Raw genomic sequence first — 54,546 nt, 5'->3', positions numbered from 1 at the left:
CGCGTTCTCGTCGACTTCCCGCCGATAGGTCTTTCCGGGTACGACGACTTCGCTGACGAAGATGGCGAAGACGAACGCAGCAAGCGGCCCCAGGATCAGCGGGTTGTCGAAATTGACACCGCCGCCTGAGGCCGCTTCTGCCATCAGTGTGTGAAACATTCGGACCGCCTTCAGCGTCAAGGACTCACGTCCTCAATGCTAAGTGGGGCCTATGAATTGTGTTATTCCGCGAATTGCAGGCCGATGTAGTGGGTGAGAATGTCGACGCCCACATCGGACATGTCGGCCTCACGGTAGTTGGGGCCCTTCAGCACCTTCCCGTCCTCGCGGAGAACCGGCTTTCCGTCCTCCCCGAGCTTCGACATGTTGCTGTCGTGGACCTCGGCGAAGGCCTTATTCAGCGGGATGCCGAGCAGGTCGGCCGTCCCGAAGGTGACGTACAGCAGGTCGGCCAGTTCCTTGGCAAGGTGCTCTACGCGGTCCAGTGGATAGCCGGGATTCCCGATGCCGTCCTTGACGGCGGCGACGGCCTCGACGACCTCTCTGGTTTCCTCGGTGATCAGCGTGACACGGCGCTGCAGCAGCTCCCGAAATTTGTCCGGGGTGACGATGTCGTTGGCGACGTCGAACGCTTCGTGGAACTGGGCGACCGCGCCCTGGAAGTCGAGCTGGGCGAGGTCAGACACGTACAGGCTCCTTGACGGGGATGATCGGCCACTCGCCGTTGACGACGGCCGTGGGGTTCTTGGTGCGCCGCAGCCAGTCCTGGTAGCCGGCGGACTGGGCGGCGAACCACAGTCGCTGCTGCGCGTAAAGCTCGCGGAGGTCGCGGCCGTGGACCTCATGGTGGTAGGTGCTGCGGTTGAAGGCTCGCTCGTCCTCGACGGTGCGCAGAATCTTCTGGGTGACCTGGACGGCGGCCAGGGCATCGGCGCCGGCCTCGTGGGCGCCCTTGAGGGTCACGCCGTAGTACTCGGCGAGGCTTTCCAGCGTCCGCTTGCCGGGCCGGAACGGGTCGACCCTGCGGTCCAGGACGTAGGGGTCCAGGACGAGACCGTCCTTGGCCGAAGCGAGCATCTCGGTGACGGGCGTGACGTCGTTGCGCCGGCACTCGCGGTCGAGGAGGCTCAGGTCGTAGGGCGCGTTCATGATGACCAGCGGGATGCCGGCGGTCAGCGCGCCCCAGATCTGGCCGGCGATCTGCGCGGTGGCCCGGATGGTGTTCATGCCGCCGCGCCGCGCCTTCTCGGTCGTGATTTTGTGAACCTTGGTGGCTTCCGCGGGTATCTCGACGCCTGGGTCGACGAGCCACGTGCGCGAGCGCCTGGGGACACCGTGCAGGACCTCGACCATGGCGGCCGTGACGATGCGGTCCTCCTCGACGGAGACACCCGTGGTCTCCAGGTCGAACCCCATGAAGGTGTCCGGGAGGGCGATCACGCGGCCTCCCGCAGTGGGACGACGCCCACCGTCCCGCCCGATCGCTGCTCCGTCTCCGCCAGCAGCCTACGGTAAGCGTGGATCAGTGCCGGCATGGCGTCGCGGGCGACGAGGTAGAAGGTGAGGTCATCACCCTCCTCGTCGTCGAACAACTCGATGCCGTTGTAGTGCCGGCGGCCATCCGCAGCCAGCCGACCGCCGTACAGCGGTCCGATGGCGTCACAAATGCCTTGAAGCCAGTCCAGGTCCGACTCGGCGAGCCGCTCCAAGGGCTCGTCGGAGTGCGGGACATGGCAGTCGGCACAGGAGACGTTGCCGTACTGGGTCCGCTCCCAGACGTGATGTTGGGACGGGTCGTCGATGGCCTTGGCAGGGCAGTTTCCCGACGGCGGGTAGTCCTCCCGCATGAGCCGGATTGCGTCCGGCGTGACCTCGGACATGCTTTCTCCTCTCAAGGGGTTTCAGGCGGCGGCGAGTTCCGCGGTGGCAAGCACTTCGCGGAGGGCCTCGTCGACCAGGACCTCAACGGCCTCGTCCAGCGCGGCCTCGGCCTGACGGCGGGCAGCGACGGCACGGAGCTTCTCGTCGATGGCGTAGCTCGGGGAGGCGTCGAGGTTGTTGCGTGCGCGGTCGTAGCGTCGGGTCGTCCGCGGGTCCGCGTGACCGAGCAGGTCCTGCACGGCCTCCAGCGGCATCCCGCTCTCAAGCGCGAGCGTCGCGCAGGTGTGGCGCAGGTCGTGCGTACGAATCATCCGGACACCGGCACGCCGGCAAAGGCGCTTGACCATGTCCCAGATGCCCTGCCGAGTAATGCGGCGACCGGTGGAGGTAATGATCAGCGGCCCGCTCGTGCGGCCGTCGAGGTACGCCTCCAGGGCGGCCCATGCGGTCGGCGGGATCACGATGGTCTGCTGGCGTCCACCCTTGCGGGTGACGCGCAGCACCTTGTGACCGCGCTCTTCACCCAGGTCCTCGATGTTGGCGTTTACCAGCTCGCTGACGCGCATGCCGGTCAGCAGCAGGATGTGGACGACTGCGGAGCACCGCAGGCTGTATGCCTGGGCACCGAGGAGAAGTAGGTCGCACTCCACGAAGGTGAGGCCGGTGGCCTGGGAGATGGAGGAGGTCGGCTTCCGGTCGACGAGGGCGACCGGGTTGCGGACAATGAAGTCCTCCAACTCGGCCATGGCGTACTTGAACAGGCCGCTCACGGCAGACAGGTGACGGTTCACCGCCCCGGCGCTGTAGTGGTCGGACAGCCAGTTCTTGAAGGCGTCCATCTGCGCGCGCTTCTGGAAGAACGGGTCGCGGCCGAACTCGGCGCACCAGGTGAAGTAGTGGCGTAGGTCCCGCTGGTACTCGGTACGGGTCCGGCCCGACTTGGTGAGCAGGTAGGCGCCGGCCACAGCGAACGGCTGGATCTGCCCGCCCTCCATCAGAGCAAGCTCAGCGCCCATCGAAGCCCTCCATAGGTGGTTGGAAGGGCCTGGTTGCTTGGTGCCCGCCAAGCAAGAAGGCCCGGAGTGCGTCCCGACCGCGTTGCCCAACGCTTCCGGGGACACCCCGAGCCTACTAGACGAACAACTTGTTCCACAAGTTGTATCTCAAGAATATTCGCAGCTCAGACGACCCAAACCTCTGTGTCGCTGACGATCCGCAGGCGACTGGCATCCCCGCCGGCCGCCTTCAGGGCCGCCTTCATCACCTCAGGCCAGACCTTCACCCCAGTGACCACAGGACCGCTGTGCGAGTTTCGCCGGCGAGTCTCCGCCCCGCGCCTACCACTCCGCTCCCGACGCGCAGCCAGTTCCTCACGGTCCAACCGGTGCCATGCATCCGCCCCGTGACGGACGGTCCGGTCGAACACGGAAGTCCGCTCCGCGAAGTAGTCACTCATCTGCTGCGCTCCTGTCACTGAATAGCAAGAGGGGCCGGCCTCGACAGTCCGAGTAACCAGCCCCTCTTGAGTTAGCTCAACCCCCGATCCGGCGAGCCGCACCGACGGCGGTGCAATAACCCCGTCACTTGCTCACCGCCGGGTCATCCACATCCGAACGGTCCATATCCTCTCGACGAAGCCGTGCGTACAGCTCCATCAGGGGCTGCCCCGGCATGCCCGTCTGAGGCATGCCGGCAATCAGCCGGAACTCCGCGCCGGACAGGCGCTCGTCCCTGTTATCCAGCGCGGCATTGAGGTAGTTCCGCACCTTGGAGGGGGTAACCTCTTCCCACTCTGAGGGCGCCGACAGCTCCTCCTCGCGGCGGCGCACCTCCTTGAAGAGGTCCTCGACCGCGAAGGAGAGCTTGCCCTTGTCCTGGAGGGCCGTGACGAGGTCCCGCTCGGCCTTGCCCCTGAGCAGTTCATCCCGGTTCTTCAGGACGTCCCGGAGGTAGTTGCGGATCTCCGCCGTCGTGAAGAGGTCCCCGCGGTGGTCCTCGAACAGTTTCTGGAGGGCGACCTTCGCCGCCTGTGCCCGCCCGAAGAACTGCTCGTTGTGGGCGTACCACTCGGCCTTGTGCTCGGCACACAGCACCAGGTCGAGCGCCTTGGCCCCGTTGATCTCAAGGTGAAGCGGGTGACCTGGGACGGCCTTCCCGCAGACGATCTCCCGGCCGTTGTCGTCATGGCCCACTAGCCGGTTACAGCTTGGCCCAGGCTGTTCGGTAGCCACGGCGCTCCTTCCGAATGCCGCCCTACCTGCTCAAGACGGCTTGCTCTCCATCGGACCCGCTCCTGGCGGACCTACGTTCATGCAGCGACGCTGGGAACTATAAACCAGGAGTTGGTCATCTTGTGCGCCTACTTGTGCCACAAGCCTAGCGAGTGAGTCACAAACCAATCATGCGTTCGATTGCAGCGTTCGAAAGCTCAGTACCGTCTCCCCTGTCCGCAGGTTGATCGACCAGCGCAGCCGGCCATTCTCAATGGCCTCTTCGAGGGCCTCGTCCGCCGCCAACCCCCACAGGTCCGGTATGGCTCCCTCATGCGGAACATCCTCGCCAGAGCGCACATAGGGACCCCTCCGATCGAACTGCTCCGCCTTCATGACCGGGACTGCTCCCGAGTCCTCCACCCCGGCGACCACCGTCAAGGCGCACCCTCCCCGAGCCACGAACGCGCACGCGTAAGTTCGAACGATCCCTCTTAGCCCCGCCCCAGGGGATCCCCTGAACGGCGGGCTCCACATCTACCACCGCAGCAACTTGTTGACCATCTTGTACGTCATGCGCGGAGTCAGGCGCTAAACGATCAACACTCGTTACGCGATGGAGCCTGACCGCCGGTAACACGCCTCTGACGTGCGCATATGCCACTGACAGTGGCGATTCAGCCATCACACAGTGACGACAAGGACCAACAAGACCCGGATTGGTTGCTGTGACTAGGGTCACACCCTTGAGGCTCCGTTCACCTCCCGTTAACTCACTTGTCTACGCGTGTACCAGTGAGTAGGTCGCCCCCGACCTGCAACTTCACGCATTGCACACAGAGGTGTAGGCACACCGAGGCGCCGACTGCTCCGCCACCCTCGGGACCCACCGACGCATCGCACGCCCAGCTCGACGGCCAGGTCCTCACGCAGCCTCGCTCGCGGCGGCCCGGATCGGTACCCACTGATGCCGACCGAAGCCCAGGTCCCTCTTCTTGACCTTCAGCAGCTCCGCCGCAACGTCGACAGCCCAACGCCGCTCATCGCTCGACGACTCCCCCCAGCGCCGCGCCACGCTCGAAAGCCACGCAGCCACCGCAAGGCCGACCCGCGGCGAGCCGACCAGCGCGAGGTGCTCCAGGACGAACTCGTAGTGCGGTGCGAACGCCTCGATCACGCAGCTCGGACGATCGATGTCGTCGACCACCACAGGGGTACCGCTCCCCCGCGTCTGCGACTGGACGTAGTGCTCTCGACCCTTCTCCTGGACCGCGCCGGCCGACGTCTTCAGCAGCTTCTCCGCAGCCAGTTCGACCAGCGCGCGGTCCTGCTCCCTCTGCAACTCATCACTCATGCGCGGAACGTACGGCCAGGAGCGCCGGCTACGCCTCAACAGGACTTACTCGCCTAGGTCAACCGTGACCGAACCGTCATCAGCCCGCCGTGGGATCACCATTCGACTTCCTCTTCGGTGGAGTAGACCTCCGGTTTCGGGTGCCCCACAGGTTTGCGCAACGTGTGCCTGTCGGCGAGACACTGCGCAAGAAACTCAGAGGTCTCGCCTCCGCGAGAGTGACCGCCGCACTCGCAACGCCAGTGCCAAAGCGTCCGCTTACGGGGACCGCCGCCGTCCGTATCCGACCGCGACGCAGCCTCCTGGAGCGCACGCCGAATGATCAACGCCCCAGCCACGACCACTGCGGCCGTGGCGCGGCCAGCCCACCTCGGGATTTCCATGCGCGGAACCGTAGCGCCTCCCTGCCTGCACACACGCGAGAGCCCCGGAACCGCCGACTTTCGCCGATTCGCTCGTTTGTGCTGTGACGGACGCCATAGTGACGCTTCGTACTGCCCGACTCGCCAGCTCTGCCGGCACATCTGCTGTGATACTGCTTAGCGTGATCGGCTCGACGACTTTCGGAGCTCTCCGTCTACGAAATCGCGTTTCCCACCCCAGTCACGCAGGGCTACTGCCCCAATCGTGAGGACCGGTGGCTATAAGAGTCATCAGGGGGCAGTAGCCGGCTTCGCCGGCTTCGCCCACTTAAGGGTGGGGGTGTCCTTTATGCCCGAATTCCCATGCATGCATATTATGTTGAGCCCTGCATAGCTTTCCATGCACATGCATGTGCCCGTTTCGCACCCCATGTCGGCTAGGCCGGTCATCGCACCTTATGGGTTACTCCCAAATTCCCATTTGGGTACGGCGTGACCAGCGGATTCCTCGCCAGGTCAACTAAAAGAGTGTCAGTGACTCGAAAGTCAACCCCTATGCAGCACCTTTCTCTGCATAAAGTCGACAGTTACTGCCCGTGAACGGATACTGTCAACCCAGGGTTGCGGGGTCGTGGGGCCACCCCCTGACAAACGGACCGTCAGATACGCAGAGAGTTACTCAACGTGCATACGTGCAGGTGAGAGGCTTAGAGCCGGTCAACGCGCGCACTATATCAATAGACCGTCAGATACTTAGGCGTACCTATGTCAGCAGTTACACAGAGCCAGCATAGCGGAAAGTAGCGAAAGCACCTTTCTTGGCTACCGAGCGTGCAGACGGCGCAGCATGGCACAACGTAGCCATTGCCTCACTGTGTGTGTATGGGGAGAGCATGCCGACCACTTCCCGCCCCCCGAAAAGCGCTAGGCGCCGCCGTGAGCCGCTGTGAGGCAAGCGAGGCAGCGTGAGCCGTAGCGAGGCACCGTGAGCCGCTACGGGCGCCGCTGTGAGCCGTAGGCGTACCGAGCAACCGTGAGCCGCTGTGAGCGCTACAGGCGCCGCTAGGCAGCGTGCCGAACGTGAGCCGCTAGGCGCCGCCGTGAGCCGCTGTGAGGCGTACCGAGCATGCGAGGCAGCGTGAGCCGTAGCGAGGCAGCGTGAGCCGCTGTGAGCCGTGCCCTACGTGGTGCATGCCGTAGGGAGCATGCCGACCACTACGCCTCCCCCGAATCTTCAGGGCCGCCGCCGTGTCTCAGGAGCTGTTGGGGACCGTGCGACGCACCCCCTTGCGGTACTGCCGAGCACACCGACGAGCGCCACCGGAAACGGACATAGAGGTGCATATAGGGGCACGCCAGTCGCCGGCGATCCCTGGTAACGGAAAGTAGTTTTTCATCACGCAAGGTCACGCGCCGCAGCTCACAGCGGGTGCGCGGGTGCCGCAACCGTCACTGTGCGAGGTAACTCGCGACACGGACTTGTGCGAGGTACCTCGCAGCGCCTAATGTTCTCTGTGTCGGAACGGCGAGGCACCGGAAACGGGGCCTCAAAGGGAAGGCGAATGAATCGCCCGGACGAAAGCCCTACGGGGTTAGTAGAAAGGCAGCGATCGTTCCTTGAGAACTCAACAGTGGATATAGACGCACGGGAACGGTAACGACGTTTCTGCAAGGGGAATGAGGATTCCCCACTATCGACCGACGTGTCGATAGGGCGTGCATGCAACAGGGGTGCAGTCTGCCTACTGTCGCCGAACTCTTATAGGAGGGGACCAAATGCGCGTGGCTAGACGTCCGTGGCTTACACAGCATGGGGACAGATAGTCAGTGGATACGTGGTGGCAAGAGCTAACACAGAGGTACCGCCACCGTTACCCGTAGCGTCACTCTCTCTCAATCGCCCCGGATTCATCCGGGCGCGATTTGGGGGCGCCTATGGCGTCAATGTGTGGGAGTAATACGTGTGTAGCAGCAGTCCAAAACCCTGCGTAAGCGGTCGGCTTGTCCGATCCCGCAAGTGAGGTGCGCGCACGGCCTATCAGCTTGTTGGTGAGGTAACGGCTCACCAAGGCGACGACGGGTACCGGGCCCGAGAGGGCGTCCCGGCCACACTACGCCTATGCAATAGGCGCCCCCCTACCCTCTCTGTTTGGTCCGTTTACCGACGGACAATGCAATCTCATGCACTACGGCGCAGCAGGGTGCTAGGTCTCATTAGCTGAATCCCCTGCTGTAGCCGAGAGCCAACGGCTTGGTATCCGTTGGTCATCCATGAGAGGAGAGAGCAATGGATCGCAACAGCCTCAGGGAATTCTTTCACAAGAAGGTCTGGCAGGTGAACTGCGACCGCGACGGTCAGGGTCGGTCCTACGGCTGGCATGACAAGCACTGGAATGACCTCATGGAGGCCATCGACCAGTACGCCGATGCCCGCAGCGCTCCGCCCCAGTCCATGGTCCCGTCCAAGAGCAGTGCGCTCGTGTGGGCGGGCAAGGAAGCCGTGAAGGCAGATCCGTCCAACTGGGATGACGAACTCTCATGGCGTCTCATGAACGAGGAGCGCCATAGGGGTTTCGGTCGGACCGAAATCGAGGCGGTCGTCGACGCCATGCGCAATGACCGTCTGACGTGGGACGTGACTCCATACCTCAAGCCGTCTGGCGAGGTGGACTGGGTCACGGTGCTCAAGGACATCCATCACGGAGCCATGTCCGAATTCATCAGGACGCCGTACGGCGTGCTGTTCATGGACTGTGGCTGAAGTCGTCCCGGCGACTCTAAACAGGCGTTAGGCCGGGAGCGTCCGTACGGAATTCCGTACGGGGTCGCAGCAGCGCTGCGGGACAGGGGTGGTGCCCTGTCTATCTTGAGAGGAGAGAGTTTATGAGCATCAGCCCGATGAACTGGTCCGAGCGCAGAACGTCGCGTCGGTCCGGTGCGTGGAAGCAGTGCCCTAACTGCAAGCGGCGGAACGTCAGTTTTCGTGCCCCGCATTCCCGTTCCGACGGCCGTCCGTGCAAGTTCGTGGTGGTCCATCGCACGTACTTCACGGAGGACATGATCATCGACGGCGACTACGGTGCGCCGCGCCTTCCGAACGGCACCTTCGGTCCCGGTCCGCTCCAGACCTATGAGGTCGTGGACTGCACGCCGAAGAAAGCCACGGGTCCGTGGGACAACCCCGTCAGGCTCGCAATCGACGCCATTCGTGACGCCGACTGCGCCTACGACGAGGGTGCCGACTGGTTCTACCACCACGAGGGTTCCTACCTGCGTGACCACTACTCGGGAGAGCGTATCGAGCCGTCCGCGCACCTCTACGGGTTCACGGACGAGGAGGACGCGCACATCCACCACGTGATTCAGCGCGGGTGGAAGCAGTTCTGGGCGAGCCTGCGCGGAATGCGGCTCGCGGCGTGATCCGAGTTCCTATTGCCGAAACGCCGAGAGGCGTCGTCCACGGGTGGTGCCGTGGGCCTGACGAAGGCAGCCATTTGCTGAGTCGGTTTTGAGAGGAGAGAGCTATGTCTGCGCAGACCCTCGTAATGGTTGCGTCCGACTTCCTGTACGACTCCACCGAGGAGGCCTTGAACGAGCTGTTCACGGCCCCGCCGGCTATGGAGCCGCATGTCGACGCGCGCTTCAACAAGGGCAGCGACACCATCGTTCTCGACGGCGTGAAGTTCTACGCGAAGCGTGTGGACTACCACCGCGAGATGGACGAGAAGTTCGTCCAGTGGATCATGGACAACCGTCAGGAGTATCCGGTCTACGGTGACCCGTCCTCTGCGGACGGTGAGTCGTTCGAACTCTGGGCGCAATCCATCACGGACGAGTACTTCGGATCCCCCTACATCTCCGGCATCGACACGGACGGCTACGAGTCGTTCATGCCCAACGGAGTCAAGGGCCAGTTCTTCCGGTACGAGGACGAGTACTACATCGGGCTGTGGCACCAGGAGTGCGGCTACCGGGCGTTCTCTCGTCCGACCGTGTTCCAGGTGACCTGCTACGAGCCCGCATACTTGCTGGACGACGACAAGGCCACGGTGTACTGCACCGAGTGCGAGGACGTCGTATTCGACATCGAGTCCGGCGGGCAGCACGTCAAGCGCATCGACCGCAACGGTGAGGAGATCGAAGACGCCGAAGAGGTGTCGTTCGACGACCTGGTCGCGAATCCCGTCTGCCCCAACTGCACGGCCGGCCTGCGGGTCGAGGCGTCGCAGTTCTGAGTTCCCTTATGCCGAAACCTCTGACAGGAGGTCGTCCCAGGGTGGTTCCTGGGGCCTGATGATGGCAGCCAATGTCTGATTCAGTGTTGAGAGGAGAGAGCTACATGTCTGCTGACACCCTGCGTATCTACGTGGCGAGTCTGTCCGATTACAACGCGGGCATTCTCCACGGACGCTGGATCGACGCTGACCAGGATGTCGACACCATCCACGAGGAAATCGCCAACATGTTGAAGGAGTCCCCTGCGGCCCAGAACGGCGATGTGGCGGAGGAGTACGCCATCCACGACTACGACGGGTTCGGGGGGTTCAACCTCGGCGAGTTCGAGTCGCTGGAGAAGATCACGGCCATCGCGAAGGCGTTGGACGAGTACCCCTCTGTGGTGGTCGCGCACTACTTCACCGAGAACTCCCACCTGGAGCCGGACGAAATTCTGCCCAAGATCCAGGAAGGACTCGTCACGACCATCACCGAGTGCTGGGGTGACGAGACAAAGGCACTCGCGGAGTACCTGTACGACGACATCGAGTCGGAACTCCCGGAGCGGTTCAAGAGCCACACTCAGGCGGTCGCCGAGTCCATGGCGCATGACTACCTCCAGGGCGGCGACTACTACGTGATCTACGAGGGCGGTGGGACGTACCACATTCTCGACTCGCACGCCTGATTTCTACTTGCCGAAACCTCTGAAAGGAGGTCGTCCCAGGGTGGTTCCTGGGGCCTGACGATGGCAGCTAATTGCTGAGTCAGTCCATGAGAGGAGAGAGCAATGACGAGCACCGGATACATCGCCTCCGACGGTATCTACACGGAGTCGCTGTCCGCCGAGAAGGGGAAGCGTGTCTTCCCGGCGGTCCGCGAGTACGGCGAGCGCTACAACGGTGCCAACCTGGCGAACGACGACATGCGTGACGTGGAGACGGGCGACCTCGCGTACGAGGTCCTGACCGACTTCATGACCGACCTGCTGCACCTGGCGCACTCCGCCGGGGTGGACGTCGACCACCTCATCTCGTCGGCCATGAACCACTGGGAGCCCGAGCGTGACGCCGTGCCCCTGAACATCTGATCCAACAAGCCGAAACCTCCTGAAGGGAGGTCGTCCACGGGTGGTGCCGTGGGCCTGACGAAGGCAGCCATTTGCTGAGTCGGTTTTGAGAGGAGAGAGCTATGCCTGGATTCGTGAAGACGGATCTCCAGCCCGGTGACCGCGTCCTGATCAACTGGTACGGCACCGAGAAGTCGGGGACGTTCGTCAAGTACCACCCCGACCTGCGTACGGCCTGCCCGGACACTCACATCACCCACCCCGGAATGCGCATCGCGTACTTCCGCGCGGACGATGCGGATCGGCAGGACTCGCTGTGGGAGGAGAACCTGTCGCCACTGACGCACGACCCCCGGCAGCGGGAGGTCGAGCGTCTCCAGTTCCAGATCCGGACGAAACGCGAAGAGATCATCTGCCTGGAGCGGGAGATCGGTTCGCGAGAGGAGCGCATCGCGCTGCTTCGCAAGGACATCGAAGCGCGGCCGTTCCAGTCCGAGAACGTCGGGGTCTGATCCGCGGTCGCGGGCTCGCCGGCTGAGGTATGTCCTTTGCCGGCCGGCCTCGCCGTGCCCAATTGCCGAAACGCCGGGAGGCGTCGTCGTGGGGTGGTGCCCACGGCCTGATGACGGCAGCCGCTGAAGTCAGCTTTGAGAGGAGAGAGTTATGGACAGCGAGGTTGAGGCGTACCTGGAGGCAGTTCGTCAGGCGCCCATGCGGCTCATCGAGCCGTACCTGACCTCTGTCTGCACGGAGTGCGACACGCACGTCGCCTCGTCCGATCCGGATGGGCACGTGTTGGTCGGTTCCAGCGTCGTGATCGGCTGCGAGGGTTACTGGCTGATCGACCCGAACGTGGTCGGCATCTCGTACCCGGACTGGTGCGACTGGCGCGTCCCTGTCCAGATCGAGGCCGCGCCTTCGTCCCTGTATGAGCGGGGCGAGGCTCTGGTGAAGTTCGCCGAAGGCCTGGGTCTGGTCGACGCCTACGTCCAGCGCGACGCGATGGGCGGCATGTTCTACGACCCGCAACTCATCGGTGCGGCCATCGCTGCGATGCAAGCGTGGCTGGAGTGCCGGTGGGGACCGGTCGCGGTCAGGGCCGCCGAGAAGGAGGCCATGTACTTCACCGAGGACGAGTCGTACATCGGTGAGGTGCCCTCGTTCACCTACGGCGGCAAGAGGCTGTCTGTGGGCGACGAGGTGGTCTGCGCGACTCGCGGTGCGAACGGCGAGGAGCGGTCCTTCCAGGGGGTGATCAAGGCGATCGGTCCCACGTACTGGGGGTCCGAGCTGTGCCCCACCGGAGTCCAGTTGGACGTGCCGGAGGAGAACAAGAACGACCCCGTGGACTGGGAGTTCCTGACCAAGGTCCCCAAGTCCTGATCCAACATGCCGAAACCTCCTGGAAGGAGGTCGTCGTGGGGTGGTGCCCACGGCCTGATGACGGCAGCCGCTGAAGTCAGCTTTGAGAGGAGAGATCGTATGGGTGTGACCCTTCAGGTCCGGTCCACTGACGACGGCCACATCGGTGCCGTGGAGTGTGACGACGCGGAGATCGCAGCCCTCATCGAGGAGAAGATCCTTGGCGCCCGTATCGGCGTCACGTGGATCGGTGCCATCGACGTGTGGGACGGCGGGAGACTCGTCGGGCGGAAAGACGCGTTCTACGACGCTCCCTGCCCCGCCTGCGGCCAGTTCGTCAAGCTGACCGACGAGGACACGGTGTGGACCTGTCCTGCGGACCTGTCCGAGCAGAACCCATTCAGGGAGCCTGCTCCGGAGTACATCACGGAGGAGCTTCAGGAGCAGCACGGAGTCTTTTCCAACTGCGGCGAGGACTTCGGTCAACCGTGCTACGAGCGCATGCCGCTCCACGGGCACTGCTACGAGAACGGGGAGTACTGACGCGAGTCGCCGGCGTGCTGTACCTGCCGGCCGACGGCTCCGTCATGCCAATTTGCCGAAACGCCGGGAGGCGTCGTCACGGGGTGGTGCCCGTGGCCTGACGACGGCAGCCAAGTCTGAGTCAGTTTTGAGAGGAGAGAGCACATGGACGAGCAGTCCAAGGAGGATGGGATCCACTGGCCCACCTACATCGACGAGTTCGCCCGCTGGGCGCTCGGCGAGGCGCTGTGGTTCGAGTCGAACCCCGACGAGAACGGGGTCGGCGGAGACGAATGGGAGGCGGTCGAGTACCTGACCGTCGCGGACATCGCAGACGACAGAGCGCGCGAGCGCTGGATGCGCATGTGTCGCGAGTTCGTCGAGCTGCACAAGGAACACCTCGCGCGCATCCCCGCCGAGTCGGCAGGCGCGTTGTTCTGGCAGTCCAAGCGGGGACGCTGGGGCTTTCCGGGTCGCAGCTTCCGCGTGGACAAGAGGTTCCCCAAGAAGGTGCGTCGAGACCTTCACCTGAGCGCGGGCCGGTGGCCGGTCGGTTACCTGTGGATCCGCGACGAGAAGATCCACTTCGACCTGTAGTCACATGCCGAAACGCCGGGAGGCGTCGTCGCGGGGTGGTGCCCGCGGCCTGATGACGGCAGCCGCTGAAGTCAGCTTTGAGAGGAGAGAGCACATGAGCGATACGGGTGAGCACCTGCTGGGTAAGGAGCACGTCTCCGGCAACCAGGGCTTCGGGTACGTCGGCCGGACCAACCGCGGTTGGGCTGCACTCCCCCACGGACTCAACGACAAGGACGGGTTGCAGCTTCTCGGTTTCCGCACACGTGCGGCGGCGAGGTCGGCCAGCGCCGAAATCCTCAACCGCGAGCACGTGCTGTCCAACCTGTCGGTGTCGGAGACGTATGCCAAGCGTCCGCTGTACCGGCAGGTAGACCACAGGGAGGGCGAGGATCGCGACTTCACGGTCGCCATCGCCGGTTCCCGGCGCCACGCCGGACAGGGCCCATTCGTCTACGCCGTGAGGGCCAAGTCACAGGAGCAGGCATGGTCCATCGCCCTGTCGACCCACATCCGCCGTGAGTGGGACATCGACTGCTACGTGGTGGCAGAGCGCTCGTTCGAGGGCGTCTACCAGGACGACTTCGACTACGGCCGCTTCGACCTCCGGCTCCAGCCCAGGTTCTGGGACAAGTTGCAGGAGATCGTCATGCTGATCAAGGCGTACGACGAGGCCGACAAGGATAACCGGGACGAGGACGGTTACGTCCTCGATGCGAAGCAGAGCGACCACGACCACCTGGTCGGGGACTACGAGATGGACGCTTTCCCGCTGGTCGAGGATCTGGCCCACTACGCCGAATACATCTGATCCAAAAACGCCGAAACCTCCAGGAAGGAGGTCGTCCCAGGGTGGTGCCTGGGGCCTGATGAAGGCAGCCGCTGAAGTCAGTTCTGAGAGGAGAGAGCACATGGGTGAGACGCGCAAGTCGTGGACGATCGTCGTGATCAAGCACCACGACCCGGACTTCGAGCCGATCGTGTGGACGGATCAGGGCGACAGCCCGATGGACGTCTTCGAGTGGTCCCTCCCGAAGCACTACGGGTGGGACGACGGGGGACTTCCTGGCGTCGACACCGGCCTCCCGCACGACCTCATGCTCACCGAGCTGTACGGCGAGTACATGATCGCCGCAGCGTTCGAAGGCGCCCTCACTCCCGTTCCGACGGACGAGGAGGAGCAGCCCGAGGAGTACTCCGAGCACGACGAGTGCGAGCGGATGGCCAAGGAGCTGGTCGGTCTCGGCCTCAACGCCGAGAACGTCAGCACGGGCGGCGGATGCTGGGCCGTTCACATCAAGCTCACCGACAAGGACGCGCTGTACGTGACCGCCTGGCCCGACTGGGCGTGGTCGCTTGAGCGAGAGGGCGAGCAGCTCCTCGCTGGCCACTGGGGCACATCCGACATCAAGCGCGCCGCGAAGGGTGCCAAGAGGCTCATCAAGGGTCTGGGCGAGATCGTCGCCTGACCCATCCAACTTGCCGAAACCTCCGAAGGGAGGTCGTCCCAGGGTGGTGCCTGGGGCCTGACGACGGCAGCCGCTGAAGTCAGTTCTGAGAGGAGAGAGATCAATGGCAATGCAGCCTGTGCGCGTCCGGCTCGACGACTCGCCGCTCTTTGAGGCGGTGGCCGATCTGGACGACACCTGGAACGGCTTCCTGAGGCCCCGGTTCACTCTGGACCAGGTCCGCGAGGTCGCCGAGCACACCCAGCGGTTGGCCCGTGAGTGCTGCAGGAGCTGGGACAGCGTGCACGTCGTCGACATGGACTTCCCGGCGCTCGCCGGGGAGGACGCGCCCCGCGAACGGGTCGCCATCGTGCTGATGGTGGGCTGGGCGTGGGGTCCGACCGACAGGCCCTCGCAGTACACGACGATCGTCGACCCCGACGAGGACGGTCTGTACGACCTCGGCGGCGGCGCGTGGGCGTGGTCTCACGTTCCCGAGCCCGGCCGGATTCCGGTCGAGGAGTTGCAAGGTCTGGCTGGCCGGCAGGTCCACTTCGTGGGCGAGTTCGAAGACCCCTGGGACATCTACACCCACAAGGTGGACCTGAACGACTGGCGCAAGCACTACACCAGCTTCAGCCGCGGTAAGCACCCCGCCGAGAACAGCTACTTCTCAATCTCCGAGGTGCTCGACGTCGAGTGGGACGAGGCGGCGGTGCGGATCGACGATCTTCCGGTCTGCTTCGTGATGACGGGCGACATGGAGCTTGGCCTGTGCCCGACGTCCACGGCGGAGGGCTGGCAGTGGTCCCTGGTCGAGGCGTTCACGCGTCTGGGGGTCTTGCCCCCCACCAGCGAGATGTACCTGCCTGACGTGATGGACATCCCGCGCTCCGCCGAACTCATCCGCTATCTGCTGGATGCGTTCACGGCGGGAGTGGCTCACGAAGTCAAGGAACAGCAGATCCACGCCGCCAGCAAGGCGAGGTATCTGTCCAAGGTCGCGTCCAAGGTGCTCACCGAGTCCTGATCCAACATGCCGAAACCTCCTGGAAGGAGGTCGTCGTGGGGTGGTGCCCACGGCCTGACGAAGGCAGCCCGCTGAAGTCAGCGTTGAGAGGAGAGAGCACATGAGCAACAACTCGACGACAGTCCGGGTGCACTTCGCCGGCTACGTCGACCTGTGCGTGGACGCCAACGCCAATCCGGTCGTCCTCGCCTCCGAGGTGGCTCGCGACGTCGAGTACGAGCTGAGCGAGCGGTGGCGGCCGGCGGAGGACCCGTCCTCCCGTCTGGCCGGCGACATCGACGAGCACCCGCTGGTGTCCATCCGCCCCCTGTTCGGCCTCGACGAGACGGCCGAGGAGCGCCTGAAGACGCTGCTGGCCGCAGTCAAGCAGTGGGAGGGCGTGGACGGCGGCTGGGTGGACTTCCGAGACCAGTACCGCGACGAGCACGGCGACGAGACCGACACCGAAGCGGTGGACCGGAAAATCCTCGGCGAGTACTTCCAGAAGTTCTGGGACGCGGGCGACGAGGTGAAGAGCGCGGCGGCCCTGCTGCTGTCCACCCTGACCCCGCTCAAGCACGAGAACTGATCCAACATGCCGAAACCTCCGAAGGGAGGTCGTCACGGGGTGGTGCCCGTGGCCTGACGAAGGCAGCCGCTGAGTCAGCTTTGAGAGGAGAGAGCAATGGGTGTTGAGACCCTGTCCGCAGAGCAGCGGGCATCCAACGGGTTCGAGCTGATGGACTCGGTCGGTCCGGAGGACTGGCGTGAGCGCATCGAACCCGACCTGCTCGACATCAACCACGGGTACTTCTGCGTCCTCGGCCAGGTCTACGCCGAGGAAGGCCACGGCCAGGGCTACGAGTACGCCCTGTCCCACCTCGACTTCCTGGGGAGCGGCAACGCGCTCGAATTCTTCGGGCTCTACGACCTCAACGAAGAGGACGCCGCCGCCCTGAACAAGGCGTGGCGTGCCCTTCTCGCCGGCGAAGCCGAACCGCTGAAGGGTCCGGTCGTCCACGAGGAGGACCAGGTCAAGGAGGACGAGTGCGGCTACCAGGCCGCCTACGGCCTGCCGTGGTCGGAGTACTGCGTCTACCCCAAGGGGCACGGCATGGACTTCTGCCCCGGCCACGAGCGTGACGTCCATGAGCAGTACGGGCGGTCCGCGTGAAGGGGATCCGGGTCAAGGTCGTGCACCGTTCCTGGCTCCACAAGGGCGTGGTGCGTAAGTCGCGCGAGCTGTACCGCTCGATCAACGGAGGTCCCTGGCACTGCATCGGTGTCGACCTCTGATCCCAACCAATGCCGAAACGCCGGGAGGCGTCGTCACGGGGTGGTGCCCGTGGCCTGACGACGGCAGCCGTCAGCGTTGAGAGGAGAGAGCACATGAGTGATTCCGAGGTGCGCATGCCGAGCTGGATGTCCGGCGTCGCGCTCGGGGAGGGTCTGGTCGACTCGATCGCTCAGCACCACGAAGACCGCCTGCGCCGTAAGGGCGCGAGTGAGTTGGTCAGAGTGGTGCTCGGGCAAGAGGTCAACGAGAACCGGCTCCCGGAGTCGAGTTCGGACGAGCTCTGGTTCGAGTCGATGCTGGCATCGGCCTGCATGGTCGGGGCCGCGAAGCTCTGGAGGAGGACTCGGGTCGTCTACGACGTGAACCCCGACTTCGGAGCCAGCCTGATCGACATGGAAGTGGATGCCGAGTTTCCGGGCGAGGTGCTCAAGCAGCTCCCCCACCCGGATCCGGTGTTCGTCTTCCGCGAGCCGCACATCAGGACGATGCCGTCGGGTGAGGACATCGCTGTCCGCGGATTCCTCGTCACGTGCCGGCCGGCAGTGAACTCTGTCGCCAGCACGATGGACGTGGATCTGGACGACGACGAGACGCCCTACCTGGTCGTCATGATCGTCGATGTCCTGCCGAAGTCCGGCAAGGCCAAGAGCCGGGGGTTCGTCGAGTTGAAGGTCCCCCGCCAGGAAGGTAAGACGACCGCCGAGAAGATCGTCGGTGACATCGGCATCTTCTACGGGACCCATAACGGCTACCGGCCACCGGCCGACGAGGGTGCGCTGAAGGCCTTCCTGTCGGAAATGGCGCTGATCGCTGTGTCGCACATGCTCTACGCGTGCTGTGACAACCCCGACGCCCAGGAGGCCTCCGCGCCTGCACAGGCGACTCGGGTCAAGAAGGGCAGCAGGCCCAAGCGACCGACTCGCGTCCTGCGCCTGGGCTGGCACCTGGGTCCGGCGATTCGCCGGTTCAACGCCGGCATCGAGCGCCTACGCCGGACCGGGGCGAGCACGGGCTGGACCGTGATCCCCCACGTGCGCCGAGGCCACCCGCACACCGTTCTGTACGGGGCAGCCAAGGCCTTCAGCAAGGTGAAGTGGTTCCCCCCGACGCTGGTCAACGCCGACAGGTTCGGCGACGAGGCCGAAGGCCTCCTGGTGCCCTTTGAGTAGCCGACGCACCAACCAACGAAGCCGAAACCCCTGGAAGGGGGTCGTCACGGGTGGTTCCCGTGGCCTGACGATGGCAGTCAGTTGGTCAGAGGAGAGATCATGCAGAAACTGAAAAGGCTCCGGCTCGTCGAGATCAGCGGGGACGGGGCTCGTCTGGTGACGGACGCTGCGATCGACGTGCTGGTCAGTGCCTGGGCAGCACGGCGGTAAGTTATGCGGACCGTCATTAGTTGGAGGACCGCTGTGGAAGAGCAGGTGGAATGGCTCAGGCCCGAGTATCAAGGCCGTGAGTCCGAGCTGTCTTCCGTCAGCGATCTGGCCAAGCGCGCAGGTGTCAAGCCGCACACCGTGACCACCTGGAGCAGCCGACACGCGAGCTTCCCCAAGCTGGTCATGATCAAGCGGGGGGCGGTGACGACGAAGTACTACGCCACCGCAGAGTTCGACGACTACCGGCGGGTCCATGAGGAGGCCGTCAGGCAGAGTCGGTCCAAGACGTCCGCGCCTCGCTCGCCGGCCTCCATTGCTCAGGAGCGTCTCCAGAAGCTGGAGGAGCAGGACACAAGGCTGGCAGCCGAGGAGAAAGAACTGTCGGACAAGCTGGCAGCCGTGCTTCGTGAACGTCACAAGCTCGATAAAGAGCGAGGCGAACTCCGCCGGCACCTGGAGCAGGAGCTGGCCAAACTGCACGACGCTCTGAAGACAGAGCAGCCCTGACGGAAGCGCCGGGTTCAATCCCCGGCCAGGGCACTCAGGGGCCTCCGGTCACCACACCTCTCCTCCCGGAGGCCCCGACCATCTCCTGATCCGTTCAGGACCTCCCCGGCGTCACCGCACGCTCTCCCACTCCGCCGGGGAGTGCCTGAAGGGGCCAGGAGTACGCAGCCCCGTGCGAGGTAGTTTGCTTCGCAAGGAACGCGAGGAGAGGCACGACAGTGGCACAGAAGGTTCAGGTTCTGCTGGTCGACGACCTGGACGGCGCGGAGGCCGACGAGACCGTCACCTTCGCGCTGGATGGGAAGTCGTACGAGATCGACCTCACCACGGCCAACGCGGACAAGCTCCGGAGCATCGTGGAGCCCTACGTCAAGGCCGGGCGCAAAGTGTCGGGCCGACGCGGTAAGTCGGCTGCCGGGAAGCGCACCGAGGTCGGTGCCGACTCGGCGACGATCCGGGCGTGGGCCAGGTCGAACGGCTGGCCCGAGCTGAAGAACCGCGGTCGTGTGCCGGCCGAGGTCCGCGACGCCTTCGAGAAGGCGCAGTCGGCCAAGTAGCACAACGCAGCAGAGAGAGGGTCCTGCCGGGTGGTCCGGCGGGGCCCTCTGCTGTTTTGAGAGGAGAGGGAATGGAACAGCGCACCGACAGGAAGACGCTGGAGTTGGCCAGAGAGATGGTCAAGGCCATGCAGTCGCACATCCAGGGAGGTGTGAGCCGGTACCCGAATCTGCGGGCTCTGGTGCCGTACGTGATGGCTGGCAACAAGCAGGTGCCACAGGCGCTCATCCCGTGGGACCCGGCCGACCGCCGCGAGATGGCGGCGATGGGTCGTGACGCTGCGATCCACGAGTTGTGGCGGAGCGACAGGACGGTCCTCGCGATGGACGAGTACCTCTTGGCCGCGCTGTCGGAGTCGCCGGCTGAGCTGCCGAAGGCTGCCGTGAGGGGGCTGCGGTACAGGAACCCTCTGATCGTCCTCACCACGCCGGACTTCTCGGACGAGGACACGCAGTACTACCGGCAGCAGATCGGCATTCCGCTGGTCGCCCACACCTTCGGGCGGTGGGACAACGCACAGCTCCTGTGCTCGATGAGCGACGACCGGTTCGAGGACCTAGGCGTGATGTTCGTCGGGTACATCTCAACGCCGGAAGGTCTGGTGCTCCAGACGCTCCGGTGCACGGTCCCGCTCGACGGGGAGTCCACCACGGTCGCCGAGGCGGTCGCCCGGACGGTCAGTGGCTTCCACTTCAGCGACGACCTGGGCGAGCGAGACATCACCCGGCTGGCGACGTGGCTGCGCAGGTACCTCACGCAGGTACTGCACACCGTGTCGTACGCCGGCAGCAACCCGGAAGACGCCGAGGTGTACCAACCGCCGGTCAAGCCGGCCGGCAAGAGCAAGAGCAAGAAGACCCGACGACCGCGGGTGGAGGAGGTGACCGAGTTTGTGAAGCTCGGCGCCAGCCTCAGCCGTGAGCTGCGGGGGCTGAGGGAGACCGAGGGCTGATCAGCCCAAGCAAGCGGAGGAGTCTGTCAGCGACCCCTGGCAGGCTCCTCCGTCATTGAGAGGAGAGGCATGAACGAGCAGACGCGGGGGCTTCGGCTCACCGACGATGAGATGGAAACACTCCGAATCATGGTGGAGCACTCCTGGCGCTTCACCCCGGACCCCCGATTCATCCGCCAGGTGCTGGAAGAGGACTCCGCAACACAGACCACCATCCGCGGTGGTCGGCACTACGGCTGGTACACCAGCGGGGTCCCGGAGATCGTCCTGAACGAGTTCGCCAGGGCGCTGATCGGTGAGAACGTCCCGGAGACGCTGTCCACCTACGAGGCGTGGCAGTCGTGGCAGGCGCGGGTCGCCGAGGCTCACGCAGAATGGGTCCGCAAGAAGGACGCCGAGGGGGATTCCAGTGAGTGAGCAGGTGCGGGCCGCAGTCTTCGTCAAGGGGAACACCCCGGACGCAGCGCTGGCCAGCCGAGCGCAGTGCGAGGCGTGGGCCGCGGAGCGCGGCTATGAGGTCGTGGAGTGCTACGAGAGTGCGGGACGTATGGACGTCCTCCTCGACGTCATGAACGACATCGCTCTCCGAAGGTTCGATGTTCTCGTCGCTGCCAAGACCACGGAGTTCGGCCGGCAGGCTCGCCCCGTCCAAGCACTGGTGGATCGGGCGAACAGGTTCGGCGTAGTGGTCAGCCTGGTGGGCGCGGCGGAGGACCTGACGTCGCCGTCTGGGCACCTGGTCTTGGCCCTCCGTACGGCTGAGGACGAGGCGATCGAGGCGCGGGAGGAGTGGTGACGGAGGAAGAACGGGAGCCGGTCTACTTCTTCTGTAACTCGTGCGGCGAAGAGGTCGAGGACGAGACCTCCATCTGCTGCGACGACGGCGAGATCGAACCGTCCTATGACGAGTAGGGGGGCTCGGTGAACAGACGACGTCGTACACAGCGGCTGGTGCCGCTGGTTTCATTCAACGGTGTGCCGGCTGCGGCGGCTGTCCCTACCGGGGCGCCCGAGGCAGACGGTGGTTTGCAGCCGGCGCTTGCACTCGTGCATCTAGGCCGAGAGTCGCGGGCTGAGGTCGATGCCTTCCTCAAGCGGCACCGCTTCGCGCCGAGAGGTGATGTCGCGCAGGCAAAGGATTCTCAGGCCCGGTGGTCAATCGAGCGGGACGGCCGGGTGGTGCTCTCCTTCATCGCCGACAACGGGGTCGATCACGTGGCGCTGCCAGCCGAGGAGGGGGTGCGCCGCTGGGCGGCCCTGACCCTCGCAACGGGGGGCACGCTGGCGGTGTGGTTCCTCCCGGAGATGACCGCATACACGTCACAGGCCATCGGCCGGCGCATCGCTCCGGATGGTGGTGAGTGGTGGCGGCTGAGCGCCGGCTACGTGCCAGCGTGAGGGTCTGAGACCGCATGACGAAGCCCCCGGCTCCCTCTCGGAGCGCGGGGGCTTCGTCGCGTCTGCGACCAGACCTTGCGTTTGTGCAGGTCAGGCGGCCACAGTCATTAGGAAAGATATTGCTACTGATCTTGACGCCTTGAAGACATCGTCTCGCCGGCCCACATACGTCACATAGCCGTCGGCGTCGCGCGAGCCGATGTCGCCGGTGCGGTAGTAGCCGTCGGCCATCGCCTCGGCCGTACGGTCCGGGTCGCCGTGGTAGCCGGTCATCACGCCCACGGGGTCGGTGGACAGGTCGACCGCGATCTCGCCCTCCGCCGCGCCCGGCTTCCCGGTCACCGGATCGAGCAGCTCGATGCGGAAGCCGGGGCTGGGCCGCCCCATGGACCCGGCCTTCAGCAGCTGGCCGGGGCTGTTGGAGACCTGGACGGCCGTCTCGGTCTGCCCGAAGCCGTCCCGGATGGTCACGCCCCATTCGCGCCGTACGGTCTCGATGACCTCGGGGTTCAGCGGCTCACCGGCGGCGACGGCCTCCCTGGGCGGGGTGCGCAGCGCGGACAGGTCGGCCTGGATGAGCATCCGCCACACGGTGGGCGGGGCGCAGAAGCTGGTGACGCCGTGCCGGTCCATCTCGGCCATCAGGCGGTCGGCGTCGAAGCGCGTGTAGTTGTGGATGAAGACGGTCGCCTCGGCGTTCCAGGGCGCGAAGAGGTTCGACCAGGCGTGCTTGGCCCATCCGGGTGAGGAGATGTTGAGGTGGACGTCGCCCGGCTTGAGCCCGATCCAGTACATCGTCGACAAGTGGCCGATGGGGTACGAGGTGTGGGTGTGCTCGACGAGCTTGGGGCGGGCGGTGGTGCCGGAGGTGAAGTACAGCATCAGCGGGTCGTCGGCCCGGGTCTCCCCCGTCGGCTCGAAAGGCCCGCAGGCCCCGTAGGCGTCCTCGTACGCGATCCAGTGCGGGACGCGGGCGCCGACCGCGATCGGTGTGTACGTACCGGGCACGTCGTCGAACTTGCCGGTGTCCTCGGCCCGCACGATCACATGACGGGCCCGGCCGCGCTCGATGCGGTCGGCCAGGTCCACGGGGCCGAGCAGCGGAGTCGCGGGGATGACGACGGCGCGCAGCTTCATCGCGGCGAGGGCGGTCTCCCACAGTTCGACCTCGTTGCCGAGCATGACGACGATCCGGTCCCCGGGGCGGACGCCCAGCCCCCGCAGCCAGTTCGCGACCCGGTCGGAGCGGCCGGACAGCTCGGCGAAGGAGAGCCGGGTCTGAGTGCCGTCCTCCTCGACGATGTGCAGCGCCGTCGCGTCGTTGCCCGCCGCGATGACGTCGAACCAGTCGAGCGCCCAGTTGAACCGGGCGGGCCGGGGCCAGGCGAAGCCGTCGTACGCCCTCTCGTAGTCCTCCCGGTGCCGCAGCAGGAAGTCCCGGGCCGCCCGGAACTCCTCGGTCGCGCCGCTTTCCGCCATGTGTCCTCCTCGTTGCCGGGCATTGCGGGACTGGTCGCCGCCATCGTGCAATCGGCGACCCAGGTCTCACTACCCGCGGACGGGGGTGAAGGAGCGGGTACGCGCGGCCCTGTTGCCCCGGCCCTCGCGGTGCTCGGCTCGCGGTGCTTAGGGTGAGGGCCATGGTGTCCACAGACCGCGTGCCGGCCTTCGCGGCCATGTCGCTGCTCGTGATCGTGATCCCGGGCCCGAGCGTGCTGTTCGTGATCGGCCGCGCCCTCGCGCACGGCCGCCGGACGGCGATGGCGACGGTGCTGGGCAATGTCGTCGGCTCGTACGTCCTGGTGGTGGCCGTGGCCCTCGGGGTCGGGGCGGCGGTCGAACGGTCGGTGGTCGTGTTCATGGCGGTGAAGCTGGCGGGCGCGGCGTATCTGGTCTTCCTCGGGGTGCAGGCGTTCCGGCACCGCAAGGAGATGAAGGCGGCCATGCTGAACGTGCCTCCGCCCGCCGCGTCTCGGGGCGACCTGCGCACCCTGCTGGACGGCGTCGTGGTGGGCGTCACGAACCCGAAGGGCATCGTCTTCTTCGCGGCGGTGCTGCCCCAGTTCGTGGACCACGCGGCCGGCCAGGTGGCGGTCCAGATGCTGCTGCTGGGCCTGGTCCCCATCTGCATCGGCCTGGTCACCGACACCCTGTGGGGCCTGGGCGCGGCGGCGGCGCGGGGCTGGTTCGCCCGCTCGGACCGCCGCCTGTCGATGGTGGGCGGGGCGGGCGGCTTCGCGATGATCGGCCTGGGCGTGACGGTGGCGGCGACGGGCCGCGCGGACTAGAACGTACCGAACCGCACCTCGCACGCCTTCTCCGGGACCATCGCCGTCATCGTCCGCCCGGCCTCCTCCTCCAGGGCGGCGCGCCGCTCGCGGGTGAGCGCCCCGAACGGCTGGACCGTGACGGTCGCCCGGTCCTTCGTCTCCTCCAGGCGCCAGACGCCCGCGAGGAACCCGTCGACGAGGAAGGTGCGGTACGCCTGGTTCCCCTTCCAGGTCCGGTCCTTGTACTCCTTCGGTACGACGCGGGTGCGGTCGGCGTGCGAGAGCAGCAGGTTGTCGAACTCGGGCAGGAAGCGCGGCGGTGCCGGGGTGTCCGGGCCGGGGCGGGGTGCGTCGGGCAGGTCGAAGAGCTCGGTGCCGTACGCGTCCTGGAAGGTGAGGAGCCGGGGCCGCAGCCGTTCGAAGGCGTCGCGCAGCCGGGTCAGGCCCGACCAGGTCTGCATGTCCTTGACGGAGGCCGGGCCGAAGGCGGCGAGGTAGCGCAGCACGGCCTCGTCCGGAGTGGCCGGCTCGGCGGACCTGCCCAGCCACACCTCGGCGGTGGTGAGGGCCACCTGGCCGCTGCGTCCCCACAGGCCGCGCGGGGTGACCTGGACCAGCGGCAGCAGGCAGCGGGCCGCGACGGTCAGGGCGAGCGGATCGGCGTCCGGCCACTCTTTCAGCAGCGCCTCGCGGATCTCCTTCGGCGTACGGGCCCGCTCCTCCACCAGTTCGCGGCTGATGGCCGTGAGCCGCTCCAGGTCCACCCCGACCAGTCCCTTGCGGAAGACGCCGACCTCCCGGTCGCGCGCGGCCTGGACGAGCGGGCGCAGGGCCAGGACGTCGTCGGCGGTGTGCGTGTGGATGGTGGACCGTATGGTGACGATCCGGGCCACCTCGCGGGCCTCCATCAGCGCGGACAGCTCCTCGGGGCGGAAGCCTTCGAGGCGGGCGGCGAGGGCGTAGTAGGGCGGCTTGGTGTTCTGGGCCTGGAGGCCGACGAGGTGGGAGACGGCGTGCTTCGCCGGCATGGGGGTACGACGCAGCAGGAGCTGCCGTGCCAGGGTGGCGCGGTTGAGGGCGCGGGCGGAAAGCACGGGCTTCTTCTGGGAGACCATGTTCGGCACGTTACGCACCCTTGAGGACGAGTGTTGTCCTCAATACGTATCCGGCCCCTGCCATGCCGGGGCAAACCGGGACGTATATGGTTCGACCCGGGAGGTGAGACCCGTATGACCCTGCCCTCGAAGAAGCCGAACTGGCGCCGGCGCTCCACGGCCCCGGTGCCCACCGCCGAACACGCACCGGCGGTTGCGCCCGTTGCCCCGTCCCGCGACCGGGGCAGTGTGGTCCAGGCGTCCCTCTACCGGGACGGCCGCAAGGTCTCCTCCCCCGGCACGCTCGCCGAGACCTTCCGCCAGTTGCGCGAGGAGCCGGACGGCATGGCCTGGATAGGGCTCCATCGCCCCTCGGAGGCGGAACTCCTGTCCCTGGCGGCCGAGTTCGACCTCCACGAGCTGGCCGTCGAGGACGCCATGGAGGCCCACCAGCGCCCGAAGCTGGAACGGTACGGCGACACGCTCTTCGTCGTGCTGCGCGCCGCCCGCTACCTCGACGCCCAGGAGGAGGTCGACTTCGGCGAACTCCACGTCTTCCTCGGCGCGGACTTCCTCATCACGGTCCGCCACGGCGCGGCCCCCGACCTCTCCGCGGTACGCCGCCGCATGGAGGAGACCCCGGAACTCCTGGCCCTGGGCCCGGAAGCGGTGCTGTACGCCATCCTCGACGCGGTCGTCGACGGCTACGCCCCGGTGGTGGCGGGCGTCCAGAACGACATCGACGAGATCGAGACGGAGGTCTTCCGGGGCGACCCGGAGGTGTCCCGCCGCATCTACGAACTCTCCCGCGAAATGGTCGAGTTCCAGCGCGCCACCCGCCCCCTGGTCGGCATGCTCCACGGCCTGATGGCCGGCTTCGCCAAATACGGCACGGAGGAGGAGCTCCAGCGCCACCTGAGGGACGTCGCCGACCACGTCACGCACACCAGCGAACGTGTGGACGGCTTCCGCCAGGCCCTCACCGAAATCCTCACGGTCAACGCGACCCTGGTCACCCAGCAACAGAACGCGGAGATGCGGGCGCTGGCGGAGGCGGGCTTCGCCCAGAACGAGGAGATCAAGAAGATTTCAGCCTGGGCGGCCATTCTCTTCGCACCCACACTCGTGGGAACTATCTACGGCATGAACTTCGAGTCCATGCCTGAGCTGGGTTGGAGCTTCGGATACCCCTTCGCGGTGGGCTTGATGGGGATGGTTTGCGTCAGTTTGTACGTGATTTTCAAGCGCCGCGATTGGCTTTAGGTGACCGGCTCCGCTCAAGCAGCACGCGCATGGTTTGCTCTTGCGCCTCCCGCATAGGGAGCCCTATGGGGCGCTGGGGAGTCCCTGGGGAGAAGTGATGCGGGTGATCTCCTCGCCGTACCTCCACAGGGCCTCTGACCTGGCTTTTTGGGGATCTGTGGACACTCGGGAGAATCCGGGGAGAACCGGAGCCGCCAACCGCATCTCACGCCCGCGCCATCACATCCGCCCGTCGCACAGTTGGCCACCCTCGCCCGGCTCACCGATGTCGCCGCGCATTACAGTGAGTAACTACGGGCAGCGCCTGCCGGACGCCCTCCACCGGACAAGGACTCGCCGTATAGCATTTGAAATGCCATACTCGTGTCATGGTTGACGACACCGACTTCCCTCCCGGCGACGGCCCCAGCAGCGGCATCTCCGTCTCCCTGACCGCCGGCACCCTGCAAGCAATCCGCGAGCGGGTCGGCAAGCGGGGTGTGTCCGCGTACTTGGAGAAGGCCGCGCAACGGCAGATCGAGCGAGACAACCTTGACGAATTGATCGCCGACTTCGACAAGACCCACGGCCCCGCCGACCCCGAGGCCGTGGCCACCAAGCTGGCCAAGCTCACCGGCACCCCCTCCTCCGGGGCCGAGGCGGCCGCGTGAGTGGCGCGCTCATCCTGGACAGCGAGGGCCTGGCGAAGGCCGTGCAACGTAACCGTGAGGTCCACGAGTGGCTCACCGCCGCCCGCGACGCCGATCTTCCGGTGATCACCTCGGCCGCGGTGCTCGTCGAGGTGATCCACCCCCGGATCAACGACGCCGCGCTCAAGTGGACGCTGTCCCGGCTGCGGGTCGAGCCGGTCACGCAGGCCGTCGCCCAGTCCGCCGCCACCCTGCTGCGCGCGGCTGGCCTGCACGGCCACAAGTACGCCATCGACGCGATGCTCTGCGCCACCGCCCTCACACAGCCGGGCCGCGTCACGGTCCTGACGTCCGACGTCGAGGACATCACCATGCTCACCACCGACCACCCACGCGTGACCGCCGAGAAGATCTGATGCGGAACCTCAACGTGCTCGGCCGCTACAGCGCTGCCTTCATCCCAGCCGACGGCGACCTGCGACTGTTGCGAGCCCCGGACGCACCCTGGCTGGACGAGGACGACGACGGCACCGAAGCCTGACCGCGGACGTCTGTCTGTACCGCTGTCCCCAGGGGCAGTGCAGCGACCCACTGCACGACTCCGAGAAACCGCAGCGCGCAGACCTCCAATTCACGGCTGCGGCGTGAGCGGCTCTCCGAGAGGTGCGCGCGTGCGGGCGCGTTCGACGAGACCGCGACCCGTGAAGCGGGACCGATATCGGCGATGCAATAGTCGAAATTCCCCACCCGATACGAGCGTCACCGGTCCGGCTCCGCTCAGGGTCAGTGCCGACGGCGGGGGCCGGCCCTCGGAGCGAAGCCACATCCGAGGGTCGGCGTTGTCAGAGCAACGACGCCGGCGATTCGGCACTCTGATGAAGGACCAAGACCCCCCACGGCGCTCACTCGGGTGGTCCCGTCGCAATAGTGCTTCATTGCGCCTCCGGGGCCTCATACATACGACGTTCCCCTGGGTTTGGGATCGAGTCACCAATCATCGGACGCCGTTTCGTCGTTCCCTCTGAATGTTCCTCGCCGCCCAAGGGCCACTGTGGGGCAACCTTCCCGATCCCTGGAGCCCCCTATGAGAAGAACCAGAATGGCCGCCGCGTGCATCGCGGCGTCCACGCTCCTGGCCTCCGGCTGCGCCACCACCTCGGCCGGTACCAAGGGCGGAGACGCCTTCGTTTTCGCGATCAAGACCGACCCCGGGCTGCTCGACCCCGCGCAGGCGAAGAACGGCAGCAGCTACACCGCCGTGTCACTGGCCTACGACACACTGGTCAGCACCGACGCGAGCGGCAGAATCGTCCCCGGTCTCGCCGACACATGGACGGTCCGGCCGTCCTCGGTCACCTTCGCCCTGCACAAGGGCGCCACCTGCGCCGACGGCAGCCCGGTCACCCCGGACACCGTCGCCGCGAACGTCCGCTACATCACCAACCCGAAGAACCAGTCCCCGGCCTACGGCATCTTGGTCCCCCCGGACATGACCGCCACACCCGACAACGCGGCGGGAACCGTGACGCTTTCCACCCCACGGCCGTACTCGTTCATCCTGCAGTCCACCCGGTACCTTTTCATCGTCTGCGGAGCGGGCCTCAAGGACCGGCGGCTCCTCTCCAAAGGCACCTCCGGCTCCGGGCCGTTCCAGCTCACCTCGGCCGAGCCGAACCAGAGCTACACCTACATCCGGCGCAAGGACTACACCTGGGGCCCAGCAGGGGTTCCCGTCGCAGACCGACCCGGCAAGGTCGTACTCCGTGTCCTGCCCAGCGAGGGCACCATCGCCAACGAGTTGCTCTCCCACCACCTCAACGGCGCCATGCTGGCAGGCCCGGACCGGGCGCGCGTCACGAACGTGCCGGGCCTGACCGCCACCGACCAGCAGAACGGCACCCATGAGTTCTTCTTCCACCAGGGCCCCGGCCACCCGGGCAGCGACCCTGCCGTGCGCAAGGCCCTGCTTGCGGCCGTCAACCTGACCGACCTCGGCGCGGTGGTGACAAGCGGCACCGGACGACCGCCCACCGGGCTGGTCACCCAGCCCAGGCCCTGCACCGGCGACACCGTCACCGGCCACCTGCCCGACTACGACCCCCACGCGGCCGCCCAGCAGCTCGACGCCGCCGGCTGGACCCAGCCCTCGCCGGGTGCGATCCGGGTCAAGAACGGAAGGAAGCTGACGTTCCGCTTCATCTACTCGTCCTCCGGGGGCGAAACGATGGCCGCCGCGGCCGAGTACCTGGCGGACGCCTGGAAGCAGGTCGGTGCGGACGTGCGGCTGCGTGCCGTCTCCGACGCCGCCTACTTCCAGGTCGAGGCCATCGAGCAGAACTGGGACCTGAATTGGGCTCCGCTCGGGGTCACCCTGCCCTCGCAGCTGACCGGTCTGCTCTCCGGCCCCTTCACGCCCGACGGCAACAACTTCGCCCACATCAGGAATACGACTTACGACCGCCTCACAGCGAAGGCCGCCACCCTTCCGGTTGAGGTCGGCTGCCCGCTGTGGAACAAGGCCGAGACTGCCCTGTTCAAAAACGCGGACCTGATCCCGGTCGTGGACAAGACGCAGACCGTGGCCGCCTACGGCGCCACCTTCCGGATCTCGTCGGGGATGTTCGCGCCGACCACGATCCGCATGACGGGAGGCTCCAGATAACCCCGCCTGGAGTCGGACGCCCGCCCGCCCTCGTCCCGGGAAGGATGGCTCAGCCGGGTCGACAGGGCGGGCGGGCTGCGTGGCGTCGTGGAGGCTCGGCGGGTGGAGGCGCTCCTGCCGTCACGCGGTGCGGTGGTTCCACTGTGCCGGAGTGGCAGTCTCTTGCGTTCGTGCCCAGGGCAGAATCCCACCGGGCCGTTCCGTCGTAGGAGACGAGGTGCAGCGAAGGCCCCCTGGGCGTGGTGCCCTGGGAGCCTTCGGGAGTGTCGGCTGTTCTGTGCGGAGGACTAGGGCGTGTATCGAAAGTGGATCTTGAGCGTGAGATGATTTCGGTCCGTGGCACGTGGAGATCTGACAGATGCGCAGTGGGCCCGCCTGGAGCCGCTGCTGCCCCAGGGCAAGAAGCCGGGACGCCCACCGATATGGACGAGGCGACAGTTGATCGACGGCATACGCTGGCGAACCCGGACCGGGACTCCGTGGCGGGATGTTCCGGAGCGGTACGGGCCCTGGGGCCGCGTGTACGACCTGTTCCGCCGCTGGCAGCGCGACGGCGCCTGGAAGTGGATCTTCACCGAGCTGCAGGCCCAGGCCGACGCGAAGAACCTGATCACCTGGGACATCAACGTCGACTCCACCGTCTGCCGAGCTCACCAGCACGCGGCCGGCGCGCGGAAAAGGGGGATCTGCAAAAGGAACCGCCCGGTGGCATCGCCAGCGAGCCGGACGACCACGGCCTCGGACGTTCGCGCGGCGGCCTGACCACCAAGCTGCACCTGGCTGTCGAACAGGGACAGAAGCCCATGTCGATCGTTATCACGGCCGGACAGCGCGGCGACTCCCCGCAGTTCGAGCCCGTCCTCAAAGCGATCTGCGTGCCTCGCGTCGGGCCGGGCCGACCGCGTACGCGGCCCAGCCGAGTGCGGGCGGACAAGGCTTACGCCTCCCGCAAGAACCGCGCCTACCTGCGCAGACGCGGGATCCGGTGCACCATCCCGGACAAGGCCGACCACGCCCGCAACCGCAAGAAGCTCGGCTCCCGCGGCGGCCGGCCGCCGAAGTTCGACAAGACTGACTACCGCGAGCGTCACGCAGTTGAGTGCGGGATCAACCGCCTCAAGAGGTACCGGGCGGTGGCCACCCGCTACGAGAAACTCGCCGTCCGCTACGAGGCGACCGTCCTCGTCGCGGCCATCAACGAGTGGCTGTGACCAGTGCGGAAATCAATTCACCTCACCGCAGTGCAGAGACGACACTCGCCTCATGACCACACACTTCACGGTGCGCCTGGCTCAGCCTGGTGATGCGCGGATCTTGGCGGAACTGCGCTGGACGTTCAAGCAGGAGGACCTCGAAGGGCAGCCGTCGGCTCCCGCCCGGCCCCTGGAAGAGGCGGAGCACTGGATCCGCGACCGGCTCCGCAATGGCCAATGGCTGGCGTGGATCGCGGAGGCCGGAGGTGAAATCTGCGGTCACGTCTTCCTCTGTCCGGTGGAGAGGATGCCGGATCCGTACAGCGACAACACACCGGTCGGCTACGTGACGAACTTCTACGTCACACCGTTGCAACGGAACAAGGGAGCAGGCTCTGCGCTACTTGAGGCGCTGAACCGGCATTCACGCAGGGTCGGCTTCGACACTCTGATCGTCTGGCCGTCAGAGCGCAGCAGTCCCCTCTGGCAGCGGTACGGTTTCCAACCTCCGGAGGAGCTGTTGGAACTGCCATTCGATGCATGAAGAGATCCACTTCCGATACAGGCCCTAGAGCGCGATCCACTCGGTGGACGTGGTGACCTCCTTCAGGACATCCCGCAGCGGTTCGATGCCGAGGCCCGGGCCCGTCGGGACGTCGAGGTGGCCGTCGGCGAGGACGAATGGCTCGGTGATGTCCCTGGCGAAGTAGCGGTGGGAGCCCGAGGTGTCACCGGGGAGAGTGAAGCCCGGGAGGGCGGCGAGGGCCACGTTGGCGGCGCGGCCGATGCCGGTCTCCAGCATGCCGCCGCACCAGACGGGGATTCCGTGGGCGCGGGCGATGTCGTGGATGCGGCGGGCTTCGAGGTAGCCGCCGACGCGGGCCGGCTTGATGTTGATGATCGAGCAGGCGCCCAGCGAGATGGCCGCGGCGGCGTCGGCGGCGGACTCGATGGACTCGTCCAGGCAGATCGGGGTGCGCAGCAGCTTGGCGAGCTGGGCGTGCTGGACCATGTCGTCGTTGGCGAGGGGCTGTTCGATCAGCAACAGGCCGAAGTCGTCGAGTTTCGCGAGTTGCTGGGCGTCGACGAGGGTGTAGGCGGCGTTGGCGTCGACCTGGAGGAGGAGGTCGTCACCGAAGCGCTCGCGGACGGCGCGGACGGGTTCGACGTCCCAGCCGGGTTCGATCTTCAGCTTGATCCGTGCGTAGCCCTCGGAGACGTACCCCTCGACGGCGTCGAGGAGTTGGGGTATCGAGTCCATGATCCCGACGGAGACGCCGCAGGGGACGCGGTCGCGGGCTGCGCCAAGGTACGAGCCGAAGGACTCGCCGGACGAGCGGAGTCGGGCGTCGAGGACGGCGGTCTCCAGGACCGACTTGGCCATGTGGTGGCCGGTGAAGGGTTCGAGTGCGCGGCCGACGGTGGCCGCGTCCACGTCGTCCTTCGGCAGGGCCGGAACGAGGAAGCGGCGCAGGACGTCCTGCGCTCCGTCGACGTACTCCGAGCAGTAGCGGGGCTCCGACATGGCCGCGCACTCTGCCCAGCCTTCGATGCCGTCGGAGGTGACGACGCGGACCAGCAGGACGTCGCGGCTGGTCTCGACGCCGAAGGAGGTGCGGAACGGGGCGACGAGCGGCATCGCGATGCGGCGCAGTTCGACGCCGGAGATCTTGGTCTTCATGTGCGGGTGGCTCCTGGGGATGGTTCAGGCGGCGGTGCGGTGGATGACGTAGCTGCGTCGGTCGTGGAAGCCGGCGACGGTAGCTCCCTCGGCGAGCAGGCCGCCGAGGGTGTGCCGTACGGCCAGCCGCCAGTCGCGGGCGGCGCCCGGGTCCGTACGGCGCAGGGACTCGATGTCGTCGGGGAGGTCGATGAGGACGGTGTCGGCGTCGGTCGGGCCGATCACGGGGCGGCCATCCTGGTTGCGGACGCCGTGGGCGGCGCCGGCGGGCAGGGTGAAGGTGTACGGCCCTGTGGGCGCGGTCAGGTCCCAGGTGGTCAGGACGCGGTCGGACTCGTCGCCGCCGTTGATGGCGTCGTCCATGGCGCCGTAGAAGGACGGCAGGTACTCCTCGGGGCGTGCGCCTAGCTTGACGAGGTTGAAGTAGGCGTTGCGGCGGATCAGCGGGTCGTAGGTCCAGGTGATGCGCTTGATTCCGCGGGTGAGGGCCCATTGGCGCTGGTGAAGTTTGAGGGCGAGGCCGATGCCGCGTCCCTGGGCGGTGCCGGTGATGTGGGAGTGCAGGGTGGTGCCGATGGGATCGCCGAAGAAGGCGACGGAGGCGCCGACCAGCCGGCCGTTCTCGTAGGCGCCGGCGACGTAGTTGCCCGCGTGGGACAGAGCGCGCATGACTTCCGCGGAGACGGGCGGGCTGTCTGCGTCCGTGCCCCAGATGTCGGCGTAGAGGCGGCTGACGGTGTCGAGGTCCTCCATGCTGTGGAGTTCCCTGAGGTCGAGTGCGTTCACTGCAGCGCTCCGACGAGGTGGGCCAGCAGCCGGGCGCGGTCCGGCATCGTGGCGGTGACGACGTGTTCGTGGTCGGCGTGGGCGCCGTCGCCGACGGCGCCGAGGCCGTCGAGGGTGGGGCAGCCGGCTCCGGCGGTGTAGTTGCCGTCGGAGGCGCCGCCGACGGCCGCCTGACGCAGGGGGTCGAGACCGAGACGTGAGGCGATGTCATCGGCCAGGGCGAAGAGCTTGTGGGAGGCGTCCGGATCCAGCGGCGGGCGGTTGGGGCCGCCCGCGACATGCAGACGCGCGCCGGGATGCTCCGGTCTCAAGGCCCTGATCAGCTGGTCGACCGCGTCCTGGGCGGCGGCATTCGGTACCCGTACGTCCACGCTGAGGTCGGCGCGGGCGGGCACGGTGTTGTTCGCGGTGCCAGCCGACATCAGTGTCGGTGTGACCGTCGTCCCGGGTCCGGTCTGGGCGGTGACCGTTTCGGCGATCCAGCTCAGGGCGAGGAGATGCTGGGCCAGTTCGGTGGCCGCGTTGATGCCCTTTTCGGGTTCGAGTCCGGAGTGGGCGGCGCGTCCGTGGACGGTGATGTCGTAGAGGGAGACGCCCTTGCGGCTGGTCTTGAGCGCTCCTCCAGGTGCGGAGGGCTCGAGGACGAGGGTGGCCGCGCACTGACGTGCCAGGTCCTCGATGAGGTGACGGGAGGTGTCCGAGCCGACCTCCTCGTCGCCCGTGACCAAGACACACAGACCGTCGAGGGAGGGCAGGGAGGCAAGGGCGTGGAACATCTGGACCAGGCCGGCCTTCATGTCGAAGACGCCCGGGCCGCGGGCGATGCCCTGCTCCACCGACCAGGGGTGGGTCTTGAGCGAGCCGATCGGCCAGACGGTGTCGTGGTGACCGAGCAGCAGGATGCGCGGGGTTCCGAAGGTCCACTGCACGTGGGTGACGCCGTCGACGACCAGCGTCTGCGGGCGGGCGCCGAGCAGCCGACTGCCCTGGTCGGCGACGACCTGTGCGCTGCGGGCGACAGCTGCGTGGTCGGCGGAGTACGACTCACAGGTAACGAGTTCTTCGAGGTCGGCGAGCATGGCGTCGAGATCGAACGCGTGGTCCGCTCGCGGTGGACGGGGTTCTTGGTCAACCGGCACGGTGGGTCCTCCAGGTTGGGATGACCGCCACGCTAGGCAGGGCGGACACCGCCCGGTTCGTGCCGTAGTGACAACCTCGGCGTCGGGTTCGTAGCGGGGACCGAATCCCACGAACGACCGACGCCCGGCGGGTCGTACGACCGGCCGGGCACCGTTCCTAGGACAAGTCAGCCAAGGTCAGCCCATGTGCTTGGCCATGAGCTGCCGCATGTTCCCGCCGAGAACCTTCAGGATGTCCTCCTCCGGCAGGCCCCTGCGGAAGAGCGCCTCGGTGACCAGCGGCATGCCCGCCGGGCCTTCGAGCCCGGGGAAGTCGAACATCGGGTCCTCGTCGTCGAGGCTCTCGCAGCAGGGCGGGGTGACGTCGTGCATGACCTCACGTACGAAGTCCGAACCGAGCCCGACGTGGTCGATCCCGGCGACGGAGACGATGTGCTCGATGTGGTCGACGATCCGGTCGGTGCTCACCTTCGCCTGGTCGTCGGTGAGGAAGTCCGGTACGAAGTTCACGCACACCACACCGCCGGTGGCGGCCACGCCCCGGATCTGGTCGTCGGTGAGGTTACGGTGGTGGTCGCGCAGGGCCCGGGCGCACGAGTGGGTAGCGATGAGCGGCCGGGTGGCCAGTTCCAGGACGTGTGCGACGCCGCTCGCCCCCAGGTGGGAGATGTCGAAGAGCATCCCGAGGCGTTCCATCTCGCGCAGCGCCTCGACGCCCGGCACGGTCAGTCGGCTGCCGGTGGCGTCCTCCCTGCTGCCGTCGGCGAGCGGGGTGCGTCCCCAGTGGGCGATGGAGGCGATCCGTACACCCAGTCGGAAGAGGGTGGGGAAGAGTTCGACGGAGGCGTCGATGCCGGGGGCGCTCTCCAGGGCGAGGACCAGGGCGATCCTGTCCTCGGTGAGGGCCGCGTCGATGTCGGCGCCGTTCAGGCAGAGTGCGACCTGGTCGGCGTTGGCCTCGGCGAGGACGTGGGCGCACTCGATCATGCGGAGGGTCTGCCGGAGCGCGCCCTCGGGGCGGTACTGGTCGTCGATGAAGACGGGCAGAACCTGGATGTCGATGCCGCCTTCGCGCAGCTGGGGTAGCCAGCGTTCGCGGAAGAAGGGGCCCCAGCGCTTGGGCGGGCGTGCTGCGACGGCCATGAGGAGGTCGTTGTGTGCGTCGGCGACGACGGCACTGTGGTGGAGGTCGTGGGACACGACGATCCTTTCGGGCGGTGGAAGGGCGTCCGGCGACCCGTAGCCGTACGGGGTGTCGGGCCGCCGGGCACGAGGGCGGGGCGGGCGGCTCAGGCGCGGGCGAGGCGCGGGACCGCGTCGAGCAGGACGCGGGTGTACGCGTGCCGGGGCGCGCCGATCACGTCCTCGACAGGGCCGGACTCCACGAGCCGGCCGTGGTGCATGACGGCGACGGCGTCGCAGACGTACCGCACCACGGCGAGGTTGTGCGAAATGAAGAGCATGGTCAGACCGAGCTCTCCGCGCAGTTCGCGCAGCAGGTTGAGGACGGCTCCCTGGACGGAGACGTCGAGGGCGGAGGTGATCTCGTCGGCGATGAGCAGCTCCGGCCCGGCCGCCAGCGCGCGGGCGATGGCGACGCGCTGGCGCTGGCCGCCGGAGAGTTCACGGGGATACTTGGCGGCGTACGCGGCCGGGAGGGAGACCAGTTCGAGGAGCCGGCCGACCTCCGCCGGCCGCTGGGCGCGCGGGACGCGGGTGCCCTCGGCGATGGCGTCGCCGATGCTCATGCGCGGGTTGAGCGAGGAGTATGGGTCCTGGAACACCATCTGAACGCGGCCGGGCGCGACTCCGGTGACCGTGCCCCGGTACGGGGTCAGGCCGGCCACGGCGCGGGCGAGGGTGGACTTTCCGGAGCCGGACTCCCCCACAAGCCCGGTGACGGAGCCGGCGGGGACCTCCAGGCTCACGCTGTCGACGGCAGTGAAGGAGCCGAAGCGGACGGTGAGTTCGCTGATGTTCACAGGACCTCCCAGCAGGCCACGGAATGGGTCTCCGTACGGGCGAGCAGCTTGGGGCGGATGGCGCAGCGGGCTGTGGCGAAGGTGCAACGGTCGGCGAAGGCGCAGCCGTCGCCGACGTCTGCGGGCGCGGGCTGGCGGCCGGGGATGGTGGTGAGGGGGCCCGACCGGTCGGTGTCCATGTCGGGCAGCGAGCCGACGAGGGCGCGGGTGTAGGGGTGGCGGGCGTAGTGGAGGGCGTCGGCGGGGAGTTCCTCGACGATGCGGCCCGCGTACATGACGGCGATCCGGTCGCACAGTTCGCTGACGACGGCGATGTCGTGGGAGATGAACAGGGCTCCCGCCTGTGTCTCGTCGACCGCTTCGCGCAGGACCCGCAGGACCTCGCGCTGGACGGTGACGTCGAGGGCGGTGGTGGGTTCGTCCGCGATGATCAGTCGGGGCGTGTTCATCAGGCCCATGGCGATGACGGCACGCTGGCGCATGCCTCCGGACAGTTCGTGCGGGTACCGCTTGGCGACGTCGGCGGGGTGTTTGATGCGGACCCGGTCGAGGCGTTCGACGGCGCGGGCCCGTGCCTCGGTGCGGGTGGCGCCGTCGTGCAGGGTGGCCACTTCGGCGAGCTGGCCGCCGACGCGGAGGGCGGGGTTGAGGGAGGAGGTGGGGTCCTGGAAGACCATCGCGAGTGACGACCCGAGCAGCTTGCGGCGCTCGGAGTCCGTCAGGCCGTCCAGGTCCACCCCGCCGAGCCGCAAGCGGGCGCTGGCGGCCAGGCCCGGGTAGGGCACGATCCGGCCGATGGCGGCGGCCGTCATGCTCTTGCCACTACCAGATTCGCCGACGAGGCCGACGATCTCCCCGGCGCGGACGGTCAGCGACACCTGGCGTACGGGGGTGATGCCGCCGGGGAAGGCGACGGTGAGGTCCCGTACCTCCAGGACGGCGTCCGGTGCGGGCTCGTCCATGGCGGGGGTGACCGTGGGGGCGACGGGCTTTCCGGACGTTTCGCGGGTGTGGGCGGCGGCCTTGGCGAAGGTGTCGCCGAGCAGCATGAAGCCGAGGCCGGAGAGGCTGACGGCGAGGGCGGGGGCCACGACGACGGACGGGGTGACGTAGACGTGCCCGAAGGCTTCGTTGAGCAGCCGGCCCCAGTCGTACGAGGGTGCCTGGACGCCCATGCCGAGGAAGGACATCGCGGACAGGCCGAGCAGGGCGCCGCCCATGGCCTGGGCGGTGTTGAGAATGAGCGGTTCGGCGATGTTGGGCAGGACGTGCCGGGTGAGGATGCGGTGGCGGGGCACGCGCAGCATGCGGGCCGCGGCGATGTAGTCGGATCCGGCGACGGACGCGGTCATGGTGTGGGTGAGCCGGGCGAAGGTCGGTGCGAGGGCGACGCCGATGCCGAGGACGGCGCCCTGTGCGCCGAGGCCCGCGACGACGGCGGTGAACATGGCGAGCAGGAGGGCCGGGAAGGCCACCAGGAGGTCGACCGCGGCGATGACTGCTCGGCCCGCGCGCCGGGGCAGGATCTGCGGCATGGTTCCGAGCAGGACGCCGGAGACGGTGCCGATCAGGGTGGCCAGGAAGGCGAGGCCCAGGGTCAGCCGGGTGGCGACGAGGGTCCGGGCGAGGAGGTCACGGCCGAGGGCGTCGGTGCCGAGCAGGTGCGAGGCGGAGGCTCCCTGGCTGATCTCCTTCGGGTTCATCCGGGTGGCGGCGTCCTCCCAGATCGGCGGGCCGACGACGGCGAGGAGGACCATGAGGGCGACGATCACGGCGCCCAGCAGACCGGCGGGGTTTCTCAGTAGACGGCGCATCAGCCCTCCCTGCGGGAGGAGGCGGACGGGGTGGACAGGGTCGACTTGGGGTCGAGGATCCCGAGCAGGATGTCGACGAGGAAGTTGACGACGAGGACGAGCGCACCGTAGACGAGGATCATGGCCTGCGCCACGGGGTAGTCCTTCTGGGTGATGGCCTCGACCGTGCGCAGGCCGAGACCGGGCCAGGCGAAGACGTTCTCGACCAGGACGCTTCCGGTGATCAGCCCGCTGAGCAGCAGGCCGCCCATGGTCAGGGTCGCGGTGAGGGTGTTCGGCAGCAGGTGGACCGCGTACAGCCGCCGGGCGGGCAGCCGCTTGGCGTGGGCCAGGCGCATGTAGTCGGTGTCGAGTTCGCGCAGGGTCTCGACGCGGGCCAGGCGGGCGATCATCGCCGCCGGTGCGATGGCGAGCGCCGTGACCGGCAGGACGAACGAGGCGGGCCCGGTGAGGCCGGCCGGCGGGAACAGGCCGAGGCCCAGGGCGAGGACGAGCAGCAGCGCCAGACCGTAGAGGTACTCGGGGATGGCGACGGCCGCGCCGGTGAGCGTGGTGAACGTGGTCTCGGTGCCGCGCCGGCGTCCGTTGTGGGTGCGGACGGCGGCCCACAGGCCCAGCGGTACGGCCACGGCGAGTGCGGTGAGGGTGGCGAGGACGGCGAGCGCGAGGGTGTTGGGGAGGCCCTGGCCGATGATGTCGGTCACCGGCTGGGAGGAGAAGAACGAAGTGCCGAGGTCGCCGGAGAGCAACTGCCGGACATAGTCGGTGAACTGGGTGAACAACGGCTGGTCAAGGCCGAGTTCGCTCCTGCGCTGGTCGACGAGTTCCTTCGGTGCGGTCGGACCGAGCATCTGGCGCAGCGGGTCGCCGGGGATGAGGTGGATCATCGCGAACGACGCCACGACGAGCACGGCGAGGGAGCCGACCAGGCGGAGCAGTTGCCGGCCGAAGAAGCGCAGGCTCAGCCGCCGGGGGCGGCGCGGCGCGGCGGCAGCGGCGGAGGTCGCTTCGTGCGGGGTGAGGACGTCGGATGGGGTGGTCACTTCTGTCCTCCCGTCATCCGGATCGACGTCGGGTCGAAGAGGCCCGACGTGATGCGGAAGGTGGCGTTGTGGGCGGCGATCGTGACGGTCTTGTCGACGACGGGAACGATGTCCCCGCTGTCGAGGAGGGCGTGTTCCGACCGCTCCCACAGGTCGCAGCCGACGGCGCCGGGGAGCCTGCTCGCCTCGGCGGTGAGTCGCTCGTAGGTCTTGTTAGTGAGGTGGGCGAAGTTGCCGCCGTCGGGGGTGAAGGGGCCGGACAGGGCGCCGAGCAGCTGCGTGGGCAGCGTGACACCGAGCGGCGCCCAGTTCACGTCCCAGTCCTGGGTGACCGCTTCGACCTCGCCATAGGCGGCGTCGGACACGGCTCGCAGCCGGACGTCGGCGCCGACGTTCTTCCATGACTCGGCCAGATACTCGGCCGCGGCAGCCATGGTCTCGCCCGAGGACGTGCCGTAGATCATGCGGATGGTGAGCCGCTTGCCGTCCTTGACGCGGAAGCCGTCGGGGCCTCGGCGCCACCCTGCGGCGTGGAGAGCCGAGCCTGCCGCGTGGGGGTCGAAGGCGGGCAGGTGGCCGGTGACGGTGTCGGCGGGGCAGGGCTTCGGTTCCATGACCAGGCCGGTGGGGGTGCGGCCGGTGCCGCCGGTGGCGATCGCTCCGAGGGATTCGAAGTCGACGGCCTGGAGCAGGGCCGTGCGGACGGCCGGGTCGCTGCCGGGGTGGCCCTTGCCCTGGTGGAAGAAGAACTCCTGCGTGCCGTTGGCCTGGTCGGTGGTGGTCACCCCGGGGATGTTTGCGACGCGGGCGCGGTCGGGGCCGGCGAGCTGTGCGCCGTTCAACTGGTGGGAGAGGAGCAGGTTGGCGGTCGTCGCCTCGCTGCCCACGACCTTGAGCACGACCGAGCCGGGCATGGCGGGGTCGGCGGTGGTCGCCCCGCCCGGACCCCAGGCGTAGTCGTCGCGCTTGGCGAAGGTGTAGCTCTGGTTGGGCTCTGCGGAGGTGAGCCGGAAGGGGCCCGATCCTGAGGTGCCGCTCTGGAGCAGACCGCGGTCCTTCAGGCCCGCGCCGCAGACGATGAAGAGGTAGCGGGTGCTCTGCAGGGTGAAGGCGAAGGGCTCCGGCGTCGAGAGGGTCACGGTGCCGGCGGTGTGGTCCGCCTTGGCGGTGAGGCCCTCGGGGACCACGACGCCGTACGCGGGCGACTTGGTGGCCGGATCGGTGATGTGGGCGACGTTGGCGGCGACGGTGCTCGGGGTCACGGGGCTGCCGTCGGCGCAGGTGACGCCACGGCGCAGGGTGAAGGTGACGGAGGCGGGCTTGACGTCCCACTTCTCGGCCAGGCCGGAGACGATCCGGCCGTCGGTCCCGGCGTGCACCAGGGTGTCGTACGCCAGAGACAGGGCGGTGTACGTGGTGGTGTTCTGGACCTGGTCGGGGTCGAGCAGTCCCGGGTCGCTCTTGATCGCGTAGCTGAAGGGGTCACCGCCGGACGATCCGGCCTGGGCGACGCTGCCGCAGCCGGCCGCCAGCAGTGACACCGCCAGACAGGCGGATATCGCCTTGGCTCTCTTCATCGAGGGCATCGGGGGCTTCATAGGGGGACTCCTTGGGGCGGGAGAGTTGCCCCACAGTCGCGGCTCATGGCCGGAAATGATTCAGTCGGGGCGACGAAAGCGGCCGGGCTTGTTGGGTGCGGGATCCCAAGCCGGGCGACGGCCGCGAAGACACGAGGGCCCCGGACCGCGGGGGAGGCGGTCCGGGGCGGGGCGGGTCCGTACGGACGGACGGAGGGCACGGGCGGCTCGTTCACGTTCCGGCGCGGAGGTGATCGACGGCGATCCTGGCGGCGCGGCCGATCGCCCGGTCCGCGAGGGGCTGCCGCGTGGCCGCGGTCGACGTACGCAGGAAGACGCCCACCGCGTACCGCTTGCCGTCGGGGTACTCGATCACGCCGGCCTCGTTGCGTACGGCGAAGTCGGTGCCCGTCTTGCCTGCGAGCCGCATGCCCGCTTCGGGGAAGCCGGAGACCAGGCGGTGCTGCCAAACCTGTTGGCCCATGATGTCCCGGACCTCGGCGCAGGCGCTCGCCGGACCGGCTTCGTCGCGCCAGATGGCGGCAAGGAGCGCGGTCACCTCGCGGGGCGTGCTCGACGGGCTGCTGCCGGGGGCGCAGGCGCGGAGGGCGAGGAGTCGCTCGTCGCGGATACCGGCCAACTGGTCGTCGAGGGAGCGGTCCGGAGCGAGGCCGAGTTCCTGGCGGATGTCGTCGTCCAGGGCAGCCGACGATGAGAACCCGAAGCCGGGAAAGCCCAGGTCGTCGAGGGTCCTGCGGACCCGGTCGGGGCCGACGACGTCCAGGAGCAGATCGGTCGCCGCGTTGTCGCTGATCGTCGTCATCATGAAGGCGAGGTCGCGGGCGCTCATCTCGACGTCGTACGCGCATCCGTCGGTACCGCTGCCGCCGGCCCGGTAGGCGGGCGTGACCGTGTGGCGCCGTGCCGGGTCGAGCTCCCCGGCCGCCGCCTGGCGGGCGTACTCAAGGGCGATGGGGATCTTGAAGACGGAGGCCAGCACGACCGGGGTGTCGGCGCCGTGGCCGAACTCCTCTCCTGTGTCGAGGTCCCGGGCATGGACGTAGCCTTCGACACCGGCCTGGGCGAAGTTGTAGGAGAGCACGGTGTGGACCTGCTCGGCTCCGGCTGACTGCTCTGCGGCGGTGGTCATGTCGTCTCCTCGGGTGGGGTGGCGGCCGGCGGGCGGCGCAGGTGGTCGACGGCGGTCCGCGCGGCACGGCCGATCGCGGCGTCGGCGGCCGGGTTGCGGCCGCCGAGGGCGGGAGTGCGCAGGAAGACCGCGACGGCGTAGCGGCCGCCGTCGGGGTACTCGACGACGGCGGCTTCGTTCAGGACTCCCCACAGGGAGCCGTTCTTGGCCGCGACGCGGATGTCGTCGTCGAAGCCCGCGACCAGCCGGTGGACGGACAGCTGATGGCTCATCAACTCCCGCACCTCTGAGCAGGCTTCCGCGGGGCCGGCCTGGTCGCGCCAGATCGCCGTGAGCATGGAGGTGATCTCCCGGGGTGTGCTGGAGGCGGACCGGGTGGGGTCGAGCATGGCGAGGCCCCTGATCCGGTCCTCGCTCACCTCGTCGAGCTGGGCGTCGATGTCGCCGCCCGGGTCGAGGCCGAGCTCCTCCCAGACCGGGTCCCACAGCTCTCGGTAGCGCCCGACCGGCAGGCGCGGGCAGCCGAGTTCGGCGGCGACGGCGCGTACCTGGTCCGTGCCGAGGATCTCCATGAGCTTGTCGGTGGCCGCGTTGTCGCTCATGGAGAGCATGAAGAACGCGAGGTCGCGGGTGCTCATGGTGACGTCGTGCCGGCAGCTGTCGGTGCCGATGCCGCCGCCCTCTCGGTTGGCCGCGGTGATGGTGTGCCGGGCGGCCCGGTCGAGGGCTCCCGCGGCTGCCTGGCGGGCGTAGGCGACCGCGACCGCGATCTTGCGGATGGACGCGACGATGACGGGGACATCGGCGCGGAAGGCGACATCACGGCCACCGTTTTCGCCGTCATCGTCGATGTCGCGGGCGTGGACGAAGCCCTCGACACCGGCCTCGTCGAAGATCGTCTGGAAAGCCGAGGTCGCGGCAACTGCGGTGGAGGGTGGTGCCATCGGGATCCAATCCTGCGGAAGTCAGCTGGTCTTGGGGGTGGCCCGGCCGCTGTAGTGGAGGTACGAGGGGCCGTCGGTGCGCTGCTCGAACACCACCGCGTCCCAGATCGAGTCGCCTTCGTCGCGGCCGACGAAAGTCGTCGCGTCGACGGCGACGAGGTCGAGGGTGCGCGAGCGGGCGAGGCCCACGAGGATGCCGGTCGGCTCGGTACGCAGACGCGCTCGGCCGCCCTCGCCCGCCGTCACGTGGATCCTGCTGCCGGCGCGCTCGTACACACCGGTGAACGGGTCGACGTCGACATGGACGGGCTGCTCGGGCGGGGCGATGGGGGCGGGTACGTCGATCGCGTGCAGCTCTCGGAGAAGCTCGGAGGCGAGACGGTGCTGGAACTCGACGCTCCGGCCGCCGTTGATCAGGAGGGCGATGGCGGTCCCGAGTTCGGGCAGGACCCAGAGAACGGCGTGCTGGCCGATGGTGTCGCCGGTGTGGAAGACGACCTCGTGGCCGTCCCACTCGTCCAGGCTCCAGCCGATGCCCCACTGCCGTCCGCCGCAGTGCGGATTGGGCAGATCGACCTGTGCCCGTCGCAAGGCGGCAGGGTCGGCGAGGAGTGCTCCGGGGGTGAGGTGGGCGCGGCCGAAGGCGACCACGTCGGCGGCCCGTGCGCAGATCAGCCCCGTGGGGCCGACGGACCGGGGCAGCCCCCACTGCGGCACCACGGCGCCGTGCTCGTCGTGGCCGACGGCGGCGCCGAAGCGCAGGACGTCCTCCGGCAGCGTCCAGGTATGGGTCAGTCCCAGCGGCTCGCAGATCTGCTCGCGCAGGGCCTGGTCCCAGACCCTGCCGGTGAGCCGTTCGACGACCCGGCCGGCGATGACGAAACCGGAGTTGCAGTACGAGTGGGAATCCCCGACAGGGAAGGTCTGCTCCAGGTCGGCGCACGCCTCGACGTAGCGCCGCAGGCAGTCGTCGCCGCGGCCCGTGTCCAGGAACAGGTCGCCGTCGATGCCCGAGGTGTGGGTGAGCAGGTGGCGCAGGGTGATCGCCGCGGTGGCACGGGGGTCGCGCACCCGGAACTCCGGCAGGATCTCCGCGACGGAAGTGTCCAGGGTGGCGCGGCCCTGCTCGACCAGGAGCATCAGCTGGGTCGCGGTCCACACCTTGGTGACCGATCCGATCTGGAACAGTGAGTCGGTGCGCACGGGCGCCCCGGTGCCGGTGTTGAGGACGCCGGTGGCGCACTCGTACACCTCGCCGTCGTACCAGAACGCGAGGCTCGCGCCCGGCACTTCGGAGTCGGCGGCCAGGGCCGCCAGGCGGCTGGCCCAGTGCTCGGTGTCGGCCTTCACGCACGTCCTCCGGGTGGCTCGATGCGGCTCCTTGAACTTGGCCGGAAGCGTACGCGCGGAGGACACCCGATGGTTCGTGTGCGGATACGAAGATGCAGGCCGGAGCTTGGTCCGGCGGACGACTCCGGGGGCGGTCGGCGTTCCTAGGGTGGCGGGCACCGAACGTACGAGGAGACGAGACGACGATGCCGCTGATCGACCGCGACGACTGCGCCCTGGTGATCATCGATGTGCAGACCGATTTCTACCCGCCCAAGCGGCTCGACGTGGACCGGCAGCGGTTCCACGACATGGTGCGGCGCATCGCCTGGATCACGTCCGTGGCCGACCGCCTGGGGATCCCGGTCGTGGTGACCGAGGAGGACCCCGACGCCAGCGGCCACACCGTGCCGGAGATCCGCGAGGTGCTGCCGGCCAAGGCGGTCACCCTGCCGAAGAACGCCTTCGCTGTGTGGGACAACCCCGACATCGCCGCCGCGATCGACACCACCGGCCGTACGACCATGATCCTCGTCGGCATCGAGACCGACATCTGCGTGGCCCACTCGGCGATCCAGCTGCACCACGCAGGCAAGCGCGTGGTGGTCGTGGACGACGCCGCCTACTCCCCCGGCCAGGCCCACGACCGGGGCCTGCGACGCCTGGCAGGCCGGGGCATCGAGACGCTCTCCACCAAGGAGCTGTTCTACGACTGGGTGCGCACCATCCAGGACGCGGACGCCTTCCACGACACCCACGCGGACCTGACGGTCCCGCCGGGCGTCCGCCTCTGAACGAGGCGGCTGTCAGTCGAGCCTGACGATGGAACCTGGGCCTTGAGCCCCGGTCCCGCCGCCGTTCTGCGTCTGCCCCGGCCCCAGCAGGCGCAACTGCAGCATCGCGGCGAACCTCGCCGCCGGATCCTGAAGGTCGATCTCCCCTACCTCGGACACCCGGCGGATGCGGTAGCGGAAGGTGTTGGGGTGAACAAACACACTCGCGGAGGCGGTGATCACGTCCCCGAAGGCGTCCAGCCACGCCCGCAGGGTCTCGACCAGGTGGGCGTTGTGCTTGGCGTCGTACGCCACGAGGCGGGCGAGCGGGCCCGACAGCTCGTCGCGGTTGGCGACGGCCAGGTCCCGCATCTCGATCAGCAGGGCGTCGACGTACACGTCGGCGATCGAGGCGGCGCGCTTCCCGGTCCGGCCGGTGAACAGCACGCGGAGCGCCCTGTCGGCGTTGGCCCGTGAGCGCGGGAGCGCGGCGGGTTCCTCGGCGACCGAGCCGATCCCGATGACGGCGCCGGCCCGTTCGCCTGTGCGGGCCAGGAAGTTCGAGGCCACCTGCAGGGCACGTTCGCGGGCGTGGGCTGTGTCGCCCGGCACCGGGAAAAGCGCGTACGCCACGTCGCCGAGCAGGGCCACGGCGGAACGCGGCTGTACGGCGGTGAGGTGGACGGCCAGGGCGGAGGCCAGGCGCTGGCGCTCGGCCGTGACGTGGGCGTGGTCCTCGTCCCGCTCGGGTGCGAGGCCCATGGCCATGACCAGCGTCGGTTCGTCGACGAGCCCGAGCCGGCCGAGCGCCTCGACCGCCCCGGCCCCGCCTTCGAGCGCGGTGGTGACGAGGTCGGCGCGCAGCCGGTTCTCGGCGTCGGTGCCTGCCCGGAAGCGGAGCATGTGGAGGGCCACGAGCTTCGCCGCCTCCAGGAACGCCTTCTCCCGCTCCGGGGTGAGGGGCTTGCGCAGCGCCGCCCACACGGATCCGAGGAACTCGTCTCCGGCCCGGACCGCCACCGCCACCCGCGGCAGCGCCACCTCGTCGCCGACGGTCGGCGCGGGGACGTGCACCAGGCCCTCGCTGCGGTACAGCTCCTTGAAGACGCCGTGCTCCTCGTGGTGGCGCAGGTAGCGCTCGGGCACCTGGCGGGCCAGGATGCTCTCCACGCGGGGGGTGTCCGCCTCGTCCTGTCGGCCGGAGAAGGCGAGGATGCGGGAACGGCGGTCCTCGATGGTGATGGGGGCGTCGAGCAGCGTGGCGATGGCGTTGGCCAGGGCGAAGAGGTCTCCGGACGGCACCCCGCCGAGGGTCTGCTCCTCTCCCTCGCCCACGTCGCCTTCGGCGAGCTGGGTGCGCAGCATCGCCGCCAGCTGGGCCCAGGAGGCTCCGCGGGTCAGGGCGAGCAGCGCGACACCGGTCTTGTTGACGACCGGCTCCAGCTCGTCGGCGTCGTCGACGGGGCCGCGGACGACCAGGGCGGTGGCGCCGAGCGCGGCGAGGTACCGCAGCAGCCGGCCGATCTCCTCCGCGCCGTGCACACCGACGCCGAGCACGATGGCGTGCTCCGGATAGTGCTGCTCGTCGTACGGATCATGGATGCCGACGCCGCCGATCTCCCCGGCCGCGTCGGGGTCGCCGTACAACAGATCCAGGAGGGTGTGGCCGAAGTCCTCGAGCACCCGGCTGAGGCTCCGGGCGGGGTGCGTCGACATGTGCCTGATCATCTCCGCAGGTTAGGACGTGCGCAGCCCTGCGATGTGGTGCGTGCGAACGAGGGTACGTCAGCCTGTTCGTACCTGGGTACGAACGGCTTCGGCGGGGCGCCACAGGCGGGAGACGGCGGCTTCGGCGAGGGCGTCGGTCGAGTCGACCAGCGGGAGGACGCGGCCGGCCGCCCCGCTGATCAGCGGGATCTCCGTGCAGGCGGCGATCACCGTCTGGGCACCCTGCTCCTTGAGGCTCTCGTCGGCCGAGGCGATCCAGCGCTCGGGTTCGGCGGGGTCCGCACCGCTCTTGACTGCGTGGATCGCGGCGTCCACGTACTGCCCCTGCACGGGGGCCGGTACCTGCACCACGTCGAGCCCGAGCCGGGCCCCGGCCCGCTCGTACAGCCCGGTGAGCCGCGTTCCCCGGGTCGCCAGGACCCCCACCCGCTCGAGTCCGGGCGTGCGGCGGGCCGCCGCCTCCAACGCGGCCCTGATCATGTCGAGGACCTCGACGCCGGTCGCCTTGGACAGTTGCTCGACGTAGGCGTGCGCGGTGTTGCAGGGAACGGCGATGCAGCTCACTCCCGCGCGCTGAAGCCAGCGGGCGCCCTCCACGAGGGCGGGGACAGGGGAAGGCCCGTCCCCGAGCAGCGCCGCGGTCCGGTCCGGGACGGCGGGATCGGCCCACATGACGACGGGCAGATGCGCCTGGTCGGAGCCGGCCGGGGTGCGCTCGACGACCCGACGGTAGAAGTCGGCCGTGGCAAGCGGTCCCATCCCGCCGAGGATGCCGAGGGTCGGGCGGGTGACGTGACGCATGCGGGCAGCCTTTCGCTTACTTCCCGCCGTCGTCCGCGGGGCCTCCCTGATCGTGGTCCGACAGGATGCGCTGGGTGTCGTCGCCGGCTCCAAATGCTCCCGTCCGGATTGGTGCGGGGAACCGGAAAGCCCCTCGCCTGAAGACGAATTCGGCCGCACGGACGAAGCGGATAGGTAAGAGCTGTAGCCGGGACCCAACTCCACCACTCAGCCGCCGGTTTCACTGACCACTGGCCCCGTCACGGCCTGCTGATCGTCAACCCGAAGGTCCACCATGCACACGCACGACCCTGCCCTCACCGACCTCGTCGTCGCCTCACTGCGCGACCGTCTCCTGAACCGCCCCGCGCTCAACCACCCGGGCGAGGGGGACAAAATCGACAGGGTTCTGGCAGGGTTGATCGGGCCGGAGGGCAACGACCCTGCGGAGGTCCTGCGGCTGTGGACCGAGCACCTGGCGCCCACCGTGATCGCCGTCGACAGCCCCCGCTTCCTGTCGTTCGTCCCCGCCGCCCCCACCCAGGCCGCCGTCCTCTTCGACATGCTCGTCTCGTGCTCGTCGATCCAGGGCGTCTCCTGGCTCCTCGCCTCCGGCCCGATAGCCGCCGAGAACCAGGTCCTGCGCCTGCTGGCGGACCTCGCCGGAATGCCGGCCGAAGCCGGTGGCTGCTTCGTCTCGGGCGGCTCGGCCGGGAACCTCTCCGCCCTCGTCACCGCCCGCGACACGGCCTGGCACCTGCGGGGCCTCGGCCCGTACGACCGCGTCCGATTCGCCGTTTCCGATCAGGCCCACTCGTCCATCGGCAACGCCCTGCGCATCATCGGCGTCGAGCCTTTCGTGGTACCGACTGTGGACCACCGTCTGACCGGCCCCGCCCTGCGCGCCGTCCTCCTCGCCGATGCCGATCCGTCCGACGTCATCGGGGTAGCGGCCACCGCCGGCACTACCAACGCCGGGATCATCGACGACCTCACCGGGATCGCCTCCGCGGCAAGGGAGTTCGGTCTGTGGTTCCACGTCGACGGCGCATACGGAGGCGCCGGTCTCCTGGCCCCGAGCGTCCGGGACCGTTACCGGGGCATCGAGCACGCCGACTCCCTCGTCATCGACCCCCACAAGTGGCTGTTCGCCCCCTTCGACTGCGCCGCTCTCCTCTACCGGGAACCGCGCCTGGCGAGGGCGGCCCACACCCAGGACGCCTCGTACCTCGACGCCCTGCACACCGACGACACCCAGTGGAATCCCAGCGACTACGCCCACCACCTGAGCCGCCGCGCCCGGGGCCTCCCGCTGTGGTTCTCCCTCGCCGTCCACGGCACCAGCGCCTACAGCGAGGCCATAGAAAAGGCCCTCACCCTGGCCCGCGACACGGCCACCCTCATCCGCAACACCCCGCACCTCGAACTCATCCGTGAACCCGAGCTGTCCGCCGTGCTGTTCCGCCGAATCGGCTGGACTGCTGAGGACTACGCGGCATGGTCCGCCCGCCTTCTCGCAGGCCAGACCGCGTTCGTCGCACCCACGGGCTGGGAGGGCGAGGCTGTCGCCCGGTTCGCCTTCCTCCACCCAGACACCACCCTTGAGGTGGTCCAGGAGATCGTGAGCACGATGGCCTGAGGCCGACGGTGGACTGTGCTCGCCGCCTCCACCGATACATTGAGTGACGACCCAGCCATGCCTGGACAGCCCCTTCCGGCCAGCCTTTCCGCAGTACGAGAGGGCCCCTAGCTGGGGAGAATCTGGGGAGAATGGATCCCCCTGGGGAGCGCGTGGGGAGAATCGACCACGTAAAAGGGCTGCACGATGAAAGCACCCGAAAGAGTCATCGCTGCAGTTCAAAGCACCTCACCAGTCGATTTCCGCAGGTCAGCGCGTGGAGGGTGACGACTTCAAGAAGATTTCAGCCTGGGCGGCCATTCTCTTTGCACCCACACTCGTGGGAACTATCTACGGCATGAACTTCGAGTCCATGCCTGAGCTGGGTTGGAGCTTCGGATACCCCTTCGCGGTGGGCTTGATGGGGATGGTTTGCGTCAGTTTGTACGTGATTTTCAAGCGCCGCGATTGGCTTTAGGTGACCGGCTCCACTCAAGCAGCACGCGCATGGTTTGCTCTTGCGCCTCCCGCATAGGGAGCCCTATGGGGCGCTGGGGAGTCCCTGGGGAGAAGTGATGCGGGTGATCTCCTCGTCAACATGCTCACCACCGACCACCCACGCGTGACCGCCGAGAAAACCTGATGCGGGACGCCGGCAGGGCCGCGCCATGTCGGGGTGCCGACGGCGGCGACAGTGGGGGGAGGCGTTGCGGGACTCGGCGGTCAAGACGCCGGCGATCCGGAGCCCACCCCGGTCGACGTCACCGTCGCCGTCTCGCTGATGACATCCGATGGTCTTCAAGGGAGACAGCGCCCGCCTGTCTCTCAAGATGTGGCACCTCACCGCGACCGGCGCCACCCCAGCCCCCGTTCTCCAGACGCGGTTGCACCACCTGGCCGAGGATGCCGGCGTTCAGTTCGACGCCTTCCCCGCCCGGACTCCGCACAGCACCCTGGCGAGGGCAGAACGCAACTGTCACGGCGCGGTCGGGGTGAGGGGGCAGCCGGGGGCAGGTCGGCTTGGACGGCGTCCGCCGGCGCGGCATGGTGTTCGGTGAGGCGTTCGGGACCGAGCTCGGCGCGCAGGTAGTCGCGGATGACCTCGTGCGGGCTCAGGCGCCCCCCGTCCGCGTCGTCCACACCGAGCAGGGACAGGTCGTTCAGGTCCGCGCACAGATTCGTGTCTGCCACTCGTCGAGGTTCGCCGTAGGGCGCCACAGGGTGGCTACGACGGCGATGGGCACGGCCTCGCGGAACTCGTCACCTGCGTGCTGTTCGGCGACGGGGCGGGCGCCTTGGTCGTCTCCAGGGAGCCGTCAGGGCGCAGCACGGCGGTGTGCCGTGTTCTCAACCGCTTCGTCGGGCTCGGGCAAGCACCCGGACAGGTCCGGGTCAGCGGCGGCGCACCACCACCTGGAGCGGTGCGCGGAAGGACAGCAGCCCCAGCATGGGCGGTTGCTCGTCCTCGACGAGAACCGCGTCCGGCAGCAGTCGGGCCAGCGTGCGGAGTGCCACGGCCGCTTCGGTGCGGGCCAGGGACGCGCCGGGACAGCGGTGCCGTCCCGCGCCGAAGGAGAGGCGGTGACGGATGTTCTGCCGGTACGGGACCAGTCGTTCAGGTTCGTCGAACATGTCCGGATCCGAACCCGTCCCCATCAGCATCAGCAGGAGCTGTGCCCCGGCCGGCAGCCGTGTTCCGGACAGTTCCACCTCGTGCGCGGTGACCCTGCGCCAGGTGGTCGAGTATCGCCCGGTGGGAGGGATGACGACGCGGTGGGGGCCCCGAGCGGAGGCGGACGCCCCCCATCCACACCCCGTTTCGCCGCACATATGGCGAGGTGCCCCGCATCTGTGCGTTCGCACAAGCGCGGGGCACCCCTGTCGATCTGGTGAGAGAGTCAGTTCCCCTCGGTTTCGAAGGTGCGCAGCAGATCGGCAGCGACGCTCACCGCGATGGTCGCGGGTTCCTTGCCGGTGATGTCGGCCAGCCCGATCGGGGTCTTGATCCGGTCGATCGTGGCCTCGTCGTGACCGCCCTCGGTGGCGAGGCGTTTGCGGAACCGCACCCACTTGGCCGCCGACCCGATCAGCCCGATGGAGCCGAGATGGGTGGTACGCAAGGCGGCGTCGCACAGAGCGGCGTCCTCGGCATGATCATGGGTCATGATCAGGACATGGGTGCCGCGCGGCAACTCCTCCAGCACCTCCTCGGGCAGCAGCGGCGTGTGATGCACGTGCACCTGCGCCACCGCGTCCTCCAGCACGTCGAGCCGCTCCTTGGTGAGCAGGTCGGAGCGGCTGTCGATCAGGTGGAGGTCGAGGTCCTGACGTGCCAGGACGCGCGCCAGTTCCAGCCCGACGTGCCCGACGCCGAAGATCGCCACCGCGCGTACCACCGGCAGCGGTTCGAGCAGCACCGCGACCGTGCCGCCGCAGCACTGCACGCCATGCTGGTTGGTCACTTTGTCGTTCAGGGCGAAATCCATCAGCTCCGGCTCGGGCGTGGCCGCGGCGATCATCTCCCGGGCCCGGTCGATCGAGACGGCCTCGACATTGCCGCCACCGATCGAGCCCCACGTCTCGGTCTGCCCCACCACGAGTTTCGCACCGGCGTCGCGAGGGGCGTGGCCGCGCACGGCCGCGACGGTCACCAGCACGCCGGGCTCCCGGCGTGCTCGCAACCGTGCGACCGCGGCGACCCACGTCATGTCAGGCACCGCTCAGCACTTCTGCGTCGGCCCGGATCGTGCCGTCGGTGGCGAGCCCGTCACCGGCGTCACCGTTCCGGGAGGCATCGGCCTGGCGAGCCGCCTGGATCGCCCAGTACACCGCTTCCGGCGTCGCGGGCGAGGCCAACTCGAGGCTGACACCGCTCGGTCCGAACGCTGCGGCGGCCTGCCGCAGCGCTTCGCGTACCGAGAACGCCAGCATCAGCGGAGGCTCACCCACCGCCTTGGACCCGTACACCGCGCCCTCTTCGGTGGCGTTCTCGAGCAGGTGGACGTTGAACTCCTCGGGCATCTCCGAGAAGCTCGGCAGCTTGTAGGTGCTCGCCGCCTGGGTCAGCAGCCGGCCGCGGTTCGGGCCGTCGCTGGTGTCCCAGCGCAGGTCCTCGAGCGTCAGCCAGCCCGCGCCCTGCACGAAACCGCCCTCCACCTGGCCGATGTCGATCATCGGGGACAGGCTGTCGCCGACATCGTGCACGATGTCCACGCGCCGGATGCGGTACGCACCGGTGAAGCCGTCCACCTCCACCTCGGTCGCCGCGGCGCCGTGGGCGAAGTACTTGAACGGCGAGCCCCGGAACGACTTCGCGTCCCAGTGCAGCCCCTCGGTCCGGTAGAAACCGGAGGCCGAGAGCTGAACCCGCTGGAAGTACGCGGTGCGCACCAGGTCGTCCCAGGCGAGCTCCTTGTCGCTGCCCAGGGAGCGCGCGACGCCCTCGACGATGCGTACGTCCGAAGCGTTCGCGCCCAGCTGGGTGGCGGCCACCTGCAGCAGCCGCCCGCGCAGCTGCTCACAGGCGTTCTTGATCGCCCCGCCGTTGAGGTCCGCCCCGGCGCTGGCGGCGGTGGCGGAGGTGTTGGGCACCTTGTCGGTACGCGTCGGGGCGAGGCGGACCTTGTGCAGCGGGATGCCCAGCGTGGTCGCGGCCACCTGCATCATCTTGGTGTGCAGGCCCTGGCCCATCTCGGTGCCACCGTGGTTGATCAGGACGGAGCCGTCCTTGTAGATCAGCACCAGCGCGCCGCCCTGGTTGAAGGCGGTGAGGTTGAACGAGATGCCGAACTTGATGCCGGTGACGGCGAGGGCCCGCTTGGTGTGCGGGTGCGCGGCGTTGAAGGCGGCGATCTCGCGCTTGCGGTCGGCGATGCCGGCGTTGTCCTTGACCTGCTGCCAGACGGTGGAGATCCGCTCGGCCTGGGTGACCGGCTGTCCGTACGGCGTCGTCTGGCCCTGGCCCGGCCGGTAGAAGTTGCGCTCCCGCAGCTCCATGGGGTCCAGGCCGAGCTGCGGCGCGCAGCGGCCCAGGATGTCCTCGATCACCAGCATGCCCTGCGGTCCGCCGAAGCCTCGGAAGGCGGTGTTGGAGACCGTGTTGGTCCTGGCGATGCGACCGGCGACGCGCGCGTTGGGGATCCAGTAGGTGTTGTCGATGTGGCACAGCGCGCGGGCGAGGACCGGCTCGGACAGGTCCAGGCTCCACCCGCCGTCCGCGACCAGGGCGGCGTCGAGGGCCTGGATGCGGCCGTCGGCGTCGAAGCCGATCTTCCACTTGGCGTGGAACCCGTGCCGCTTACCGGACATGGTCAGGTCCTGGGTCCGGTTGAGCCGGAACCGGACCGGCCGCCCGGTCAGCTTGGCGCCGAGCGCGGCGACGGCCGCGAACCCGTGCGGCTGCATCTCCTTGCCACCGAAGCCGCCGCCCATCCGCAGGCACTGCACGGTCACCTCGTGGGCGGGCACACCGAGCACGTGCGAGACGATTTCCTGCGTCTCCGAGGGGTGCTGGGTGCTGCTCTGGATGAACACCTGCTCGTTCTCGTCGACCAGGGCCAGCGCCGCGTGCGTCTCGAGGTAGAAGTGTTCCTGACCGGCGAACTGGAACTCGCCGGTGATCACATGCGCGGAGTCGGCGAAGCCCGCGTCGACGTCGCCGTGCACCATCAGGGGCTGGGCGCCGTGATAGCTGCCCGCCGCGATCGCGTCCTGCAGCGTGACGATGGAGGGCAGTTCCTCGAGTTCCACCTCGACGGCCGCCGCACCGAGCCGGGCCGCCTCCAGGGTCTCGCCGAGCACCCAGGCCACCGCGTGGCCGTGGAACATGACCTCGTCGGGGAACAGTGGTTCGTCGTGCTTCATACCGGCGTCGTTGACGCCGGGCACGTCGGCACCGGTCAGCACGCGGACCACACCGGGCACGGCGAGCGCGGGCTCGGTGCGCAGCGCGGTGATCCTGCCGCGGGCCTTCATGACCTGGACCGGGTACGC

55 protein-coding genes, 1 tRNA gene, 14 other RNA genes, 3 pseudogenes and 1 other annotated feature (2 of these 74 cut by a window edge) are annotated in these 54,546 nt (G+C 68.0%); of the genes and pseudogenes, 47 read left to right on the top strand and 26 right to left on the bottom strand.

From position 1 onward, the window contains the following. The 8 genes from BKD26_RS19750 to BKD26_RS19710 form a co-directional block, all read right to left on the bottom strand. Window positions 1-180, bottom strand: partial view of a hypothetical protein gene (locus BKD26_RS19750; RefSeq protein WP_143662680.1) — the 5' portion only. Its footprint begins 147 nt before the window's first position; only the first 180 of its 327 coding nucleotides appear in the window; the start codon lies at window positions 178-180; the stop codon falls past the left edge of the window. A 41-nt stretch (window positions 181-221) separates the two neighbouring features. Continuing rightward, window positions 222-686 (bottom strand): MazG nucleotide pyrophosphohydrolase domain-containing protein, encoded by a 465-nt coding sequence (locus BKD26_RS19745; protein WP_241518738.1) that lies wholly within the window; start codon window positions 684-686, stop codon window positions 222-224. After that, window positions 679-1,440, bottom strand: coding sequence for an exonuclease domain-containing protein (locus tag BKD26_RS19740; RefSeq protein ID WP_241518737.1), 762 nt, complete (start codon window positions 1,438-1,440; stop codon window positions 679-681). The genes BKD26_RS19745 and BKD26_RS19740 overlap by 8 nt, the downstream gene beginning before the upstream one ends. After that, window positions 1,437-1,880 carry a hypothetical protein gene (locus BKD26_RS19735; protein ID WP_084899761.1) on the bottom strand — a complete coding sequence of 148 codons (444 nt, stop codon included), beginning with the start codon at window positions 1,878-1,880 and terminating at the stop codon, window positions 1,437-1,439. Before BKD26_RS19735 ends, BKD26_RS19740 begins: the two co-directional genes overlap by 4 nt. Before the next feature lie 21 nt (window positions 1,881-1,901). Next, complete coding sequence (locus tag BKD26_RS19730) at window positions 1,902-2,897, bottom strand: tyrosine-type recombinase/integrase (protein ID WP_084899759.1); 996 nt, start codon at window positions 2,895-2,897, stop codon at window positions 1,902-1,904. 564 nt (window positions 2,898-3,461) lie between these two features. Continuing rightward, on the bottom strand, window positions 3,462-4,112 hold the full coding sequence (locus BKD26_RS19720) for a hypothetical protein (protein WP_143662678.1): 651 nt from the start codon (window positions 4,110-4,112) through the stop codon (window positions 3,462-3,464). Window positions 4,113-4,280: 168 nt separating this feature from the next. After that, window positions 4,281-4,532 carry a hypothetical protein gene (locus tag BKD26_RS19715; protein ID WP_084899751.1) on the bottom strand — a complete coding sequence of 84 codons (252 nt, stop codon included), beginning with the start codon at window positions 4,530-4,532 and terminating at the stop codon, window positions 4,281-4,283. Window positions 4,533-5,016: 484 nt separating this feature from the next. Next, entirely contained in the window at window positions 5,017-5,445 is a 429-nt protein-coding gene (locus BKD26_RS19710; RefSeq protein WP_084899748.1) for a hypothetical protein, read from the bottom strand. A 2,313-nt stretch (window positions 5,446-7,758) separates the two neighbouring features. Further along, window positions 7,759-7,915, top strand: a sequence feature (16S ribosomal RNA rRNA prediction is too short). 179 nt (window positions 7,916-8,094) lie between these two features. Between BKD26_RS19710 and BKD26_RS19705 the strand changes: the two genes are divergently transcribed. From BKD26_RS19705 to BKD26_RS39815, 36 genes are all read left to right on the top strand, one after another. Beyond that, the gene (locus BKD26_RS19705) at window positions 8,095-8,568 is read left to right on the top strand and encodes a hypothetical protein (RefSeq protein WP_084899746.1); all 474 of its coding nucleotides are present in this window, start codon (window positions 8,095-8,097) and stop codon (window positions 8,566-8,568) included. Window positions 8,569-8,834: 266 nt separating this feature from the next. Further along, window positions 8,835-9,227 carry a hypothetical protein gene (locus BKD26_RS19700; protein ID WP_179166607.1) on the top strand — a complete coding sequence of 131 codons (393 nt, stop codon included), beginning with the start codon at window positions 8,835-8,837 and terminating at the stop codon, window positions 9,225-9,227. A gap of 13 nt (window positions 9,228-9,240) precedes the next feature. Next, window positions 9,241-9,303, top strand: an RNA gene (locus BKD26_RS19695) — hammerhead ribozyme type II. 28 nt (window positions 9,304-9,331) lie between these two features. Further along, window positions 9,332-10,042 (top strand): hypothetical protein, encoded by a 711-nt coding sequence (locus tag BKD26_RS19690; RefSeq protein WP_143662677.1) that lies wholly within the window; start codon window positions 9,332-9,334, stop codon window positions 10,040-10,042. Between the two features lie 9 nt (window positions 10,043-10,051). After that, window positions 10,052-10,116, top strand: an RNA gene (locus BKD26_RS19685) — hammerhead ribozyme type II. Window positions 10,117-10,146: 30 nt separating this feature from the next. Further along, on the top strand, window positions 10,147-10,710 hold the full coding sequence (locus tag BKD26_RS19680) for an antirestriction protein ArdA (RefSeq protein ID WP_179166606.1): 564 nt from the start codon (window positions 10,147-10,149) through the stop codon (window positions 10,708-10,710). Between the two features lie 8 nt (window positions 10,711-10,718). Then, window positions 10,719-10,783, top strand: an RNA gene (locus BKD26_RS19675) — hammerhead ribozyme type II. Window positions 10,784-10,812: 29 nt separating this feature from the next. Further along, the gene (locus BKD26_RS19670) at window positions 10,813-11,112 is read left to right on the top strand and encodes a hypothetical protein (protein WP_084899735.1); all 300 of its coding nucleotides are present in this window, start codon (window positions 10,813-10,815) and stop codon (window positions 11,110-11,112) included. Window positions 11,113-11,119: 7 nt separating this feature from the next. Next, an RNA gene (locus BKD26_RS19665) (hammerhead ribozyme type II) lies at window positions 11,120-11,185 on the top strand. A 28-nt stretch (window positions 11,186-11,213) separates the two neighbouring features. Beyond that, on the top strand, window positions 11,214-11,603 hold the full coding sequence (locus BKD26_RS19660; RefSeq protein WP_143662676.1) for a hypothetical protein: 390 nt from the start codon (window positions 11,214-11,216) through the stop codon (window positions 11,601-11,603). Window positions 11,604-11,666: 63 nt separating this feature from the next. Continuing rightward, window positions 11,667-11,729, top strand: an RNA gene (locus tag BKD26_RS19655) — hammerhead ribozyme type II. Window positions 11,730-11,754: 25 nt separating this feature from the next. Further along, window positions 11,755-12,474, top strand: a complete 720-nt coding sequence (locus BKD26_RS19650) for a hypothetical protein (protein WP_084899730.1) — start codon at window positions 11,755-11,757, stop codon at window positions 12,472-12,474. Between the two features lie 7 nt (window positions 12,475-12,481). Further along, window positions 12,482-12,547: hammerhead ribozyme type II (locus BKD26_RS19645), an RNA gene on the top strand. Window positions 12,548-12,573: 26 nt separating this feature from the next. After that, the gene (locus tag BKD26_RS19640) at window positions 12,574-12,996 is read left to right on the top strand and encodes a hypothetical protein (RefSeq protein WP_084899727.1); all 423 of its coding nucleotides are present in this window, start codon (window positions 12,574-12,576) and stop codon (window positions 12,994-12,996) included. Window positions 12,997-13,049: 53 nt separating this feature from the next. After that, an RNA gene (locus BKD26_RS19635) (hammerhead ribozyme type II) lies at window positions 13,050-13,112 on the top strand. 28 nt (window positions 13,113-13,140) lie between these two features. Continuing rightward, window positions 13,141-13,572 (top strand): hypothetical protein, encoded by a 432-nt coding sequence (locus tag BKD26_RS19630; protein ID WP_084899725.1) that lies wholly within the window; start codon window positions 13,141-13,143, stop codon window positions 13,570-13,572. A 5-nt stretch (window positions 13,573-13,577) separates the two neighbouring features. Then, window positions 13,578-13,640, top strand: an RNA gene (locus BKD26_RS19625) — hammerhead ribozyme type II. A gap of 26 nt (window positions 13,641-13,666) precedes the next feature. Then, the gene (locus BKD26_RS19620) at window positions 13,667-14,362 is read left to right on the top strand and encodes a hypothetical protein (RefSeq protein WP_084899722.1); all 696 of its coding nucleotides are present in this window, start codon (window positions 13,667-13,669) and stop codon (window positions 14,360-14,362) included. An 8-nt stretch (window positions 14,363-14,370) separates the two neighbouring features. After that, window positions 14,371-14,436, top strand: an RNA gene (locus BKD26_RS19615) — hammerhead ribozyme type II. Window positions 14,437-14,462: 26 nt separating this feature from the next. Beyond that, window positions 14,463-15,020 (top strand): hypothetical protein, encoded by a 558-nt coding sequence (locus tag BKD26_RS19610; RefSeq protein WP_084899719.1) that lies wholly within the window; start codon window positions 14,463-14,465, stop codon window positions 15,018-15,020. Window positions 15,021-15,031: 11 nt separating this feature from the next. Further along, window positions 15,032-15,096: hammerhead ribozyme type II (locus BKD26_RS19605), an RNA gene on the top strand. Between the two features lie 27 nt (window positions 15,097-15,123). Next, window positions 15,124-16,029, top strand: a complete 906-nt coding sequence (locus tag BKD26_RS19600; protein ID WP_143662675.1) for a hypothetical protein — start codon at window positions 15,124-15,126, stop codon at window positions 16,027-16,029. Window positions 16,030-16,036: 7 nt separating this feature from the next. Then, window positions 16,037-16,102, top strand: an RNA gene (locus BKD26_RS19595) — hammerhead ribozyme type II. 27 nt (window positions 16,103-16,129) lie between these two features. Continuing rightward, window positions 16,130-16,597: a hypothetical protein gene (locus BKD26_RS19590; RefSeq protein ID WP_084899714.1), complete on the top strand. Its 468-nt coding sequence runs from the start codon at window positions 16,130-16,132 to the stop codon at window positions 16,595-16,597. A 7-nt stretch (window positions 16,598-16,604) separates the two neighbouring features. Further along, window positions 16,605-16,669: hammerhead ribozyme type II (locus tag BKD26_RS19585), an RNA gene on the top strand. Between the two features lie 24 nt (window positions 16,670-16,693). Further along, window positions 16,694-17,182 (top strand): hypothetical protein, encoded by a 489-nt coding sequence (locus BKD26_RS19580; RefSeq protein WP_084899711.1) that lies wholly within the window; start codon window positions 16,694-16,696, stop codon window positions 17,180-17,182. Continuing rightward, complete coding sequence (locus tag BKD26_RS42045) at window positions 17,179-17,304, top strand: hypothetical protein (protein ID WP_277622399.1); 126 nt, start codon at window positions 17,179-17,181, stop codon at window positions 17,302-17,304. Before BKD26_RS19580 ends, BKD26_RS42045 begins: the two co-directional genes overlap by 4 nt. A 10-nt stretch (window positions 17,305-17,314) precedes the next feature. After that, window positions 17,315-17,377: hammerhead ribozyme type II (locus BKD26_RS19575), an RNA gene on the top strand. 20 nt (window positions 17,378-17,397) lie between these two features. Then, window positions 17,398-18,474, top strand: a complete 1,077-nt coding sequence (locus BKD26_RS19570; protein ID WP_084899709.1) for a hypothetical protein — start codon at window positions 17,398-17,400, stop codon at window positions 18,472-18,474. Window positions 18,475-18,493: 19 nt separating this feature from the next. Continuing rightward, window positions 18,494-18,557: hammerhead ribozyme type II (locus BKD26_RS19565), an RNA gene on the top strand. Window positions 18,558-19,133: 576 nt separating this feature from the next. Then, window positions 19,134-19,224 (top strand) — tRNA-OTHER (locus BKD26_RS40330). Between the two features lie 185 nt (window positions 19,225-19,409). Next, complete coding sequence (locus BKD26_RS19555; RefSeq protein ID WP_084899703.1) at window positions 19,410-19,748, top strand: Lsr2 family protein; 339 nt, start codon at window positions 19,410-19,412, stop codon at window positions 19,746-19,748. A gap of 71 nt (window positions 19,749-19,819) precedes the next feature. Next, the gene (locus tag BKD26_RS19550) at window positions 19,820-20,701 is read left to right on the top strand and encodes a hypothetical protein (protein WP_084899700.1); all 882 of its coding nucleotides are present in this window, start codon (window positions 19,820-19,822) and stop codon (window positions 20,699-20,701) included. A 69-nt stretch (window positions 20,702-20,770) separates the two neighbouring features. Then, entirely contained in the window at window positions 20,771-21,118 is a 348-nt protein-coding gene (locus BKD26_RS40325; protein WP_084899698.1) for a hypothetical protein, read from the top strand. Continuing rightward, entirely contained in the window at window positions 21,111-21,497 is a 387-nt protein-coding gene (locus BKD26_RS19540) for a recombinase family protein (protein WP_084899695.1), read from the top strand. The genes BKD26_RS40325 and BKD26_RS19540 overlap by 8 nt, the downstream gene beginning before the upstream one ends. A gap of 155 nt (window positions 21,498-21,652) precedes the next feature. Further along, window positions 21,653-22,099 (top strand): hypothetical protein, encoded by a 447-nt coding sequence (locus BKD26_RS39815; protein WP_143662674.1) that lies wholly within the window; start codon window positions 21,653-21,655, stop codon window positions 22,097-22,099. A gap of 132 nt (window positions 22,100-22,231) precedes the next feature. Here the strand turns inward: BKD26_RS39815 and BKD26_RS19530 are convergent. Next, window positions 22,232-23,578: pseudogene (locus BKD26_RS19530) on the bottom strand (AMP-binding protein); the annotation flags it as partial. Between the two features lie 161 nt (window positions 23,579-23,739). Between BKD26_RS19530 and BKD26_RS19525 the strand changes: the two are divergent. Further along, window positions 23,740-24,387, top strand: a complete 648-nt coding sequence (locus BKD26_RS19525; RefSeq protein WP_084899690.1) for a LysE family translocator — start codon at window positions 23,740-23,742, stop codon at window positions 24,385-24,387. On the opposite strand, the gene BKD26_RS19520 is transcribed toward BKD26_RS19525, so the two are convergent. After that, complete coding sequence (locus tag BKD26_RS19520; protein ID WP_084900421.1) at window positions 24,384-25,484, bottom strand: winged helix DNA-binding domain-containing protein; 1,101 nt, start codon at window positions 25,482-25,484, stop codon at window positions 24,384-24,386. The genes BKD26_RS19525 and BKD26_RS19520 overlap by 4 nt on opposite strands. Before the next feature lie 114 nt (window positions 25,485-25,598). On the opposite strand from BKD26_RS19520, the gene BKD26_RS19515 reads away from it, so the two are divergent. The 7 genes and pseudogenes from BKD26_RS19515 (at window position 25,599) to BKD26_RS19490 (ending at window position 31,754) form a co-directional block, all read left to right on the top strand. Beyond that, on the top strand, window positions 25,599-26,726 hold the full coding sequence (locus BKD26_RS19515; protein WP_084899687.1) for a magnesium and cobalt transport protein CorA: 1,128 nt from the start codon (window positions 25,599-25,601) through the stop codon (window positions 26,724-26,726). 368 nt (window positions 26,727-27,094) lie between these two features. After that, complete coding sequence (locus tag BKD26_RS19510) at window positions 27,095-27,376, top strand: hypothetical protein (protein ID WP_084899684.1); 282 nt, start codon at window positions 27,095-27,097, stop codon at window positions 27,374-27,376. Next, a complete protein-coding gene (locus tag BKD26_RS19505) occupies window positions 27,373-27,771 on the top strand; it encodes a PIN domain-containing protein (protein ID WP_084899682.1) in 399 nt (132 codons plus the stop codon). The genes BKD26_RS19510 and BKD26_RS19505 overlap by 4 nt, the downstream gene beginning before the upstream one ends. After that, on the top strand, window positions 27,771-27,896 hold the full coding sequence (locus BKD26_RS42040; protein WP_277622398.1) for a hypothetical protein: 126 nt from the start codon (window positions 27,771-27,773) through the stop codon (window positions 27,894-27,896). Before BKD26_RS19505 ends, BKD26_RS42040 begins: the two co-directional genes overlap by 1 nt. A 543-nt stretch (window positions 27,897-28,439) precedes the next feature. After that, window positions 28,440-30,017, top strand: coding sequence for an ABC transporter substrate-binding protein (locus BKD26_RS19500; RefSeq protein ID WP_241518736.1), 1,578 nt, complete (start codon window positions 28,440-28,442; stop codon window positions 30,015-30,017). A gap of 336 nt (window positions 30,018-30,353) precedes the next feature. Further along, window positions 30,354-31,228, top strand: a pseudogene (locus BKD26_RS19495) (IS5 family transposase). A gap of 52 nt (window positions 31,229-31,280) precedes the next feature. Continuing rightward, complete coding sequence (locus tag BKD26_RS19490; protein WP_084899679.1) at window positions 31,281-31,754, top strand: GNAT family N-acetyltransferase; 474 nt, start codon at window positions 31,281-31,283, stop codon at window positions 31,752-31,754. A gap of 24 nt (window positions 31,755-31,778) precedes the next feature. Here BKD26_RS19490 and menC read toward each other — a convergent pair whose 3' ends face one another. From menC to BKD26_RS19435, 11 genes are all read right to left on the bottom strand, one after another. Beyond that, window positions 31,779-32,891: an o-succinylbenzoate synthase gene (menC, locus tag BKD26_RS19485; RefSeq protein ID WP_084899677.1), complete on the bottom strand. Its 1,113-nt coding sequence runs from the start codon at window positions 32,889-32,891 to the stop codon at window positions 31,779-31,781. 24 nt (window positions 32,892-32,915) lie between these two features. Further along, window positions 32,916-33,677, bottom strand: coding sequence for a GNAT family N-acetyltransferase (locus tag BKD26_RS19480; protein ID WP_084899674.1), 762 nt, complete (start codon window positions 33,675-33,677; stop codon window positions 32,916-32,918). After that, a complete protein-coding gene (locus BKD26_RS19475) occupies window positions 33,674-34,756 on the bottom strand; it encodes a M20 family metallopeptidase (RefSeq protein WP_084899672.1) in 1,083 nt (360 codons plus the stop codon). Before BKD26_RS19475 ends, BKD26_RS19480 begins: the two co-directional genes overlap by 4 nt. A 237-nt stretch (window positions 34,757-34,993) precedes the next feature. Beyond that, complete coding sequence (locus BKD26_RS19470; protein WP_084899669.1) at window positions 34,994-36,016, bottom strand: membrane dipeptidase; 1,023 nt, start codon at window positions 36,014-36,016, stop codon at window positions 34,994-34,996. An 89-nt stretch (window positions 36,017-36,105) separates the two neighbouring features. After that, window positions 36,106-36,798: an ATP-binding cassette domain-containing protein gene (locus tag BKD26_RS19465; RefSeq protein WP_084899663.1), complete on the bottom strand. Its 693-nt coding sequence runs from the start codon at window positions 36,796-36,798 to the stop codon at window positions 36,106-36,108. Further along, the gene (locus tag BKD26_RS19460) at window positions 36,795-38,612 is read right to left on the bottom strand and encodes a dipeptide/oligopeptide/nickel ABC transporter permease/ATP-binding protein (protein WP_084899660.1); all 1,818 of its coding nucleotides are present in this window, start codon (window positions 38,610-38,612) and stop codon (window positions 36,795-36,797) included. Before BKD26_RS19460 ends, BKD26_RS19465 begins: the two co-directional genes overlap by 4 nt. Beyond that, on the bottom strand, window positions 38,612-39,655 hold the full coding sequence (locus tag BKD26_RS19455; RefSeq protein WP_084899658.1) for an ABC transporter permease: 1,044 nt from the start codon (window positions 39,653-39,655) through the stop codon (window positions 38,612-38,614). The genes BKD26_RS19460 and BKD26_RS19455 overlap by 1 nt, the downstream gene beginning before the upstream one ends. Next, window positions 39,652-41,253 carry an ABC transporter substrate-binding protein gene (locus BKD26_RS19450; RefSeq protein WP_084899655.1) on the bottom strand — a complete coding sequence of 534 codons (1,602 nt, stop codon included), beginning with the start codon at window positions 41,251-41,253 and terminating at the stop codon, window positions 39,652-39,654. The genes BKD26_RS19455 and BKD26_RS19450 overlap by 4 nt, the downstream gene beginning before the upstream one ends. A gap of 211 nt (window positions 41,254-41,464) precedes the next feature. Next, entirely contained in the window at window positions 41,465-42,382 is a 918-nt protein-coding gene (locus BKD26_RS19445; protein ID WP_084899653.1) for a serine hydrolase, read from the bottom strand. Then, the gene (locus BKD26_RS19440) at window positions 42,379-43,326 is read right to left on the bottom strand and encodes a serine hydrolase (RefSeq protein ID WP_084899650.1); all 948 of its coding nucleotides are present in this window, start codon (window positions 43,324-43,326) and stop codon (window positions 42,379-42,381) included. The genes BKD26_RS19445 and BKD26_RS19440 overlap by 4 nt, the downstream gene beginning before the upstream one ends. Before the next feature lie 21 nt (window positions 43,327-43,347). After that, on the bottom strand, window positions 43,348-44,676 hold the full coding sequence (locus BKD26_RS19435) for a serine hydrolase domain-containing protein (protein ID WP_084899646.1): 1,329 nt from the start codon (window positions 44,674-44,676) through the stop codon (window positions 43,348-43,350). A 185-nt stretch (window positions 44,677-44,861) separates the two neighbouring features. Between BKD26_RS19435 and BKD26_RS19430 the strand changes: the two genes are divergently transcribed. Further along, on the top strand, window positions 44,862-45,449 hold the full coding sequence (locus BKD26_RS19430) for an isochorismatase family protein (RefSeq protein ID WP_084899644.1): 588 nt from the start codon (window positions 44,862-44,864) through the stop codon (window positions 45,447-45,449). A 12-nt stretch (window positions 45,450-45,461) separates the two neighbouring features. Here the strand turns inward: BKD26_RS19430 and BKD26_RS19425 are convergent, their stop codons facing one another. Beyond that, complete coding sequence (locus BKD26_RS19425) at window positions 45,462-47,144, bottom strand: helix-turn-helix domain-containing protein (RefSeq protein ID WP_084899642.1); 1,683 nt, start codon at window positions 47,142-47,144, stop codon at window positions 45,462-45,464. A gap of 69 nt (window positions 47,145-47,213) precedes the next feature. Further along, window positions 47,214-47,957: an amino acid racemase gene (locus tag BKD26_RS19420; RefSeq protein WP_084899639.1), complete on the bottom strand. Its 744-nt coding sequence runs from the start codon at window positions 47,955-47,957 to the stop codon at window positions 47,214-47,216. 274 nt (window positions 47,958-48,231) lie between these two features. On the opposite strand from BKD26_RS19420, the gene BKD26_RS19415 reads away from it, so the two are divergent. Further along, the gene (locus BKD26_RS19415) at window positions 48,232-49,575 is read left to right on the top strand and encodes a pyridoxal-dependent decarboxylase (protein WP_084899637.1); all 1,344 of its coding nucleotides are present in this window, start codon (window positions 48,232-48,234) and stop codon (window positions 49,573-49,575) included. 265 nt (window positions 49,576-49,840) lie between these two features. Continuing rightward, window positions 49,841-50,032 (top strand): annotated as a pseudogene (locus BKD26_RS19410) (CorA family divalent cation transporter); the annotation flags it as partial. 914 nt (window positions 50,033-50,946) lie between these two features. On the opposite strand, the gene BKD26_RS19400 reads toward BKD26_RS19410, so the two are convergent. The 3 genes from BKD26_RS19400 to xdhB form a co-directional block, all read right to left on the bottom strand. Further along, window positions 50,947-51,384 carry a cytochrome P450 gene (locus BKD26_RS19400; RefSeq protein ID WP_277622397.1) on the bottom strand — a complete coding sequence of 146 codons (438 nt, stop codon included), beginning with the start codon at window positions 51,382-51,384 and terminating at the stop codon, window positions 50,947-50,949. 68 nt (window positions 51,385-51,452) lie between these two features. Then, complete coding sequence (xdhC, locus tag BKD26_RS19395; RefSeq protein ID WP_107417912.1) at window positions 51,453-52,262, bottom strand: xanthine dehydrogenase accessory protein XdhC; 810 nt, start codon at window positions 52,260-52,262, stop codon at window positions 51,453-51,455. 1 nt (window position 52,263) lies between these two features. Further along, a protein-coding gene (gene xdhB, locus BKD26_RS19390; protein ID WP_084899628.1) for a xanthine dehydrogenase molybdopterin binding subunit crosses the window boundary here: on the bottom strand, window positions 52,264-54,546 show its 3' portion. The gene runs 135 nt beyond the window's last position; the window shows 2,283 of its 2,418 coding nt (coding positions 136-2,418); the start codon falls outside the window, past its right edge — the gene reads right to left on this strand; the stop codon is at window positions 52,264-52,266.

It is taken from the genome of Streptomyces sp. CB03238 (genome assembly GCF_002099185.1).
Lineage (GTDB): Bacteria > Actinomycetota > Actinomycetes > Streptomycetales > Streptomycetaceae > Streptomyces.
The sequence above is the reverse complement of the archived record's forward strand: the minus strand, read 5'-3'. Positions and strand labels throughout refer to the sequence as shown.

What these genes read in the sequence shown, in the direction of transcription:
- BKD26_RS19660 (WP_143662676.1), top strand. Translation starts at nt 11,214, where the DNA reads ATGCCTGGATTCGTGAAGACGGATCTCCAGCCCGGTGACCGCGTCCTG.
- BKD26_RS19515 (WP_084899687.1), top strand. Translation starts at nt 25,599, where the DNA reads ATGACCCTGCCCTCGAAGAAGCCGAACTGGCGCCGGCGCTCCACGGCC.
- BKD26_RS19425 (WP_084899642.1), bottom strand. Translation starts at nt 47,144, where the DNA reads ATGTCGACGCACCCCGCCCGGAGCCTCAGCCGGGTGCTCGAGGACTTC.
- BKD26_RS19690 (WP_143662677.1), top strand. Translation starts at nt 9,332, where the DNA reads ATGTCTGCGCAGACCCTCGTAATGGTTGCGTCCGACTTCCTGTACGAC.
- BKD26_RS19450 (WP_084899655.1), bottom strand. Translation starts at nt 41,253, where the DNA reads ATGAAGCCCCCGATGCCCTCGATGAAGAGAGCCAAGGCGATATCCGCC.
- BKD26_RS19620 (WP_084899722.1), top strand. Translation starts at nt 13,667, where the DNA reads ATGAGCGATACGGGTGAGCACCTGCTGGGTAAGGAGCACGTCTCCGGC.
- BKD26_RS19680 (WP_179166606.1), top strand. Translation starts at nt 10,147, where the DNA reads ATGTCTGCTGACACCCTGCGTATCTACGTGGCGAGTCTGTCCGATTAC.
- xdhC (WP_107417912.1), bottom strand. Translation starts at nt 52,262, where the DNA reads ATGACGTGGGTCGCCGCGGTCGCACGGTTGCGAGCACGCCGGGAGCCC.
- BKD26_RS19460 (WP_084899660.1), bottom strand. Translation starts at nt 38,612, where the DNA reads ATGCGCCGTCTACTGAGAAACCCCGCCGGTCTGCTGGGCGCCGTGATC.
- BKD26_RS40325 (WP_084899698.1), top strand. Translation starts at nt 20,771, where the DNA reads ATGAACGAGCAGACGCGGGGGCTTCGGCTCACCGACGATGAGATGGAA.
- menC (WP_084899677.1), bottom strand. Translation starts at nt 32,891, where the DNA reads ATGAAGACCAAGATCTCCGGCGTCGAACTGCGCCGCATCGCGATGCCG.
- BKD26_RS19445 (WP_084899653.1), bottom strand. Translation starts at nt 42,382, where the DNA reads ATGACCACCGCCGCAGAGCAGTCAGCCGGAGCCGAGCAGGTCCACACC.
- BKD26_RS19710 (WP_084899748.1), bottom strand. Translation starts at nt 5,445, where the DNA reads ATGAGTGATGAGTTGCAGAGGGAGCAGGACCGCGCGCTGGTCGAACTG.
- BKD26_RS19610 (WP_084899719.1), top strand. Translation starts at nt 14,463, where the DNA reads ATGGGTGAGACGCGCAAGTCGTGGACGATCGTCGTGATCAAGCACCAC.
- BKD26_RS19440 (WP_084899650.1), bottom strand. Translation starts at nt 43,326, where the DNA reads ATGGCACCACCCTCCACCGCAGTTGCCGCGACCTCGGCTTTCCAGACG.
- BKD26_RS19650 (WP_084899730.1), top strand. Translation starts at nt 11,755, where the DNA reads ATGGACAGCGAGGTTGAGGCGTACCTGGAGGCAGTTCGTCAGGCGCCC.
- BKD26_RS19525 (WP_084899690.1), top strand. Translation starts at nt 23,740, where the DNA reads ATGGTGTCCACAGACCGCGTGCCGGCCTTCGCGGCCATGTCGCTGCTC.
- BKD26_RS19640 (WP_084899727.1), top strand. Translation starts at nt 12,574, where the DNA reads ATGGGTGTGACCCTTCAGGTCCGGTCCACTGACGACGGCCACATCGGT.
- BKD26_RS19510 (WP_084899684.1), top strand. Translation starts at nt 27,095, where the DNA reads ATGGTTGACGACACCGACTTCCCTCCCGGCGACGGCCCCAGCAGCGGC.
- BKD26_RS19600 (WP_143662675.1), top strand. Translation starts at nt 15,124, where the DNA reads ATGGCAATGCAGCCTGTGCGCGTCCGGCTCGACGACTCGCCGCTCTTT.
- BKD26_RS19705 (WP_084899746.1), top strand. Translation starts at nt 8,095, where the DNA reads ATGGATCGCAACAGCCTCAGGGAATTCTTTCACAAGAAGGTCTGGCAG.
- BKD26_RS19400 (WP_277622397.1), bottom strand. Translation starts at nt 51,384, where the DNA reads ATGTGCGGCGAAACGGGGTGTGGATGGGGGGCGTCCGCCTCCGCTCGG.
- BKD26_RS19490 (WP_084899679.1), top strand. Translation starts at nt 31,281, where the DNA reads ATGACCACACACTTCACGGTGCGCCTGGCTCAGCCTGGTGATGCGCGG.
- BKD26_RS19420 (WP_084899639.1), bottom strand. Translation starts at nt 47,957, where the DNA reads ATGCGTCACGTCACCCGCCCGACCCTCGGCATCCTCGGCGGGATGGGA.
- BKD26_RS19580 (WP_084899711.1), top strand. Translation starts at nt 16,694, where the DNA reads ATGGGTGTTGAGACCCTGTCCGCAGAGCAGCGGGCATCCAACGGGTTC.
- BKD26_RS19550 (WP_084899700.1), top strand. Translation starts at nt 19,820, where the DNA reads ATGGAACAGCGCACCGACAGGAAGACGCTGGAGTTGGCCAGAGAGATG.
- BKD26_RS19500 (WP_241518736.1), top strand. Translation starts at nt 28,440, where the DNA reads ATGAGAAGAACCAGAATGGCCGCCGCGTGCATCGCGGCGTCCACGCTC.
- BKD26_RS19570 (WP_084899709.1), top strand. Translation starts at nt 17,398, where the DNA reads ATGAGTGATTCCGAGGTGCGCATGCCGAGCTGGATGTCCGGCGTCGCG.
- BKD26_RS19735 (WP_084899761.1), bottom strand. Translation starts at nt 1,880, where the DNA reads ATGTCCGAGGTCACGCCGGACGCAATCCGGCTCATGCGGGAGGACTAC.
- BKD26_RS19630 (WP_084899725.1), top strand. Translation starts at nt 13,141, where the DNA reads ATGGACGAGCAGTCCAAGGAGGATGGGATCCACTGGCCCACCTACATC.
- BKD26_RS19520 (WP_084900421.1), bottom strand. Translation starts at nt 25,484, where the DNA reads ATGGTCTCCCAGAAGAAGCCCGTGCTTTCCGCCCGCGCCCTCAACCGC.
- BKD26_RS19730 (WP_084899759.1), bottom strand. Translation starts at nt 2,897, where the DNA reads ATGGGCGCTGAGCTTGCTCTGATGGAGGGCGGGCAGATCCAGCCGTTC.
- BKD26_RS42040 (WP_277622398.1), top strand. Translation starts at nt 27,771, where the DNA reads ATGCGGAACCTCAACGTGCTCGGCCGCTACAGCGCTGCCTTCATCCCA.
- BKD26_RS19430 (WP_084899644.1), top strand. Translation starts at nt 44,862, where the DNA reads ATGCCGCTGATCGACCGCGACGACTGCGCCCTGGTGATCATCGATGTG.
- BKD26_RS19670 (WP_084899735.1), top strand. Translation starts at nt 10,813, where the DNA reads ATGACGAGCACCGGATACATCGCCTCCGACGGTATCTACACGGAGTCG.
- BKD26_RS19415 (WP_084899637.1), top strand. Translation starts at nt 48,232, where the DNA reads ATGCACACGCACGACCCTGCCCTCACCGACCTCGTCGTCGCCTCACTG.
- BKD26_RS19590 (WP_084899714.1), top strand. Translation starts at nt 16,130, where the DNA reads ATGAGCAACAACTCGACGACAGTCCGGGTGCACTTCGCCGGCTACGTC.
- BKD26_RS19475 (WP_084899672.1), bottom strand. Translation starts at nt 34,756, where the DNA reads ATGCTCGCCGACCTCGAAGAACTCGTTACCTGTGAGTCGTACTCCGCC.